Source organism: Kitasatospora sp. NPDC093679 (genome assembly GCF_040683455.1).
Taxonomy (GTDB): Bacteria; Actinomycetota; Actinomycetes; order Streptomycetales; family Streptomycetaceae; genus Kitasatospora; species Kitasatospora arboriphila.
This window is the reverse complement of record NZ_JBFBDW010000015.1, coordinates 57,220-112,419: the sequence shown is the minus strand read 5'-3', so window position 1 is coordinate 112,419 and position 55,200 is coordinate 57,220. Positions and strand designations below refer to the sequence as shown.

50 protein-coding genes and 2 pseudogenes (1 of these 52 only partly in view) are annotated in these 55,200 nt (G+C 75.3%); 28 read left to right on the top strand and 24 right to left on the bottom strand.

Annotation, left to right across the window (positions count from 1 at the left end):
- Positions 1–258 precede the first annotated feature (258 nt).
- Positions 259–555, top strand: a complete 297-nt coding sequence (locus AB0O09_RS15700; RefSeq protein WP_363542239.1) for a hypothetical protein — start codon at positions 259–261, stop codon at positions 553–555.
- Positions 556–573: 18 nt separating this feature from the next.
- On the opposite strand, the gene AB0O09_RS15695 is transcribed toward AB0O09_RS15700, so the two are convergent.
- Both AB0O09_RS15695 and AB0O09_RS15690 read right to left on the bottom strand, forming a co-directional pair.
- Entirely contained in the window at positions 574–903 is a 330-nt protein-coding gene (locus AB0O09_RS15695; RefSeq protein WP_363542238.1) for a hypothetical protein, read from the bottom strand.
- Between the two features lie 423 nt (positions 904–1,326).
- Positions 1,327–2,148, bottom strand: a complete 822-nt coding sequence (locus AB0O09_RS15690; RefSeq protein ID WP_363542237.1) for a MerR family transcriptional regulator — start codon at positions 2,146–2,148, stop codon at positions 1,327–1,329.
- A gap of 948 nt (positions 2,149–3,096) precedes the next feature.
- On the opposite strand from AB0O09_RS15690, the gene AB0O09_RS15685 reads away from it, so the two are divergent.
- Positions 3,097–3,801 (top strand): DUF4232 domain-containing protein, encoded by a 705-nt coding sequence (locus AB0O09_RS15685; RefSeq protein WP_363542236.1) that lies wholly within the window; start codon positions 3,097–3,099, stop codon positions 3,799–3,801.
- A 568-nt stretch (positions 3,802–4,369) separates the two neighbouring features.
- The gene (locus AB0O09_RS15680; RefSeq protein WP_363542235.1) at positions 4,370–5,626 is read left to right on the top strand and encodes an extracellular solute-binding protein; all 1,257 of its coding nucleotides are present in this window, start codon (positions 4,370–4,372) and stop codon (positions 5,624–5,626) included.
- Between the two features lie 101 nt (positions 5,627–5,727).
- Here AB0O09_RS15680 and AB0O09_RS15675 read toward each other — a convergent pair whose 3' ends face one another.
- Positions 5,728–6,150, bottom strand: coding sequence for a hypothetical protein (locus AB0O09_RS15675; protein WP_363542234.1), 423 nt, complete (start codon positions 6,148–6,150; stop codon positions 5,728–5,730).
- Between the two features lie 315 nt (positions 6,151–6,465).
- Between AB0O09_RS15675 and AB0O09_RS15670 the strand changes: the two genes are divergently transcribed.
- Together AB0O09_RS15670 and AB0O09_RS15665 are read left to right on the top strand one after the other, a co-directional pair.
- On the top strand, positions 6,466–7,722 hold the full coding sequence (locus AB0O09_RS15670; RefSeq protein WP_363542233.1) for an extracellular solute-binding protein: 1,257 nt from the start codon (positions 6,466–6,468) through the stop codon (positions 7,720–7,722).
- A gap of 160 nt (positions 7,723–7,882) precedes the next feature.
- The gene (locus tag AB0O09_RS15665) at positions 7,883–10,246 is read left to right on the top strand and encodes an FUSC family protein (RefSeq protein WP_363542232.1); all 2,364 of its coding nucleotides are present in this window, start codon (positions 7,883–7,885) and stop codon (positions 10,244–10,246) included.
- Here the strand turns inward: AB0O09_RS15665 and AB0O09_RS15660 are convergent.
- On the bottom strand, positions 10,170–11,774 hold the full coding sequence (locus AB0O09_RS15660; RefSeq protein ID WP_363542231.1) for an MFS transporter: 1,605 nt from the start codon (positions 11,772–11,774) through the stop codon (positions 10,170–10,172). The two genes, AB0O09_RS15665 and AB0O09_RS15660, sit on opposite strands and share 77 nt — an antisense overlap.
- A gap of 20 nt (positions 11,775–11,794) precedes the next feature.
- On the opposite strand from AB0O09_RS15660, the gene AB0O09_RS15655 reads away from it, so the two are divergent.
- On the top strand, positions 11,795–12,493 hold the full coding sequence (locus AB0O09_RS15655; protein ID WP_363542230.1) for a GNAT family N-acetyltransferase: 699 nt from the start codon (positions 11,795–11,797) through the stop codon (positions 12,491–12,493).
- 21 nt (positions 12,494–12,514) lie between these two features.
- On the opposite strand, the gene AB0O09_RS15650 is transcribed toward AB0O09_RS15655, so the two are convergent.
- Positions 12,515–12,973, bottom strand: a complete 459-nt coding sequence (locus tag AB0O09_RS15650) for a hypothetical protein (RefSeq protein ID WP_363542228.1) — start codon at positions 12,971–12,973, stop codon at positions 12,515–12,517.
- A gap of 279 nt (positions 12,974–13,252) precedes the next feature.
- Here AB0O09_RS15650 and AB0O09_RS15645 point away from each other — a divergent pair, with 279 nt between their 5' ends.
- The gene (locus AB0O09_RS15645) at positions 13,253–13,498 is read left to right on the top strand and encodes a chaplin (protein ID WP_363542226.1); all 246 of its coding nucleotides are present in this window, start codon (positions 13,253–13,255) and stop codon (positions 13,496–13,498) included.
- Between the two features lie 637 nt (positions 13,499–14,135).
- On the top strand, positions 14,136–14,660 hold the full coding sequence (locus AB0O09_RS15640) for a GNAT family protein (protein ID WP_363542276.1): 525 nt from the start codon (positions 14,136–14,138) through the stop codon (positions 14,658–14,660).
- A 24-nt stretch (positions 14,661–14,684) separates the two neighbouring features.
- Here AB0O09_RS15640 and AB0O09_RS15635 read toward each other — a convergent pair whose 3' ends face one another.
- Positions 14,685–15,461 carry a DUF2785 domain-containing protein gene (locus AB0O09_RS15635; protein ID WP_363542224.1) on the bottom strand — a complete coding sequence of 259 codons (777 nt, stop codon included), beginning with the start codon at positions 15,459–15,461 and terminating at the stop codon, positions 14,685–14,687.
- 220 nt (positions 15,462–15,681) lie between these two features.
- Between AB0O09_RS15635 and AB0O09_RS15630 the strand changes: the two genes are divergently transcribed.
- The 5 genes from AB0O09_RS15630 to AB0O09_RS15610 all read left to right on the top strand — a co-directional run bounded on the left by AB0O09_RS15630 (position 15,682) and on the right by AB0O09_RS15610 (position 20,415).
- Positions 15,682–16,767, top strand: coding sequence for a PP2C family protein-serine/threonine phosphatase (locus AB0O09_RS15630; RefSeq protein WP_363542222.1), 1,086 nt, complete (start codon positions 15,682–15,684; stop codon positions 16,765–16,767).
- Positions 16,768–16,828: 61 nt separating this feature from the next.
- A complete protein-coding gene (locus tag AB0O09_RS15625; RefSeq protein WP_344624760.1) occupies positions 16,829–17,467 on the top strand; it encodes a PAS domain-containing protein in 639 nt (212 codons plus the stop codon).
- Positions 17,464–18,597: a pyridoxal phosphate-dependent aminotransferase gene (locus AB0O09_RS15620; protein ID WP_363542220.1), complete on the top strand. Its 1,134-nt coding sequence runs from the start codon at positions 17,464–17,466 to the stop codon at positions 18,595–18,597. Before AB0O09_RS15625 ends, AB0O09_RS15620 begins: the two co-directional genes overlap by 4 nt.
- Positions 18,594–19,067, top strand: coding sequence for a hydrolase (locus AB0O09_RS15615; RefSeq protein WP_363542218.1), 474 nt, complete (start codon positions 18,594–18,596; stop codon positions 19,065–19,067). Before AB0O09_RS15620 ends, AB0O09_RS15615 begins: the two co-directional genes overlap by 4 nt.
- Before the next feature lie 64 nt (positions 19,068–19,131).
- Positions 19,132–20,415 carry an aminotransferase class I/II-fold pyridoxal phosphate-dependent enzyme gene (locus tag AB0O09_RS15610; protein ID WP_363542217.1) on the top strand — a complete coding sequence of 428 codons (1,284 nt, stop codon included), beginning with the start codon at positions 19,132–19,134 and terminating at the stop codon, positions 20,413–20,415.
- A gap of 89 nt (positions 20,416–20,504) precedes the next feature.
- On the opposite strand, the gene AB0O09_RS15605 is transcribed toward AB0O09_RS15610, so the two are convergent.
- Both AB0O09_RS15605 and AB0O09_RS15600 read right to left on the bottom strand, forming a co-directional pair.
- Complete coding sequence (locus AB0O09_RS15605) at positions 20,505–21,869, bottom strand: chloride channel protein (protein ID WP_363542215.1); 1,365 nt, start codon at positions 21,867–21,869, stop codon at positions 20,505–20,507.
- Positions 21,870–21,972: 103 nt separating this feature from the next.
- The gene (locus AB0O09_RS15600) at positions 21,973–23,409 is read right to left on the bottom strand and encodes a DUF2252 domain-containing protein (protein ID WP_363542213.1); all 1,437 of its coding nucleotides are present in this window, start codon (positions 23,407–23,409) and stop codon (positions 21,973–21,975) included.
- 208 nt (positions 23,410–23,617) lie between these two features.
- Between AB0O09_RS15600 and AB0O09_RS15595 the strand changes: the two genes are divergently transcribed.
- A complete protein-coding gene (locus AB0O09_RS15595) occupies positions 23,618–25,090 on the top strand; it encodes a hypothetical protein (protein WP_363542211.1) in 1,473 nt (490 codons plus the stop codon).
- 47 nt (positions 25,091–25,137) lie between these two features.
- On the opposite strand, the gene AB0O09_RS15590 is transcribed toward AB0O09_RS15595, so the two are convergent.
- Both AB0O09_RS15590 and AB0O09_RS15585 read right to left on the bottom strand, forming a co-directional pair.
- Positions 25,138–26,091 (bottom strand): DUF389 domain-containing protein, encoded by a 954-nt coding sequence (locus tag AB0O09_RS15590; RefSeq protein ID WP_363542210.1) that lies wholly within the window; start codon positions 26,089–26,091, stop codon positions 25,138–25,140.
- A 100-nt stretch (positions 26,092–26,191) separates the two neighbouring features.
- A complete protein-coding gene (locus AB0O09_RS15585) occupies positions 26,192–26,563 on the bottom strand; it encodes a hypothetical protein (RefSeq protein ID WP_363542208.1) in 372 nt (123 codons plus the stop codon).
- A gap of 283 nt (positions 26,564–26,846) precedes the next feature.
- Here AB0O09_RS15585 and AB0O09_RS15580 point away from each other — a divergent pair, with 283 nt between their 5' ends.
- Positions 26,847–29,729 (top strand): ABC transporter substrate-binding protein, encoded by a 2,883-nt coding sequence (locus AB0O09_RS15580; RefSeq protein ID WP_363542206.1) that lies wholly within the window; start codon positions 26,847–26,849, stop codon positions 29,727–29,729.
- Between the two features lie 22 nt (positions 29,730–29,751).
- On the opposite strand, the gene AB0O09_RS15575 is transcribed toward AB0O09_RS15580, so the two are convergent.
- The 4 genes from AB0O09_RS15575 to AB0O09_RS15560 form a co-directional block, all read right to left on the bottom strand.
- Entirely contained in the window at positions 29,752–30,078 is a 327-nt protein-coding gene (locus AB0O09_RS15575) for a hypothetical protein (RefSeq protein ID WP_363542204.1), read from the bottom strand.
- Between the two features lie 67 nt (positions 30,079–30,145).
- Complete coding sequence (locus tag AB0O09_RS15570; RefSeq protein ID WP_363542202.1) at positions 30,146–31,660, bottom strand: CYTH and CHAD domain-containing protein; 1,515 nt, start codon at positions 31,658–31,660, stop codon at positions 30,146–30,148.
- Between the two features lie 80 nt (positions 31,661–31,740).
- The gene (locus AB0O09_RS15565; RefSeq protein WP_363542200.1) at positions 31,741–32,292 is read right to left on the bottom strand and encodes a YceI family protein; all 552 of its coding nucleotides are present in this window, start codon (positions 32,290–32,292) and stop codon (positions 31,741–31,743) included.
- A gap of 182 nt (positions 32,293–32,474) precedes the next feature.
- Complete coding sequence (locus AB0O09_RS15560; protein WP_363542198.1) at positions 32,475–33,950, bottom strand: MFS transporter; 1,476 nt, start codon at positions 33,948–33,950, stop codon at positions 32,475–32,477.
- 188 nt (positions 33,951–34,138) lie between these two features.
- On the opposite strand from AB0O09_RS15560, the gene AB0O09_RS15555 reads away from it, so the two are divergent.
- The 3 genes from AB0O09_RS15555 (at position 34,139) to AB0O09_RS15545 (ending at position 36,550) form a co-directional block, all read left to right on the top strand.
- Entirely contained in the window at positions 34,139–34,849 is a 711-nt protein-coding gene (locus AB0O09_RS15555; RefSeq protein ID WP_363542196.1) for a TetR/AcrR family transcriptional regulator C-terminal domain-containing protein, read from the top strand.
- 125 nt (positions 34,850–34,974) lie between these two features.
- Entirely contained in the window at positions 34,975–35,922 is a 948-nt protein-coding gene (locus tag AB0O09_RS15550; protein ID WP_363542194.1) for an MBL fold metallo-hydrolase, read from the top strand.
- Between the two features lie 70 nt (positions 35,923–35,992).
- Positions 35,993–36,550, top strand: coding sequence for a TetR/AcrR family transcriptional regulator (locus tag AB0O09_RS15545; RefSeq protein ID WP_363542193.1), 558 nt, complete (start codon positions 35,993–35,995; stop codon positions 36,548–36,550).
- A gap of 61 nt (positions 36,551–36,611) precedes the next feature.
- Here the strand turns inward: AB0O09_RS15545 and AB0O09_RS15540 are convergent, their stop codons facing one another.
- Positions 36,612–37,175, bottom strand: a complete 564-nt coding sequence (locus AB0O09_RS15540; RefSeq protein ID WP_363542191.1) for a heme-degrading domain-containing protein — start codon at positions 37,173–37,175, stop codon at positions 36,612–36,614.
- Positions 37,172–38,266: a Gfo/Idh/MocA family oxidoreductase gene (locus tag AB0O09_RS15535; protein ID WP_363542189.1), complete on the bottom strand. Its 1,095-nt coding sequence runs from the start codon at positions 38,264–38,266 to the stop codon at positions 37,172–37,174. Before AB0O09_RS15535 ends, AB0O09_RS15540 begins: the two co-directional genes overlap by 4 nt.
- A 137-nt stretch (positions 38,267–38,403) precedes the next feature.
- On the opposite strand from AB0O09_RS15535, the gene AB0O09_RS15530 reads away from it, so the two are divergent.
- A complete protein-coding gene (locus tag AB0O09_RS15530) occupies positions 38,404–39,519 on the top strand; it encodes an ROK family protein (RefSeq protein WP_363542187.1) in 1,116 nt (371 codons plus the stop codon).
- A 461-nt stretch (positions 39,520–39,980) separates the two neighbouring features.
- Here AB0O09_RS15530 and AB0O09_RS15525 read toward each other — a convergent pair whose 3' ends face one another.
- Positions 39,981–40,544: a TetR family transcriptional regulator gene (locus tag AB0O09_RS15525; RefSeq protein WP_363542275.1), complete on the bottom strand. Its 564-nt coding sequence runs from the start codon at positions 40,542–40,544 to the stop codon at positions 39,981–39,983.
- A gap of 503 nt (positions 40,545–41,047) precedes the next feature.
- Between AB0O09_RS15525 and AB0O09_RS15520 the strand changes: the two are divergent.
- Positions 41,048–42,835: pseudogene (locus AB0O09_RS15520) on the top strand (glycoside hydrolase family 3 N-terminal domain-containing protein); the annotation flags it as partial.
- Between the two features lie 289 nt (positions 42,836–43,124).
- A complete protein-coding gene (locus AB0O09_RS15515; protein WP_363542185.1) occupies positions 43,125–44,384 on the top strand; it encodes a cation:proton antiporter in 1,260 nt (419 codons plus the stop codon).
- An 88-nt stretch (positions 44,385–44,472) separates the two neighbouring features.
- Here the strand turns inward: AB0O09_RS15515 and AB0O09_RS15510 are convergent, their stop codons facing one another.
- Positions 44,473–45,450, bottom strand: a complete 978-nt coding sequence (locus AB0O09_RS15510; protein ID WP_363542183.1) for an EamA family transporter — start codon at positions 45,448–45,450, stop codon at positions 44,473–44,475.
- A gap of 39 nt (positions 45,451–45,489) precedes the next feature.
- Between AB0O09_RS15510 and AB0O09_RS15505 the strand changes: the two genes are divergently transcribed.
- Complete coding sequence (locus AB0O09_RS15505; protein WP_363542181.1) at positions 45,490–46,002, top strand: MarR family transcriptional regulator; 513 nt, start codon at positions 45,490–45,492, stop codon at positions 46,000–46,002.
- 134 nt (positions 46,003–46,136) lie between these two features.
- On the opposite strand, the gene AB0O09_RS15500 is transcribed toward AB0O09_RS15505, so the two are convergent.
- Positions 46,137–47,357 carry a saccharopine dehydrogenase C-terminal domain-containing protein gene (locus tag AB0O09_RS15500; protein ID WP_363542179.1) on the bottom strand — a complete coding sequence of 407 codons (1,221 nt, stop codon included), beginning with the start codon at positions 47,355–47,357 and terminating at the stop codon, positions 46,137–46,139.
- 120 nt (positions 47,358–47,477) lie between these two features.
- Here AB0O09_RS15500 and AB0O09_RS15495 point away from each other — a divergent pair, with 120 nt between their 5' ends.
- Both AB0O09_RS15495 and AB0O09_RS15490 read left to right on the top strand, forming a co-directional pair.
- Positions 47,478–48,182: a helix-turn-helix domain-containing protein gene (locus AB0O09_RS15495; protein WP_363542178.1), complete on the top strand. Its 705-nt coding sequence runs from the start codon at positions 47,478–47,480 to the stop codon at positions 48,180–48,182.
- A gap of 21 nt (positions 48,183–48,203) precedes the next feature.
- Positions 48,204–48,737, top strand: a complete 534-nt coding sequence (locus AB0O09_RS15490; protein WP_363542176.1) for a GNAT family N-acetyltransferase — start codon at positions 48,204–48,206, stop codon at positions 48,735–48,737.
- A 228-nt stretch (positions 48,738–48,965) separates the two neighbouring features.
- Here AB0O09_RS15490 and AB0O09_RS15485 read toward each other — a convergent pair.
- The 4 genes and pseudogenes from AB0O09_RS15485 to AB0O09_RS15470 form a co-directional block, all read right to left on the bottom strand.
- Positions 48,966–49,601, bottom strand: a pseudogene (locus tag AB0O09_RS15485) (lysophospholipid acyltransferase family protein); the annotation flags it as partial.
- A 116-nt stretch (positions 49,602–49,717) separates the two neighbouring features.
- Positions 49,718–49,984: a hypothetical protein gene (locus tag AB0O09_RS15480; protein WP_363542175.1), complete on the bottom strand. Its 267-nt coding sequence runs from the start codon at positions 49,982–49,984 to the stop codon at positions 49,718–49,720.
- A 73-nt stretch (positions 49,985–50,057) separates the two neighbouring features.
- Positions 50,058–50,876 carry a maleylpyruvate isomerase family mycothiol-dependent enzyme gene (locus tag AB0O09_RS15475; RefSeq protein ID WP_363542173.1) on the bottom strand — a complete coding sequence of 273 codons (819 nt, stop codon included), beginning with the start codon at positions 50,874–50,876 and terminating at the stop codon, positions 50,058–50,060.
- Between the two features lie 99 nt (positions 50,877–50,975).
- On the bottom strand, positions 50,976–52,385 hold the full coding sequence (locus AB0O09_RS15470; RefSeq protein ID WP_363542172.1) for an FAD-dependent monooxygenase: 1,410 nt from the start codon (positions 52,383–52,385) through the stop codon (positions 50,976–50,978).
- A gap of 173 nt (positions 52,386–52,558) precedes the next feature.
- On the opposite strand from AB0O09_RS15470, the gene AB0O09_RS15465 reads away from it, so the two are divergent.
- The 3 genes from AB0O09_RS15465 to AB0O09_RS15455 all read left to right on the top strand — a co-directional run bounded on the left by AB0O09_RS15465 (position 52,559) and on the right by AB0O09_RS15455 (position 54,647).
- Positions 52,559–52,984, top strand: a complete 426-nt coding sequence (locus AB0O09_RS15465; RefSeq protein WP_363542171.1) for a hypothetical protein — start codon at positions 52,559–52,561, stop codon at positions 52,982–52,984.
- A 54-nt stretch (positions 52,985–53,038) separates the two neighbouring features.
- Positions 53,039–53,614 (top strand): GNAT family N-acetyltransferase, encoded by a 576-nt coding sequence (locus AB0O09_RS15460; RefSeq protein WP_363542170.1) that lies wholly within the window; start codon positions 53,039–53,041, stop codon positions 53,612–53,614.
- 322 nt (positions 53,615–53,936) lie between these two features.
- Positions 53,937–54,647 (top strand): hypothetical protein, encoded by a 711-nt coding sequence (locus AB0O09_RS15455; RefSeq protein ID WP_363542169.1) that lies wholly within the window; start codon positions 53,937–53,939, stop codon positions 54,645–54,647.
- A 5-nt stretch (positions 54,648–54,652) separates the two neighbouring features.
- Here the strand turns inward: AB0O09_RS15455 and AB0O09_RS15450 are convergent, their stop codons facing one another.
- Positions 54,653–54,907 carry a hypothetical protein gene (locus AB0O09_RS15450; RefSeq protein ID WP_363542168.1) on the bottom strand — a complete coding sequence of 85 codons (255 nt, stop codon included), beginning with the start codon at positions 54,905–54,907 and terminating at the stop codon, positions 54,653–54,655.
- Positions 54,908–55,004: 97 nt separating this feature from the next.
- On the opposite strand from AB0O09_RS15450, the gene AB0O09_RS15445 reads away from it, so the two are divergent.
- Positions 55,005–55,200: the 5' portion of a hypothetical protein gene (locus AB0O09_RS15445; protein ID WP_363542167.1), read on the top strand. The gene runs 419 nt beyond the window's last position; only the first 196 of its 615 coding nucleotides appear in the window; its start codon is at positions 55,005–55,007; the stop codon falls past the right edge of the window.

Here is a 55,200-nt window from a genome sequence, read left to right as displayed (position 1 = left end):
CGCGCGCCGGCGGTCTCGCCCTCGGCCGTCCCGCCGCGGGGTCCCGCGTCGGAGCTCCCCGTCGTCCACCGCGCCCGGCGCCATCGGCACCGTGCACCCGGTCCGCGCCCTCGGAGTCCGGTCGGCCGCCCACGGCGACGCCGTGCTCGCCGCCCAGGACCGCTTCGACCGTGACCGCTCCGACCGGTCCGGCCCGGGCGGCGGAGGCCACCAGGACGTCCGGCCTTAAGCTGTGCCGACCGACGAAGGGTGGTGGCCGTGCACAAGCAGTGGCCCGAAGGGCCGATGACCGAGCCCGCTGCGGTGCGGGTCCTGCGCGACCGCGAGGCCGTGCGCACCGACCCGCCCGCCGCCCACCTCGGTCTCGCCGTGGTCCTCGCCGCAGCCGTCGGCGCCGGCCTGCTCGCCGGACCGCCGGCCGCGGCCGCGGTCCTCGGCCTCGTCCTGGCCCTCTTCCTGACCGCTCTCGCCACCCTCGCCGCCCGCGGCCACCGCCGCCGCGAGCTGCTCCGTCGCAGCTACCTCCGCACCTTCGGCTGGGCGACCAGGCTCTGACCGCCGACCCACGGGTCCTCAGCTCCAGGTGTCGCCGGTCTCCAGCAGGACGGTGACGCCGTCCTGGGCGCTCTCCAGGGACAGGCAGAGCTCGTGGCGGTCGAGCAGCAGGCCGCGGGTGCGGCAGCCCCGCCACTCGCCCGGGTCGCCCGGGACGAGTGGCCAGCCGGTGGCGATCAGCCGGTCGTGCAGTCGGCGGGCCACCTCGTCACCGCTCTGGCCGGCGGTGCCCCGGACGTGCAGTCGGCGGTTGCAGTAGGTCGAGGAGCCGCCGCCGCAGCCCAGGTCCTCGTCGCCGGAGAGGGCCAGCCCGGTCGGCAGCGCGGGCAGTTCCGCCGCCGGGGGCACTTCGGCCGGGGCCCTCCCAGCCCCAGGGCGAAGGCCCCCAGCACGCTCACCGTCCCCACCAGCACGGCGCAGGCCGCCGTTGCCGCGGTGCCGGCCGCCCTGCGGGGCCCGGTGGTGCCCCGCCACGGCCGGTCGACCGCCAGGCCGGCCAGGAGGACCGCCGCGACGGCGATCCCGCCCGCCACCAGCGCGGTCAGCCGCAGCCCTGCCGGCGTCCACCGCTCCACCGCCGCGATCTGCAGACCCGCGCACGCCGCCAGTGGCGCCGCCACGGCCCACCGCACCCGGCCCGTTCCGGCGGCGAGCAGCCAGCACGCGAGTGGCACCAAGAAGATCATCAGCACGGTGGGCACTCTGCCCGATCGGGGGACGGCAGGGAAGGGCTCCCGTGCCGGGGCTCCCCCGGTGGGATGCGACCGGCCGTCAGGCCGGGGTCACCGGCGCCTGGAGTTCGGTGACCCAGTCGTTGCGGTCGGCCGGGCACTCCAGGGTGACTTCGCGGGGGTAGCCGGGCGCGTGGTGGCCGGTGGCGTCGATCCAGCGGACGAGGGTCTGGGCGGTGGGGAGGACGGTGTCCATCGGGCCGCGGTGGACGATGGTCGCAGCCCGTTCGAGGGGCGGCAGGTCGAGTACGGTGACCTCGCCGTCCTGCAGCGGGGCGGAGACCTCGACGGCCGCGTGGACGACGATCCGGCCGCCGCCCTCCGGGGCGTCCTCGTAGTGGGCGATGCCGGGGCCGGTGGGGGTGATCCCGGCGGCGGCCAGGCGCCGGAAGAGCTCGTCGTAGAGGGGGCCGATGACGGGCCCGATGTCCTCCGGCCCGTAACTCGCGGCGACGGCGGACAGTTCGGCCACCCGGACGGCCGGGACGTGCTTCAGGACGACGTCGTCAGTGGGCATGTGCCCCTCGCTCTCGATCGCTCGGAGCCTCGCCTCGACCTGGACCAGTCGCGCCGCAGCCGCGGTCACGGCGGCCTCGAGTTCGGCCCGCCGCAGCCGGAGCATGGCCCTCAGCTCCTCGGTGCCGACCTCCTCGTCCAGGATCGCCTGGACCTGCTGGAGGGTGAGACCGAGGTCCTTGAGCGCGATGACGCGGTTGAGGCGGGCGAGCTGCGCGGCCGTGTAGTGGCGGTAGCCGGTGACGGGGTCGACCCGGGCCGGGCGCAGCACGCCGATCGCGTCGTAGTGCCGCAGCATCCGGACCGAGACGCGGCCGTGCCGGGCGAAGTCTCCGATGGTGAACATGATGTCTCCGAGTGCACCGCCTGACACGGTGTGAGGGTCAAGGCGCCGCCCGGCCCGTGGTGACGGGGGCTTCCGGCGGGCTCAGCGGTCGCCGGTGAGGGCCCGGCGGACGAGCGGGGCGTCGGCCGCCGTCGTCTCGATCCAGACCGGCCGCCCGGGGAGGACTCGTAGCGGAGCACCGTCCGGGCCACCGCCGATGCCCACCGGTCGGGTTCGGCCGCGGTGGCCACGACGACCGGGCCGCCGGTCGTGATCTCCACCGGGGGCGCCGCCCTGCCGAAGTCGAAGCGGACGGTCGCGCCGCCCGGCTCGACGGTGAGCCGACCCGTGGAGGCGTCGTCCAGCAGCTCCAGCCGCGAGCGCAGCGCGAGCCGTCCGGGCACCCGGACGGTCGCGCCGCCGCCGAGCAGCGCACGGCGGCGCCCGGCACGGAGGCGGACGGCAGCGGGAACCACCCGGTCGCGCACCAGGTCCACCACGAGCCGCACCGGAACGTCCACGGTCGGCACCTCCTCTCCGAGCCGCCCACCGTAGGACACCGGCCCGGTGATCACGGCGGCGGGGCGGTGGTCCCTCATGGGCCGGATGACCGGTGCGTTCACCCTGCTCCCGGTCGGGGACCTGCTCGCCCCGTACGAGGGCGCCGTCCCAGGAGGCGGCGCGAGGGTGCTCGGGATCGTCGCGCCGTTCCGCACCTGAGGCGGGAGCCGACCGGTCGGTTCGTCGACGACCTTTCAGCTCGGGCCCGTCCGTGCGCGGTTCCGTGCGGAAGCGGTGATCGTTCCGTGCTGGATCGGAGCCCTCTCGGGGGTGTGGGATGTGTGCCGTGGCGGCAACCGGCCGTCCGCGGTGCGCGTCCTTCCGGGCGGTGGCGTCCGGCGGGCTCCGGCGGGCGCCGCGGGCCGGCGCCGTCCCGGTGGCCGGACCGACCGAACGAAAGGCCCTGTCGTGGACACTCGCCGTCGAGCTCTCGCCGTGCTGCTCGCCCTCGCCTCCCCGTTGGTGCTGGCCGGGTGCGACGGTGACGGCACCGGCACGGCCGGGGACGCCGTGGGGACGACCGCGGTCTCCGCCGCCCCCTCGGCCGCGGCCTCCGCTTCCGCCGCCACCGTCTCCGCCTCGCCCGGGAAGGGCGCCGGCACGGTCACGCCCTCGGCCAAGACCTCCGCGAAGCCCACCCCGACGGCCACCCCCGGCGGGGGCGGGGGAGAGGTGGAGCACTGCGTCAACCCGATGCTGGGCGTGACCGCCTCGACCTCCGACGGTGCCGCCGGCACCATGGTGCAGCGCTTCGTGCTCACCAACGTCTCCTCGGCGCCCTGTTCGCTGACGGGCCGGCCCACCCTCGCGCCGTACGCGCCCCCCGGCGCGCCGGCGCTGTCGGTGGCCGTGGGGGCGATCCCGGCCGGCTTCGGCGGGCTCGGCGGGAGCGGCGGCACGCTGGTGCTCGCTCCGGGCGGCACCGCCGCGTTCTTCCTCAAGTGGAGCAACGTGCCGACCGGTGACGCGCCCTGCCCGAAGGCGGCCGGCTTCGCCTTCCGTGCGCCGCTGGACCCGCTGGCGGACGCCGACAAGAAGGTGCCGTTCGCCTTCCAGCCGTGCGGTGGGTCGGTGCAGGTCTCCCAGGTGCTGCCGGCCTCCGTCACCTCCTGACACCGGCGCCCGTCGGAACACCGCGGCCCCCGGCCTGCCCGGAGCGCCCGGCGTGCCCCGGCACGTCCGCGCGCTGTGCCACGGCACGGGGGCTCCCGGGGCGCGTCGACGGTGGACGGCTCCGCCGCGAGGCCGGCCGAACGGGTGTGGACCACCGTGGCAGCGGCGGGCGGAGCCGGTCAAGACGTACCGCCGCGTAGCCTGCATCACATCCGCGACCGGCCGCAGCGCGCCCAAGGCCGTTCGCCCGGAGCATTTCTGACACCCCGTCGCATACCGACGGCCCGGCGTCCGCAGGGGCGGGCGCCGGGTTCGAGGCCGCTGCGGAGCGCATCGGGACGGTCACGAGGGGCAACGATTCGGTAACCGCGCTGGAGTCCGCGGTCGGGACTGGTCGAGACTTTCGCCCATTCGCCCGGCCGTCCCTGCACGTTTCGCCGCCCTCCTCGACCAGGAATGCGCGTGGCCGACCGGTTGTGGACTCCCCGCCGACACCCGGCGGGATTCCCGGGCGTCGCCCTGTCCCCGGCCCTGCCGCCCGTGCGGCACCACTCGAAGGCGATCCCCCATGGAACGACATCTGCCGCGCGCCTTAACCGCGGCGCTGGCCTGCTCCCTGACGCTCACCGCCTGTTCGGCGACGGGATTCGGATCCGGGGCGGCGGTCACCATCCGCATGGTCGCCGCCGATTACGGCGACAAGGACGCGAACAGTTCCCAGCACTACTGGAACAGGCTCGCCGCGGCCTTCACCGCCGCGAATCCCGATGTCCGGGTGGACGTCCGGGTGGTGAACTGGAACGACATCGACAAGCAGGTCAAGGAGATGATCCGCAGCGGCGACGTCCCCGACCTGCTGCAGACCGGCGGGTACGCCGACAAGGTCGCCGACGACCTGCTCTACAAGGCCTCCGACGTCCTGTCGATCGGCACCCAGGCGAATTTCCTGGACAGTTTCTCCAAGGCCGGACAGGTCGAGGGGATCCAGTACGGCATCCCGTTCGTCTCCTCGGCCCGCGCCTTCTTCTACAACAAGGCGATCTTCCGCCGGGCCGGCATCACCGAACCGCCGACCACCTGGGACGAACTGCGCAAGGACGCCCAGCGCATCAAGGACAAGGTGCCGGGAACCGTTCCGTACGCCCTTCCGCTCGGCCCGGAGGAGGCGCAGGCCGAAACGCTGATCTGGGAGCTCGGGAACGACGGCGGATTCACCGACCGGTCGGGCCGCTACGCACTGGACGCCCCGCAGAACGCCGAGACCTTCACCTGGCTGCGGAACGATCTCGTCACCCCCGGCCTCACCTATCCCGATCCGGCCCGCACCGACCGCCGGACGGCGTTCGCGGACTTCGCCGCCGGACGGGTGGCGATGCTCAACGGCCACCCGTCGCTCATCAAGCTCTCCGGGGACGGCGGGATCGACTACGGAATCGTCCCGATCCCCGGCCGGGCGGGCCCGCTGAAGTCCACGCTCGGCGTCGCGGACTGGATGATGGCCTTCAAGAAGTGGGGGCACCGCAAGGAGATCAAGAAGTTCCTCGACTTCGTGTACACCGGGGAGAACACGCTGGAGTTCGACGAGGCGTACAACCTGATGCCCGTCACCCACGACACCCTGCAGGAGATGACCACGGGCGGCCGGCACCGCGACCTCGAACCGTTCCTCGCGCTGCTCCCGCAGGCGACCTTCTACCCCCTGGGCGACACCGGCTGGGACGCGATCTCCGCCGAGATCAAGAAGAACGCCGGCCTGGCCCTGCGCAGACCCGAGGACGTCCTGGGCGACCTGCAGAAGCAGGCGCTGTCGACCGGGCGCCGGTAGGCCTCCGCGGGCGGCGCGCCCGGGGCGGGGACGGCGCAGGCCGCCCGGTCCGGGGTGCGGTCCCCGGGCCGGGCGGCCCCGAACGGGTCGGGGAGCGGGTCTCAGACGAGCTCGATCTCCTCGAACAGGTCGTTGTCGGTCGCCGCGCCGGACAGCCACGCGGTCGCGTAGGCCGTGCCCGGCTGCCATTCCGATACGCCCGCCACGTAGGGGGTCGCGGCGAGGCGCACGACCACGTCCTGCGGATCGCCGGTGCAGGTCACCATCGGCAGCTGCGGACCGGCGGCGTCCACCGAGCCGGTCACGCCCTGTATCGCGCGGACGAGCACGGCGCGGACGTCGCCGGCGGGGCAGGAGACCGAGACGGTGACGTCGACGGCGGCGCCGTCCTCGACGATCCGGCCGTCCACGATGCGGATGCTGCCCTCTCCGAGGGCGGAGGCCTGGGGAGCCGCGGCGGCGAGCGCACCGGTGGCGAGGACGGCCGCGAGGGCGGCCGTGCGGAGGGTCCGGGTCACGGACATGGGTCGATCCTTTTCATGATCGCGGAGACGGCCGCTCCGGGGAGGGGCGGCCCGCCGACCACCCTGGTCCGGGCCCCCACCGGCGGCAACTCAGGCCGCACACGTTCTCACCCAGCGTGACTGAACGGCGGAATCCGGGCGCCCGCACGGAAACGACGTGTGCGGACTCCCGTCGCCGGGCGCCCCGGCGATGCAAGGAGATTGGAAGCCGCTGTGAAAGTTGCTGAAAAGCGTTGCCAGGGCGGAGGGGCGTTGCTAACTTCTGCGCACGCCGGCTCGGCGGATGCCCCCACCCTCATCGACCCGGAGCGACGCGTGCGCAGAAGCCTCCCCCTCATCGCGGCCACGATCTGCCTGTCCCTCAGCCTGACCGCCTGCGGCTCGGGTTCGTTCTTCGGCTCCGCCTCCGGCGCGACCCCGAACGGGACACTGGTGATCTGGGCCGACGAGAAGCGCGCCGAGGCGCTCAGACCGTTCGCGGACGCCTTCGCCGCCGCCCACGGCGCCAAGGCCGAGATCGTCGCCGTCACCGAGAACCAGCAGGAGAGGTTCGTCGAGGCGTCCAAGGCCGGCACCGGCCCGGACGTCATGATCGGCGCGCACGACTGGATCGGGAACCTCGTGCTGAACGGCTACATCGACCCCGTCCTGGTGCTCGACAACAAGATGGAGGACTACCTGGACGTCGCCCGCAGGGCGGTGATGTACAACGGCGAGTTCTACGGCATCCCCTACGCCGTCGAGAGCCTGGTGCTGTTCCGCAACACCGCGCTCGTCCCCGACGCCCCCGCGACCTTCGACGACCTGGTGGCCACCGGGGAGGAGCTCAGGAAGGCCGGCAAGGTGTCCCAGGCGGTCGGATACACCGTCAGCCAGGCGGACGCGAAGTCCGGCGACACGTACCACATGTACCCGCTGTTCAGCTCCGCCGGCGGCTACCTGTTCGGCGACGACGGGCGGGGCAACCCCAACCCGGCCGACCTCGGGGTCGGGCACCCCTCCTCGGTCGCCGCCATCGAGAAGATCGCGTCGCTGGGGGAGAAGGGGAAGGGGGTGCTGCGCCGCTCCTACACCTCCGACAGCACCGCCGCCGCCTTCACCTCCGGGAAGACGCCCTTCCTGGTGTCCGGCCCGTGGCGGCTGGCGGACGTGCGGGCCGCCGGGACCAAGTACGCCGTCTCCCCAGTGCCCGGCTTCGAGGGCAACGGCCCCGCCCGGTCGTTCGTCGGCGTCCAGTCGTTCTTCGTCGCCAGCAAGGGCGCGCACAAGGAGCTCGCCCAGAAGTTCGTCCTCTCCACGCTCGGCTCCGTCGAACTCGCCGACGCCCTGTACAAGGCCGAGCCCCGCATGCCGGCCCTCAAGGAGGCCCTCGCCCACGCGCGCGCCGCCGACCCCGACCTCGCCGCGTTCGAGCAGGCCGCGAAGACCGGTGTGCCGCTGCCGTCGCTCCCTCAGATGTCCGCCGTCTGGGGACCGTTCAACGCCCTGCTCTACTCGGCGGTCAAGGGCGATCCGGTGGAGCCGGCCGTCGCCACGGCCGACCGGGCGATCCGGGCCCAGCTGCCCAGGTGACGCACGCCCCTGCGGAGCCGGCCGGGCGGTCCTAGCCTGGTGGGGCGGGCGGCCGCCGACGGCCGACGGGCCGCGGCCCGCCCCGGCCGCACGCCCGCGGGCCCACCGCCCGGCCGGGTGCGGCGGCCCCGGGGACACCGACAGGGACAACGGGGTGCCGATGAGCCGGACGCGCGCACTGCTCGACCGGCTCCGTGCCCGCGACCCCGGCCTGCGGATCGCGCACCGCGCCGTCCGGGTCACCCTGGTCGCCTGCACCGGCTTCTACACCTTCCGGTACGGCCTCGACCGGCCGACCGCCGCGACCTACGCCCTCTTCGGGGCGATCTCGCTCGGCCTGCTCTCCCGGATCGGCGGCGGCGCCCGCGCCCGGGCCCGCACCCTGCTCCACACGCTGCCCGCGGCCTACCTGCTGATCACCCTCGGCACCCTGCTCGCCGTGCGCCCCTGGGCGGCCGCCCTCGGCATGCTCGGCATCGGGTTCGCCGTCGCCTACAGCTCGGTCGGCGGGCCGCGGCTGGTCGGCCTCGCCAACGGCCTGCAGCTCCTCTACATCCTCCCGTGCTTCCCGCCGTACCGGCCGGAGGACCTGCCGCTGCGGCTGATCGGCGTCACCGCCGGGATCGTGCTGCTCGCCGCCGCCGAGCGGCTGCTGTGGCCGGTGCCGCCGCCGGTCGACTACCGCGACCGGCTCGCCCGCGCCGCCGCCGCGGTCGCCGACCTCGCCGACCGCACCGCGGCCGCCGTCACGGCACCCCCCGGCCGTCCGGTGGAGGACCGCGCCCCGCCGGGCGCCGCGGACGGCCGTCCCGACCCGGCCGCCGCGGCGATGGACGACCTGAGGTTCTCCCGGATCCCCCTGATGGAACGTCCGGCCTCGGCGAGCGCCGCCGACCGCGCCCTCTCGCACGCGGCCACCGCCCTGCGCCACACCCGCGCACAGCTGCTGCGGATCGGCCGGGTCAACGACCTGGCCGGCCCGCTGCCGCAGGCCGCCGCGCTGGTCGGGGCCGCGGCGCGGGCCGTCCGCGCCGCGGGCGAGGGCGTCCGGGACGGCGGGCCGGTGCCCGGCACCGACCCGATCGAGACCGCCATCGCCGACTTCGAGACCGTCCGGACCACACCGTTCCACCCCGACGGCGGCCACCGCCCCGGCCCCGCCCCGGCCGCCGGTTCCGGCCGGATCGGGCCGTACCGCACCACCGACCCGGCGGAGGCGGCGACCGCCGCCCGGCTCGGCCTCGGCAGCATCGCCCTGGAGGCCGCCGAAGGGGCCCGCTTCCTCACCCTCGCCGTGCGGATCAGCCGGCGCGCACCGCTGCCCCCGGACCCGACACCGCCCGCCGAGCGGCCGGGCCCGTTCTGGTACGGCCACGAGCCGGCCCTCCGGCTCTGGTGGGCACGGTTCCTGGCCAACCTGACCCCACGCTCGGTGTACTTCCAGAACGCCGTCCGCACCGCCGTCGCCCTCGCCGCGGCCCGCCTGGTCGTCGGCGGCCTGGACCTCACCCACGGCTTCTGGGTCCTGCTCGCGACCCTCACCCTGATGCGGACCACCGCCGCCGACACCGGCATGGCCCTGCGGCCCGCGCTCACCGGCACGCTCTGCGGGGCGGCCGCCACCGCGGCGATGCTGATGCTGGTCGGCGACCGGCCGCTGTTCTACGCCGTCGCCCTGCCCGTCACCATGCTCACCGCGTTCACCGTGGGACCGGTCCTCGGCCTGGCCTGGGCCCAGGGCACCTTCACCGTCGTGGTGGCCATGGTCTTCGCCCAGCTCGCGCCCGCCAGCTGGAAACTCGCCGAGGCGCGGCTGCTCGACGTGGCCACCGGCGCCGCCGTCGGCATCCTCACCGGGCTGTGCGCCTGGCCGCTCGGCGGCGGCCGCGAACTGCGCCGACGCGCGGCCGAACTGCTCGCCGACAGCGCCGCCGCGCTCCACGAGACCGTCGCCGTGCTGACCGGCGGACCCGCCGCGGGCCGGGCGGTGCGCCGGGCCCGCCGCTCCGCCGTCCTCGCCGAGGCGACCTACGCCCAGTTCCGCTCCGAGCACCACACGGCACCGCCGGGCGCCCCGGACTGGCAGGCGGCGCTGCTGACCGGCCAGCACACCGTCCGCGGTGCCGAGCAACTGCTCGCCAGGATCGCCCCGCACTCCCTCTCCGGCTGGCCGGACACCGCCGGCGCCCTCGTCCGCGACGCCGACACCGCGGCCGCCGCCTTCCGCCACGAGGGCGCCGCGCTGCTCGCCGGCCCGGACACGCCCGTCCCGCCGGACCCGCTGCTCGCCGAGGCGCGCGCCGCGCTGCTCGACGAACGCGTCATGGCGGCCCGCCTGCCGCCGGACCCGGCGGCGCTGCACGCCGTCGACACCGCCGTCTGGCTGGTCGGCCTGGTCGACGACCTGGCGGCGGTGCCCGCCGCGAAGGCCCCGGCCGACGGGACGGTCAGCCCTCCCGCTCCGGCTCCCGGCCGGCCGGACGCGCCCCCGGACGGGACCGGTCCGCCCCGCCCTCCGCGGTGATCCGGGTGCCGGGGTGCCACAGCGCGCAGAGGAACGCCACGGCCAGCGCCGCCGCCATCCCGTACAGCACCGGCCGGTTCGCCGCCGCGAAGTCCGCCCGCAGCGAGGCCAGCAGACCGGCGTCCACACCGCTCGCCGCGGACCCGCCGGTGCTCGGCCCGGTGAGGCTCTTGGTGATCTGCTCGGCCGTGTCGCGCGCCGCCTGCGGCGGCAGCCCGCGCTGCTCCAGCGTGTCGGTGATCCGGTTGGCCGCGGTGTGCAGCAGGACGGTCCCGAGCACCGCGAGACTCACGCTCGCCGAGTAGTTCCGGACGGTCTGGGTGATCCCGGTGACCTCCCCGTACGAGCGGCCGATCGCCCGGTTCACCGCGTCCGTGGACGCCGGCGTCAGCAGCAGGCCGATCCCGGCGCCGGCGAGGACGATCCACACCCACTGCGCCCCCAACGACAGATCGGTGATCTTCGCCGCCCAGCCGGCGAACCCGACCGCGCCGACCACCGTGCCCAGCAGCATCGCCGGCCGGGCCCCGCGCTGGTCCAGGATCCGGCCGCCGACCTGCGAGGCCGGGCCGAACCCGGCGAAGAACACCAGCAGGTACAGGCCCGCCTCGTTCGCCGAGTAGCCGAGCGCGACCTGCGCGTACACCGAGGCGAAGAAGAACACCGGGACGAAGGACATCATCGCGAAGAAGAGCACCGCGTTGTCCGCCGAGAACGCCCGGTCGGCGAAGACCTGCATGGTGATCAGCGGGTCCCGGCTGCGCAGCTCCGCCAGCACGAACAGCACCAGCACCGCGAGTCCGCCGACGATGCACCCCCAGGTCGCGGCGCTGCCCCAGCCCCACACCGCGGCCTGCTGCAGGCCGAGCACGCTCAGGCCCATGCCGGCCGCGACCAGCACCGCGCCGGGCCAGTCGATCGGCTCCGGGCGCGGCGTGTTCCGGATCCGGGCCAGGAAGGTCAGCACCAGGGCGACCACCGCCACCGGCACGTTGACCCAGAAGATCGCCCGCCAGGTCCAGCTGGTCAGCCAGCCGCCGAGGATCGGGCCGATCGCGGTCAGGCCGCCCGCGACGGCGAAGAACAGCGCCAGCGCCCGGCCGCGCCGCTCGACCGGGAACACCTCGACCACCACCGCCAGCGCGGCCGGGAACATCAGCGCCGCACCGAGCCCCTGCACCGCGCGGAAGGAGATCAGCCAGGCCTCGGCCGCGCCGCCGGTCGGCACCGCCCCGCAGAGCGCCGACGCCGCCACGAACACCACCGTGCCGACCAGCATCACCCGCTTGTGCCCGAGGATGTCCGAGACCCGGCCGCCCAGCGCGAAGAACGCCGCCAGCGCCAGCAGGTAGGCGTTGACCACCCACTGCATCGCACCGGCGGAGAGCCCGAGTTCGCGGATGATGCTCGGCGCGGCGATCGACACGATGGTCTGGTCGATGAAGGTCATCGAGACGGCGAACAGCATGCCCGCCAGGGCCAGCCGCTCGCTGGTGCCGCCGTCCCGTCCGCCACTGCCGGCAGCCATGCCGCTCTCCTTTCGTCCCGGTGCCGTCCCGGTGCCGCCCCGGTCCCGTCCCGCTCCCGCTCCGGCGGCCGTTTCGCACGACACTGCCCGTCCCGCGGCCCGGGCGCGCGCTGCGCCGCGGCGAAGTCATCCGCTCGGCGGACGCCCGCAGCCCCGCCCGCCGCCGCGGGCGGGGACGGCAGAATGGGCGCATGCGCATCCGAGCCGCCCGCCTTGAGGACGTCCCCGTGCTGCAGGAGATCGAGCGGGCGGCGGGGGAGGTGTTCCGCGAGGTCGGCATGCCGGAGATCGCCGCGGACGAGCCCTTCTCCGACGAGGAGTTCGAGCCCTTCCTGGCGGCCGGCCTGGCCTGGGTCGCCGCGGACGGCGGCGACCGCCCGGTGGCGTACCTGCTCGCCGAGCGCGTCGACGGCGACCTGCACGTCGAACAGGTGTCGGTGCACCCCGGCAGTGCCCGGCAGGGCCTCGGCCGGGCATTGATCGACCGGGCCGCCCGCCGCGCCGCCGACGAGGGGCTGCCCGCGCTGACCCTCACCACCTTCGCCGAGGTGCCGTGGAACGCCCCCTACTACGCCCGCTGCGGCTTCACCGTCCTCGACGGGCCGCAGATCGGACCGCAACTGCGCGCCGTCCGGGAGCGCGAGGCCGCCCACGGACTCGACCGGTGGCCGCGGGTCTGCATGCGGCGCGCCGTCCGGCCGCAGGACGGAGCGCCGTAACGACCGGCCGCGCCCCCGCCCTCAGGCCCCCGCGGGCGTCCGGCGGGCCGCGCGCTCCTCCAGGGCGCCGGCCGCGATCCCGCACGCCGCGGCGGCCAGCCCGAGCACCGCCGCCGCCGGATTGACCCAGCCGGGCACCGAGCCGTTGCGGTACGAGCCGCCGTCCGCCAGACGGCACTCGAACCGGACCGGGACGAACCCTGCCTCCCAGTCCACGACCTGCATCCAGCGCTCCCGCGGGCCGGTGCGGCACGGGTGCGGCGGGGCGGAGTCCGTACCGCCGCTGCCCGCGTCCAGCGCATCCAGCCCGACCGGCCCCAGCCCGCAGACGTACACCGCCACCGCACCCGCCGCGGCGACCAGCGCCAGCCCGCGCAGCGGCCTCCCCTTCCGCCCCAGTAGCGCGGCCGTGCCCACCGCCGCGAGCGTGAGCGCGGCAACCGACCCCGCCAGGGACACGAACAGCAGCACCAGACCCATGACAAGCCCCCTGACCGCGGCACCCGCCGACCCTGCTCCGGGCCGCCCGTCCGCCGACACACCGTCGGGGAGACTACCGGGCACGCCGTCCGCGGCCGTCCGGGCCGTGCCCGTTCCCCCGCACCGCTCAACGGACGGCCGGACCGCTGCGCCGATCGGGTGGACTGTCGTGGCCGGGCCAACCCCGGAGGCCGTTCGTGCCGAAAAGGTGATGACGGCCGTTCGTCGATCGCGCGGCCGACGCGTCATCAGAACAGCTCGACACGACAGGAGTCCACCATGACCGCACTGCGCACCGCCCTGGCCCTCGCAGCCGCCGCCGGCACCCTCGTCCTCGGCGCGGCTGCCGGCCCGGCCTCGGCGAGCGCCGGGGCCGAGGGCCTGGCCACCAACTCGCCCGGTGTGCTGTCCGGCAACGTCATCCAGGTCCCGGTCCACATCCCGGTGAACGTCTGCGGCAACTCGATCGGCGTCGTCAGCATCCTCAACCCGGCGACCGGCAACGCCTGCTCCAACGTCGGCTGACACCCGGCACCGCAGACCTGCCGGCCCCGGGCCCCGCCGTCACACCGCCACGGCCCGGGGCCGGCAGCCCCAGCGCACCGGTTGTCCGAGCCCTCCGGCATGCTGACCCGTGCTGATCCGCCGGTTCGGCGGTTCGGCGGCCACCCCGACCGGTGCCCCGACTGCACGGCCGCGCCCCTGTCGTCGACGCGCGGTGGCCCGGGGACCGCCGCGACGGCTTACGGGCGAGCGTCCCGGCCGGGAGCGAGTAGGGCCGCACCGTCACGGTCGAGCCGTCGGCCTCGACGTACGCCGGGCGAGACGGGCCGCGCCTGCCCCCGCTGCCGCACCCCGCGAGCAGCAGCACCGCCGCCACCGCACTCCACATCGCGCCCCACCGTGCACACCGTCTCCGTCCGGTCGTCGCCCACCCCTCCCACGCCCCGGGACCGTCCGGCCCCGGCGACTCCCCGCATCCGGCGTGCGCGCGGCGTGGCAGCGATCGCGGCCCTCCGAACCGGCTCGGGTCAATCGCTGCGCAGGCGCGGGGCGGTGTGCCTCCGGGCGGCGGGCGGAGTGCGGCGGGCGGACGTCCGGAGGCACCGCCTACGCTGTCCGGGTGATCACCTTCTCCGCGCCGGTCGCCGGCGACGTCCTGATGCGGCCCGCCGTCCCGGAGGACGCCGAGGCGCTGAGCCGCGCGATGATCCGCAACCGGGAGCACATGCGCCCCTGGGACCCGCCCCGCGACGAGCACTGGTACACCGTGGCCGGCCAGCGCGCCCGGCTGCACGACCAGCTCGTCCAGGCCGAGACCGGCCGGCTCGCCCCCTGGGTGCTGGCGAGCGGCGAGGAGATCGTCGGCGGCGTCACCCTGTCGAACATCGTCCGGCTGCACCTGTGCAGCGCCAACCTGGGCTATTGGGTGGACGCCGCCCAGGCCGGCCGCGGCCTGGCCTCCGCCGCCACGCTGCTCGCCTGCCGCGCCGCGGACGCCGAGCTCGGCCTGCACCGTCTGGAGGCCGGCGCGGCCGCCGCCAACCTCGCCTCGCAGCGGGTGCTGGAGAAGTGCGGCTTCGAACGGATCGGCACGGCCCGCGGCCTGCTCTTCCTCGACGGCGCCTGGCGCGACCACGTGCTGTTCCAGAAGCTCCTCCACGACCGCCCGCTGCCGACCGCCTGAGGCCCGCCCGACCGCGGCGGCCGGTCAGCCCGCGTACGGGGACGGCAGCGCGAGGGTCGCGGCGACCGCCTCGGCGACGGCCCCGGCGTGGGTGAGCGGGACGGCGGCGGCCTCCGGGGCGGGCCGGACGCCGCGGACGGCGAGCAGGTGGAGCACCCGCAGCGTCCGCATGGTGTTGGAGGCGTGGGCCGGGACGGGGCCGGGCTGGCCGGCGGCGAAGTCGGCGGCGACGGGGGCCAGCCAGTCGACGGACTGGCACTCGGTCAGTTCCGGGCGGGTCAGGGTGAGAGCGATCGCGAGGCCCAGCCGGTCGTCCTCCATGGCGTCGAAGAGGTGCTCGGTAGGGGCGATCAGCCGGGCGCAGGCCAGGTCCAGCAGGTCGGCGGGCTCGGTGTGCGGGCTGCGGCCGAGGGCGCCGAGCAGGTCGGCGCCGTGCGCGACCGCGTGCAGCCAGCCGAGTTCGGGATCGTGGCCGCGCAGGTCGGGTTCGGTGCGGTACCAGGTGTCGAAGGCGCACTGCCAGGCCGGGTCGTGGTCGCCCAGGCGGACGAGCCGGGCGAGGACGAGCGGGGCGAAGGTGCGGGCCTGGATCTCCGGGTCGGTGAAGCGGTCCGCCATCTCGTCGCCGAGGCGGTGGCGTTCTGCGTCGGGCAGCCGCGGTATCCAGCGGTGCAGCAGGACGTAGGCCTGTTCGTCGCGGATCGTTGGGTCGGGTGAGCGCAGGTCGGCGCTGAGCGCGGCGACCAGCTCCGGTTTGGGCCGGAGGGTGTCGTCGTCGAGGAAGGGCCGCCACCTGGTCACCCGGCCGATGCTAGGGGAGGAGGGCGGGGCTCCGGACCCGCCGATCGGCGGGTCGCCCGGCCCCCGCACCGCCGGCCGCCGCGCCCACCGCCCGTTCTGGGCCGAGCGGATGACGGGCCGTCGACGGTCCGGTCGGCCGGGGTGTCCTGCGGGCGGGCGGCGGGTCGGCGGATATCGTCGAAAGCCCCTCAGACCCTCCGACCGGGAGTCGTGCTTGCCGGTGGCGACGTTGTCCACGCAGTGGCCCCGCTACGTCCGGCTCGTGCCGTGGGTGCTGGTGGTCGGCGGTCTGGTCTGGGACTCGCTGGCGACGGCCGACTACTGGGGCGACCCGATGATGGCGGCCGCCTCCGTGCTGGCGGGCGCGCTGCTGCCGCTGCGGGACACGGTGGCGGTCGGTGCGGCGAGCGCCGTCGGGGTGCTGGTGCTGACCTCCCGGGACGGCACGCTCGGCACCACGGCCGGCTGGCTGGAGCTGGCCAACACGGTGTTCGCGGCGCTGATCGGCGTCTGGGTCAACCGGGTGATCGCCCTGCACGGCCGCCGGCTGGCGGTGGTGCGGTCGGTGGCGGAGGCGGCGCAGCGGGCGGTGCTGCCCGCGCCGCCCGCCCGGGTGGGTCCGCTGGCGGTGGCGGCCTGCTACCGGGCGGCGCAGACGGAGGCGCTGATCGGCGGGGACGCCTATGCCGTCCAGGAGACCCCGTTCGGGGTGCGGCTGCTGATCGCGGACGTCCGGGGCAAGGGGCTGCGTGCGGTGGCCGCGGTGTCGGTCCTGCTGGGGGCCTTCCGGGAGAACGCCGACCGGGCGCCGGACCTGCGGGCGCTGGCCGACGCCCTGGAGCACTCGCTGGCCCGGGAGAGCACGGGGAGCGACGAGGAGGTCCGGACGGAGGGCTTCGTCACCGCGCTGCTGGGCGAGGTCGACGGGGTGGACGGCGACCTGCGGCTGTTGAACTGCGGCCACCCCGGGCCGTACCGGCTGCCCGCGGACGGCGGGGCCGTCGACCTGCTGGCGGCGCGCGACCCCGGGCTGCCGCTCGGCATGGGCGGCCTGGGGGTGCCGCGGTCCGCGCCGGACGCCTGGCCGTTCGCGCCGGGCGACACCCTGCTGCTGGTCACCGACGGGGTGACGGAGGCCCGGGACGGCGCGGGGGAGTTCTACGACCCGGCGGTGCGGCTGGCGCCGCTCGGTCCGTTCGACCGGCCGCAGGGGCTGATCGACGCGTTGGTGCTGGACGTCCGGCGGTGGACGGGCGGCCCGCGGGACGACGACATGGCGGTCCTCGCGGTCGCCCGCAGGACCTGAGTCCGTCCGTCCCGGCATTGCGTCTGGAATTTCCGTCCAGATCGGACGTATAGTCCAGAACATGGAGACGCGCGAAACCGACCCGCGGGTCCGGCTCTGGGGCCCGGTCTGCCAGGCCGTGGCCCTGCTGCTCGGCCCCTACGCCGAGGTCGTGCTGCACGACGCCGAGCGGGACCGGGTGCTCGCCATCTGGAACCCGCACGCCGGCCGGGCCCCCGGAGACCCCTCGCTGCTCGGCGAACTGGACCGGCTGGAGCCCGCCGCCCAGGACGTCTTCGGCCCCTACGAGAAGCTGCTCGCCGACGGCCGGCGGCTCTCCTCGGTGAGCGCGGTGCTCCGCGCCGAGGACGGCCGCCCGTCCGCGGTGCTCTGCGTCAACCTCGACCGCACCCCGCTCGACCAGGCCGCCGCCGTGCTCAGCCGGTTCGCCGCCCCGACCGTGGAACGGCCCGAGGCGCTGTTCGAACAGGACTGGACGGAACGCATCCAGGAGATCGTCGGCACCCACGTCCGCGAACGCGGCCGCGCGGTCGAACGCTTCGGCCGCGCCGAGCGCATGGAGGTGCTCGCCGACCTCGACCGGGCCGGCGTGTTCTCCGTCCGCCGCGCCGTCCCCGTCGTCGCCACCGCCCTCAAGGCCTCGCGCTCCACCGTCTACGCGCTGCTCGCCGACCTCAAGGACCCCCGGAGCCCCCGATGACCCGCCTGCCCGACTTCCGCCTGGAGACCTACTTCTCCCGCTGGGAGTTCACCGCCCGCCACCACCTCACCGCCTCCGACGCGCAGACCATGACGATGGCCGAACTCCTCGGCCTCGCCGACGCCGACGACCGCCGGGCGTGGGAGGAGCTCGCCCTCGGCTACACCGAGACCTTCGGCGACCCCGGACTGCGCGAGGCGATCGCCGGGATGTACGAGACCGTCGGCGCCGACGACGTGGTCTGCTTCGCCGGCGCCGAGGAGGGCCTGTACATCGCCATGCAGGCGCTGCTCGACCGCGGCGACCACGCCGTGGTCCTCACCCCCAACTACCAGTCCGCCGAGACCGTCCCGCTCGCCCTCTGTGAGGTCACCGGGGTCGCCCTGGACGAGAAGCAGGACTGGGCGCTCGACCTCGACGCCGTCACCGCCGCGCTGCGCCCCACCACCAAGGTGGTGTCGGTGAACTTCCCGCACAACCCCACCGGCAAGGTGATCGACCGGGCGGAGTTCACCGCGCTCGCCGCGCTCTGCGAGGAGCGCGGGATCCACCTGTTCAGCGACGAGGTCTACCGTGGCCTGGAGCGCGACCCGGCCCGGATCCTGCCGCAGGCCGCAGACCTCGCGCCGAGCGCCCTCTCGCTCAACGTCACCTCCAAGTCGCTCGGCCTGCCCGGCCTGCGGATCGGCTGGATCGCCTGCCGCGACCGCGCGGTGCGCAGCCGCCTGGAGCGGGCCAAGCACTACACCACCATCTGCAACGCCGCCCCCAGCGAGGTCCTGGCCCGCATCGCGATCAAGGCCCGCGCCACGATCCTGGAGCGCAACCGCGGCATCATCGCGGCCAACCTGCCGCTCTTCGACGCCTTCTTCGCCGAGCACGCCGACCTCTTCGAGTGGCAAGCCCCCGACGGCGGCTGCGTCGCCTACCCGCGCTACCTCGGCGCGGACGGCGTCGAGGCGTTCTGCACCCGGCTGGTCGAGGAGGCCGGCGTGCTGCTGCTGCCGTCCGGCATCTACCGCTCCGAGCTCACCGACACCCCCGCCGACCGCTTCCGGATCGGCGTCGGCCGCAGCAACCCGGAGCCGGCCCTGCAGGCCTTCGCCGACTGGCTGCGGGCCCGCCGGTGACCACCGCCGACTTCGTCGGGCAGCTGCCCGCGGGCTTCTGGCAGGTGCCGTACGCCGGGGCGCGCTTCCCCGGCTCGCGCGCGGTCGCCGAGCGCCCCGGCCTCGAACACGGCGCCAACTGCCAGCTGTTCGCCCGGGCCGTGCTCGCACGGTCCGGGCTGCTGGTGCCCGCGCTGCGCTCCAGCGAGCTGTGGGAGGACACCGCGAGCACCGTCCGGGTGGCCGAGCCGAACGCGCTCGACCTGCTCTTCTTCGGCCGGGACGAGGAGCCCTGGGGCGCGCACGTCGGCGTGCACGCCGGCGGGGACACCGTGCTCCACCTGTGCGCCGAGGTCGGCCGTCCCGCGCTGTGGAGCCTCGCCGACTTCGCCGCCCGCGAGCGCTACCGCGTCCTGCTGGGCGCCAAGCGGGTCACCGCATGGCTGCCCGGACCCGCGGCGGCCGGCCGGGCGGCCCCCGCGGATTGGTAGATTGTCGGCGCAGCAGTGCCCCGGCAACGCCGGTAGAACCGCACCCACACCGGAGGGAAACCTCGTGTCACAGCCGTCCACCACCACGTCGGCCGGTCCGGAGCAGGGGGCGGAACTCGCCGCCGCCCGGGCCGCCTACGAGCAGCTCCGCACCCGCGGCCTCAGCCTCGACCTCACCCGCGGCAAGCCCTCGCCGGAGCAGCTCGACCTCTCGGACGCGCTGCTGACGATCCTGAAGCCGGGCGACGTGCGCGCCGCGGACGGCACCGACTGCCGCAACTACGGCGGCCTGCAGGGCCTGGCCGAGCTCCGCGCGGTCTTCGCCGGGCTGCTCGACGTCCCCGCCGACCAGCTGTTCGCCTGCGGCAACGCCAGCCTCACGGTGATGCACGACGTGGTCGCGCACGCCATGCTCGCCGTCCTGCCGGGCGCCAAGCAGCGCTGGGCGGACGAGGACGAGGTCCGCTTCCTGTGCCCGGTGCCCGGCTACGACCGGCACTTCACGATCTGCGACCGCTTCGGCATCACCATGGTGCCCGTCCCGCTGACCGGCGAGGGCCCGGACATGGACGTGGTCGAGGAGCTCGTCGCGGCCGACCCGCGGATCAAGGGCATGTGGTGCGTGCCCAAGTACAGCAACCCCAGCGGCGAGAGCTACAGCGACGAGACCGTCCGCCGGCTGGCCGCCATGCCGACCGCCGCGCCCGACTTCCGGCTGTTCTGGGACAACGCCTACGCGGTGCACCACCTGACGGACGACCGCACCCCGCTGCTGCCGGTGCTGGCCGCCTGCGAGGAGGCCGGCCACCCGGACCGGGCGTTCGTCTTCGCCTCCACCTCCAAGATCACCGCGGCCGGTGCGGGCGTGGCCTTCCTCGGTTCCTCGCCCGCCAACATGGCCTGGTACGCCCGGCTCGCCGCCGCCCAGACCATCGGCCCGGACAAGGTGAACCAGCTGCGGCACGCCCGCTTCTTCACCGACGCCGCCGCGGTGGAGACCCACATGGAGCGCCACCGGGAGCTGCTGGAGCCCCGCTTCGCCGCCGTGTACGAGGTGCTGGAGCGCGAGCTCGGCCCGCTCGGCATCGCCTCCTGGACGCGGCCGCTCGGCGGCTACTTCGTCAGCCTGGAGGTCCCGGAGGGCTGCGCCTCCGAGGTCGTCCGTCTCGCCAAGGAGGCCGGCATCGCGCTGACCCCGGCGGGTGCGGCCTTCCCCGGCGGCAACGACCCGCGCGACAGCCAGATCCGGCTGGCCCCGTCCTTCCCGTCGGTGGACGAGGTGCGCTCCGCGATGGAGGGCGTCGCCGTCTGCGTCCGCCTCGCCGCCGCGGAGCGCGCCGCGGCCTGACGCCCCGCAGGTTCCCCGTACCCCGCCCGCCCGGCGCGGTACGGGGAACCGGCGTTCGTCGGGGGCGTGTTCGGGGGAGTCCGGCGCGCTCAGGCCGCGGCCGGCCCGGGTGGCGGAGCCGTCGGTGGTGCCTGCGGGGCCGGCCGCCGGGCCAGCCGCAGCGTCCCCACGTAGGAGACCACCACCGCGACGATCACCAGCGGCATCACGGTCAGGCTCTCCGTGCCGAGCAGCAGGGTGGCCAGCAGCACCGAGGTCATCGGCAGTTTCAGCATCGCCACGCTCATCGCCCCGACGCCCATCGCGAACGCGGTGGTGGTGTCCACCCCGGGCAGGTGCGCCAGGGCCATGCCGCCGGCCCCGCCGAGGAACACCGCGGGGAAGACCGGACCGCCGCGGAAGGCACTGAGCGACAGCCCGTACGCGAGCGCCTTGCAGACCACCAGCAGCACCAGGACGCCCGCCGTGTAGGAGGAGTTGTCGGCGAGCAGCGGTCCGATGGTGTTCTCGCCGGAGTAGAGCACGTCGGAGATCGGCTTGTCGCTGATCGTCGCGTACACCAGGGCGACCACACCGACCAGCACGCCCATCAGCACGGTGAGCGGCAGCCGCCGCCGCTCCACCACCGGCTGCAGCCGCAGCGCGGAGCGGCGGATCCCCTCGCCGAGCAGCGCCGCGACCGCACCCACCAGCAGCGCCCAGCCGAACTCGGAGAGCGTGGGCCGGTCGGCCTGCGGCACCTGGTGCAGCGTCAGCGAGTAGGTGCCGAGGCCGGTCCAGTGGCCGAGGCCGGTGAAGATCAGTGAGCCGATGCCCGAGGCGAGCAGCCCGGGCACCAGCACCACGCCGAGCATGGGCCCGGCCAGTCCGGAGGCCTCCATCAGCAGGAAGGCGCCGACCAGCGGCGAGCCGAGCAGTTCGCTGATCGCCGCGAAGCTGCCGGCGGCGCCGAGCACGCCCACCGCGGTGTCCGGGGCGTCGCGTTTCAGCAGTTTGATCGCGCCGACGGCGACGCCGCCGCCGAGCGCGATCAGCGGGGCCTCCGGGCCGAGCACCACGCCGAGGGAGAGCGAGGCGATCGCGGCGAGCGCCACTCCGGGCACCGCCGTGACCGACGGGGTGTCCCCGGTCTTCAGCCCCTCGGCCGGTTTGTGGCCGCCGCCGCCCGGCAGGTAGCGGATCGCCAGGGCGACCAGTACGCCCGCCACGGCGAGCGGCGGGATCGCCCACCAGTCGGGGGTGCCGTCGAAGCCGAGCCCCTTCGGCAGGTCGGTGAAGACCAGCGACTGCAGTTCGGAGACGAGGGCGAGGAAGCCGAACGCGCCGGCCGAGACCGGCACGCCGAGCAGCGCCGCCAGCACCAGGACGGTCACGTAACCCCGGGTGCGGACGATCGCGATCGGGTCCTGCGGCGCCGGGGTCTGCTGCTCGGTCGGTCCGGCCGGCATGGGCATCGTCTCCTCGGCGTCGGGGCCCGGCCGGAGTGCCGGGCACCCGGGCCTGTGTGTCAGGTGATACCACGCGGGGTCCGGCCGTCCGGGCCCGCCGCGCCCGTGGTCAGCGGGGCTCGGCCACCGGGTCGGCGGCCGGCAGCCGGCCGTCCTGGACGGCGTCGACCAGCGCCCGGTGGTCCCGCTCGTTCTGGTCGGCGTACGCCTCCGCGAACTCCGCCAGCGCGCGGTCGAAGACGTCCTTGCCGCCGAGGTAGGCGGCGATCGCGATGCGGTCCCCGGAGCGGGCGTGGGCGCGGGCCAGGGTGAAGCCGCAGAGCGCGCCGAAGGCCTGCATCCCGGCGGGTCGCATGTCCTCGGCGACCGCGATGCCCTTCCAGTCGCGCAGTTGGCGGACGTAGAAGTCGCGGCGCTTGCCGTCGATGCCGTCCACCCGCTCCCAGCCGAGGAAGATGTCGCTGGCCGCCTGCATCAGCCGCTGACCGGACACCACCCGCTCGCCCTGGTTGCGGTACTGGCTGGCACCGACGTGCGGCGCGAGCACCGAGATGTCCGCCTCCTTGGCCTGCATGAACAGCGGGTCCTGGCCGTCCCGGCCGAGCAGCAGGAAGATCCAGCAGCGGGTGCCGACACTGCCCACGCCGACCACCTTGCGGGCCACGTCGACCAGTCGGAAGTTCTCCAGCAGGTAGCGGCGGTCGGAGGGGAGGGTCTTGCCGTAGCGCTCGACCAGGCTGCGGAAGAGCGTCATCAGCGCGTCGCGCTCGACGTTCGGCAGCAGTTCGGAGATCGGCATCAGCAGCGGCGGGTCCGCGGCGATCCGGCGCCGGCCGTCGACGACCTCGGTGAGCTTCTCGAAGGCCTGCAGGCTGTCCCGGGTCCGGGCCTTGGCCATCGCCTGGGCCAGCCCGCGCTGACCGCGCTTCGGCGCCCGCTCGGCGGCCAGCTCCTGCAGCATGTCGGAGTCCATCCGGGCGTACCAGACGTCCAGGTTCCGCATCCCGGCGAACCGGGCCATCGCCTCGCGGTACTGGCGGACGGTGGCCCGCACGATCTCCGACCGCTCCTTGTCGTCGAAGCCGTTCGCCCGGCCCGCGATGACCAGGCTCGCCGACAGCCGCTTGACGTCCCACTCCCAGGGGCCGGGCAGGGTCTCGTCGAAGTCGTTGATGTCGAACAGCAGCTGACGCTCCGGAGAGGCCAGCAGACGGAAGTTCAGCATGTGGGCGTCGCCGCAGAGCTGGGCGCGGATGCCGGAGTCCGGGCTGCCGGCCAGGTCGGAGGCCATGATGGCGGCCGCGCCGCGGTAGAAGCGGAACGGCGACTCGCTCATCCGGCTGTAGCGGATCGGCACCAGCTCCGGCACCCGTTTGGCGGACTGGGCCTCCAGGATGCCCAGCGGGTCCGGCCGCTTCTTCTTCGGCCGGTACTCGGCGTGACTCGAACGCGGTGCCCGCCGCCGGGCCGCCCGCCCGCGGGCCGCGCGCTCCTCGGGGGTGGCCTGCGCCACCGGACGGGTCTCCGGGTTCTGGTCCTTCGCCATGGGGTCCTCCTGCCTGACCGGGTGCGGCCGTGCACCGCTCCGCTCGGGGCGGCTCGCACGGACCCTCCGATCATCGCCGCCACCGCGCCGTCCGGCCTGCCGTGGGCGCGCCGGAACCACCCGTACGCCCATTCCCGGTGGTGGCCGCGCCGGGCCGCGCTTCTCCTGGTAGGGCGAACGGCCGCAGGCCCAAACCCGAGGAGAGCAGATGGCGTCGAGCGAACCGGAGCCCGGCTCCGGCGAATCCGCGTCCGGCGGCTCCGGCCACGGCAAGCCGCCGGAGCCCGTCCCGCCGGGCGGGCCGCCGCCCGCCCAGGGCCCGGGGCCCTCCTCGGAGCGGCCCACCGTGGCCGCCGGCGGCGGCCCGGACGAGGTGGCCGCGCTGAAGGCGCGCCTCGCCGCGCTGGAGGCGGCCGCCCCGCCGCACAAGCGGGAGCACCACCGCTGGCGGACCTCGGGCGCCGTGGTGCTGATCGTGATCGCCTCGCTGCTCTCCATGCTGTCGGTGATGGCGGTCTGGACGGCCAACTTCGTCGGTGACACCGACCGCTACGTGCAGACCGTCGCCCCGCTGGCCACCGAGCCGGACGTCCAGGACGCGATCACCAACCGGGTCACCAACGTCGTGCTCGACCAGATCGACGTCGACGCCCTGGTCAAGCAGCTCTCGGACACCGCCGCCCAGCAGGGCGTGCCGGAGAACCTGTCCAACCTGATCGGCAACCTCAGCGGCCCGATCAAGAGCGGCCTCACCGACCTGATCAGCTCCACCGTCCACAAGGTCGTCACCAGCGACCAGTTCGCCACCATCTGGGTCGACGCCAACCGCCTGATCCACAGCACGCTCGACAAGGCGCTCACCGGCAAGGGCGGCGGCACCGTCAAACTCGAGAACAACCAGGTCTCCATCGACCTCGCGCCCGTCATCGCGAAGGTGAAGACCCAACTGGTCGACTCCGGACTCTCCGTCGCCTCGAAGATCCCGGACGTCCACACCAACTTCGTGATCTTCTCCTCCAAGGACGTCGGCAAGATCAGGACGTACTTCCGGCTGCTGGAGATCATGGGCAACTGGCTGCCGATCCTCACGGTGATCGTGGCCGCCGGCGGTGTCTTCCTCGCCGTCAACCGCCGCCGGGCGCTGATCGGCGCGGCGATCGGCATCGCGATCGCCATGCTGCTGATCGGCGTCGCGCTGACGATCTTCAGGGCGTACTACCTCGACCACCTGCCACCGGGCGCCAGCCAGGCGGCCGCCGGGACGGTCTACGACACCCTGATCCGGTTCATGCGCGCGAGCATCCGGGCCATCGGCGCCGTCGCCGTGGTCACCGCGGTCGGAGCCTTCCTGATCGGGCCGTCGAAGCCCGCCGTCGCGGTGCGCACCGCCTGCCGCCGGATCATCGGCTCGCTGCGCGACGCGCTGTACTCGCTCGGCATGAAGCTCGGCCCGGTCGGCCCGTTCGTGCACCGCTGGAAGCGCTGGATCGGCGTGGTCATCCTGCTGGTCGGCGCGCTGATCCTGGCGACCTGGAGCTACCCGACCTGGGCCGTCGTCCTGTGGATCACCTTCTTCGTGGCGCTGGGCTTCGCGATCCGGGAGTTCCTCGACACCGGTCCCGAGGGCGACCGGGCCGCCCCGCCAGCCCGGACGGGCGGACCGCCGCCCGCCACCGCCTGACCGTCCCGCAGGGGGCGGGGCCCCGGCCCCGCCTCCCTCCGGCGGACTCAGTCCGCGGCCGGTGGCCCGCGCCGCCGGCCGATCCGGCGCCAGACGGCGCGCTGGGTGCGGAGCGTGCCCGTGCCGACCAGTACCAGCACCCCGGCGTTCAGCAGCAGCTGCAGGAACGAGCCCCAGGACTTCTCCCAGTCCTCGAACGCCGCGGACACGGCGACGTCCGCGGCCGCCGGAATGGTCGTCACCGAGATGAACACCCCGAGCAGCGCGCTCGTCCGGGCCTCGGTGAGCGAGACGATCCCGACCACGCCGGCCAGGCAGGCCACCACGACCGAGAAGAAGTCCGGCGTGCCGATCAGGTTGGACACCGGCCGCAGCCCTGCGTCGTACGCCCGCGACTCCAGGCCGAACCCCCGGATCACCAGCGCGAACAGGAAGGTGATCACGATGGCCGCCGGGAACCCGCAGGCCAGCGCCGTCAGCCCGCGCCGGACGGCCCGCCGGTCACCGAGGTCCAGGCCCAGCGCCACCCCCACGATCGCCCCGTACTCCGGGCCGACGACCATCGCGCCGACGATCAGGATCTGCGAGTTGGTGACGATCCCGACCGCGCCGAGCAGCGCCGCGACCACCAGGTACAGGTAGAAGCTCGGCGCGTAGCTGCCCTGGGCGCGGATCCGCGCCTCGACCTCGGCCCAGACCGGCGCGTGCACGCGCCGCCCGAGGCTGCGCCGCCCGGCCTCCGCGGCCGGGCCGAAGAAGGCGAGGTCCACCGGTTCGACGACCACCGACCCGCGGGTGTCCAGGCCCAGTCCGCGCAGGCCGTTCAGCACCTCGTTGGCGCCGCCCGCCAGCACGTCGCAGGCCAGCGCGTCGCCGTCCGGGTGCCGGGCCGCACCCGGCTGCACCACCAGGTTGAGCACGCACGGGTCGGCCGCCAGCATCGCGACCGCCCGCCCGGTGAGGTCCGGCGGACTCACCGCCCGGACGTGGATCGTCGCCACCCGCTCCTCCTCCCGTCGTGGTCCGCCTGCCGGGTCCTCGCACAACACCACCGCCGTCGCACCACCTGCCCGCCGCGACGCGCCGGGCCCGGCCGGGGGATCACGCGGGCGGGCTCAGCAGCACCGCCCTGTCCCCGGGGTCCCGGGACGGGGTGCGGCCCTCGGTGACGGGCAGCAGCCGGCCGTCCGGCTTCACCAGGAAGAGCAGCCGGTGGCCCGCCGGCAGCCCGCCGTCCGCCGGCGAGGTGGTGACCCGCGCCCCCTCGCCGTACTGCCGGGCCAGCTCGGGCCGGGTCAGACCCGGGCCGAACAGCGCCTCGCCGCCGGTGTACGGCGCCACCACGCCCCGGCTGCCCGCCGCAGGCGCCAGCCGGTACACCGCGCCCTCCAGCGTCTCGTGCAGGGTCGTCGACGCCAGGGCGTTGAAGTCGTCCTCCTCGGTGAGCAGCAGCACCCCGGTGATGCCCTCCAATTCGGCGCCCGCGCCAGCCTTCCCGCGCGGCGCGCCGGGCGCAGGGCGCGGCTCGCGGCACTGCTCCGTCGGGGTGAGCGCCGTCCCTCCGACGGAGCAGCCGGCCGTCCCGGTCGTCCGCCGCCCGCGGGCTGCGCGATCCCGTGTGCGCCGTCGCACCCCGGGTCTACACTCGCGGTCTGACGCCAGGTCAGGCCGGGGCGCGGCGTGCGCCCCGCGGGGGGCGGCTACGGGGGTGCAGGTGGCTCAGGGCTCGGCGCGCGAGAGCGCGCGGATCGGTGGTGTGCGCACGACCGCCAAGTACGAAGTCGACGCGCTGGTGAAGGACCTCATCGGCCAGTTCAGCGGCGCCCGGCTGCCGATGCCGGTCGTCGTGCTGTACGCCGAGGACGACGACCCGGAGCTGGACCGCGAGGTCCGCGGCGTGGTGCACGCCGTCCAGGAGGCGCAGGAGGCCGGCGGACTGCCGTACCGCGTGGTCGCCGGCGCGGACGGCGACGACCCGCACCGCAACGCCGTCGCCATCGTCGACTCGCTGGCCAAGGGCCCCTGGGCCCGCCGCGGCCCCGCCTGGTACCGCAGCTACCCCGCGCCCCGCTCCCGGCTGGTCGCCGCGATCGAGTCGGCCGCCCGGCACGCCCTCGCCGCCCCCGACGCCGCCGGCCGGCCGCTCGACGACCACGTCGAGACCGTCCTCGGCCGGCTCCGCGACCTGCACTGGCGGCCCGAACCGCGCCCGGCCGGCGGCGAACTGCAGCGGCTGCTGTCGCCCGTGCTCAACTCCACCAGCCTGATCGGCGCCTTCGTCCTCGCCGGGCTCACCAGCCTGCTCACCCAGGCCACCTGGCAGGTCGTCGTCCTCGTGCTGCTCGCCGCCCTGCTGGTGCTCGGCGTCACCGGCTGGGTCCGCCGCAACACCGCGCCGCTCTCCTGGCTCGGCCGGGCCAGCCGCTGGTTCGCCACCACCACCTTCCTCGCCGCGTCCGGCCGGCAGGCCGCCGCCTGGTCGCTCTGGCGGCCCCGGATGTCCTGGGACGTCACCCGGGCCCGCGCCCGCGAGGTCGCCGGCGAGATCCTCAAGGCCCAGCTGCCCGGCACCCCCGAGGACGAGAAGGACCGCGCCCAGCAGTTCCACCTGCAGCTGCGCACCCTCGCCCTGCTGGAGGACCTCCGCTGGGCGCACCGCTCCTGGGCGCCGGACCTGCGCGGCCGCAAGCGCCGCGTCCCGCCGGTCGTCTTCGTGCCCCGCGCGGACGCCCGCAACGGCGCGCTGCGGGTGCTCGGCGCGATCTCCGACGTCCGCAGCCGCCGCAGCGAGCAGGACCCGCTGCTCGTCCTCGCCGCCGTCGCCCACGCCGACGTCGCCGCCTGGCTGGAGGACGCCGGCACCGCCCCCGTCACCGTGCACGCCGTCGGCTCGCGCCGCCGCGGCCCGTACGAGAACTGGGTCAGCGACCTGCGGGTCCGCCAGGCCCCCAGCCGCGGCCGGGCGCTGGCCTGGACGCTGCCCGTCCGGCTCACCCGGCACCAGCTGGGGGCCGGCGAGACCACCCGGCTCGCCCCGGTGCCGGTCGGCCGCTCCTGGTGGTTCCTGTGGTCCCGCTGGACGGTGCTCGCCGTCCTCGTCCTCGCCGCCTGCGGCGGCCTGCTGCGGGTGCAGCAGCTCGGCGACCGCTACTGCGGGCCCCGGCTGCTCGGCTCCAACCCGGACGCCCTCTGGCGGGTGGACCCGGGCGGCACCCGCGAGTGCGTCGGCGTCGCCACCGGCGGCGTCTCCTTCGCCGGCGACGGCGGCGGCGTCCGCCTCAGCGGCACCCTGCCCGGCGAGGACACCGACCGCACCGGCGCCGCCGTCGGCCTGGAGACCCTGGAGGCGGCGATCCGGCGCGAGAACGCCCGGGTCGACGCCCTGCCCGACGTCCACTACGTCACCGTCGTCTACGCGGGCTCGCTCACCACCGTCGCGGGCCAGCAGTCCCGCGCCCTCAACAGCCTCAAGGAGCTCACCGGCGTCCACCTCGCGCAGATGCGCAACAACGCCGGCCCCGGCGACCCGCTGAAGATCAAGGTGCTGGTCGCCAACGGCGGCCAGGACATGTACTTCCAGACCGACATGGTGCAGCGGATCGTCGACCTCGCCCGCCGGGACCGCTCGATCGTCGGCGTGGTCGGCCTCGGCCGCGACACCGCCGACAGCGACAGCGCGCTCACCCTCCTCCAGCAGGCCGGCCTCGCCGTCGTCAGCACCACCAACTCCGGCAGCTACCTCGCCAAGGGCCACGTCAACTACTTCGGCCTCGCCGCCACCGACCAGGAGGAGGCCGCCGCACTGCGGCTGATCGTCGACGGCCTCGCCGTGCCGCCCGCAGACCGCTGGGCCGCCGTCCTCACCCGCACCGCCGGCCGCGACGACCGGTACAGCCCCGAACAGGCCCAGTACGGCTCCGCGATGCTCAAGGAGGCCGGCTTCCAGCTCATCGGCGGCCACCCCCTCGAGTACGGGCTCACCAGCAACGGGGACCCCGACTTCGAGGCGGCGCTCAGCACCAGCTGCCACTCCGAGCACCCGCCCGCCGTGCTCTACCTGGCCGGCCGTGCCGACGACGTCAACCAGCTGATGCGGCGCCTCGCCGCCGACGCCGGCTGCAGCCGGCCGCTCACCGTCCTCACCGGCGACGACCTGACGAAGGCCCAGTTCCGCACCGGCGCCACCTCGATGGCACCGCAGGCCACCCTCTACTACACCGCGCTCTCCGACCCCTCCGTCACCGCCCGCGACTCCGACCTCGCCGCGGTCGCCGCCGCCGAACTGCGACTCGCCCCCGCCGGCGGCAACCCCTACGAGGACGACGTCTTCTCCGACGGCGCGCTCGCGCTCGCCTACGACGCCACCGCCGCGCTCCAGGCCGGCGCCGCCAAGGCCGGGGCCTCCCAGCACGGCGGCGTCGGATCGGTGATGGCGGGCCTGCGGGCGGTGGAGATGAAGAGCCGGGCCACCGGCACCGTGGACTTCCGCGACACCCGGCCGCTCGCCACCGGCCCGCAGCCCGGCCACGGGCTGCACGTCATCCGGGTGCGGCGCGGGCCGCAGGGCACGCCGGTCACCGAACGGATCTGCGGGCGGGCGGCGGGCGACACCCGGCCGCTGACCGGCTGCACGCCGTGAGACCGGCCCGCCCGCCCCGGGGTCAGACCGGGTGGCCGGCCGACCGGAGGCCCTCGCGGACGGCGAGGGCCGCGGCGACGGCACCCGCGTGGGCCTCGGGGCGGGCGTCCGTGGCGGCGGCGATCCGCGCGGCCCGGCGTTCGGCGGCCTCGGCGACCTGCCGGGCCTCCTCGTCGGTCAGCCGGGCACCGTCGAGGCAGGCGGCCCGGCGCTCGCGCACCGCCTCGGCCTCCCGCAGCGCCCGGGCCAGCGCCACCTCGGCCTCCGTCACCCGGTCGGTGAAGTAGTTCGTCACGGCATCGCGGACGGTCGGGGCGTACGGCTCCGTCGGCTGCTCTCGGTCGGCCATGGCAGCACGCTAACCGCGGGGGCCGCGGGCGGCACGCAGCACCGCGGGGCACGGACGGGTACGCATGTCAGCCCTTCACCTTCTTCCGCGCCTTCTTCCGGGCCTTCGCGGCCTCGGCCACCTGCTGCTCCTCGTGGGCCCGCTGCACCGCGTGGAGCAGGCCGTAGCCGAAGGTGTCCTCGCCGTGGCGCCGGGCCTCGGCCGCGGCGTCCACGATCGCCGGCTCGGCGACCACGCCGTCCTGGTGGGCGCCGAGCGGCTGCTGGATCCGCTTCATCCGCTTGCGCAGCTTCCCGGCGGGCCGGCCGGCGGCCGGGGCGGCGCACTCCGCCGCGTACCGGGCCCGTTTGGCCGCCTTGCGGGCGCGGTGCAGCGCCTCGTCGCGTTCGCGGCCGGGCGGCAGGTCGAGCGCGGTGCTGAGGCGGCGGACGGCCCGCCGGCGCTGCCGCTCCAGGACCTTCCGGGCCTCGGACGTGCCGCGCCGGGCCCGCTTGCGCAGCGGCGGCCGGGCGGCGAGCTCGTCGAGGGCGTTCAGCAGGGCGAAGTACCGGCCGCCGTCCATGGCCTGCAGCGCCGTCCGGTGCGCGCGGCGGTAGCGGCGGGCGTACCGGGCCGAGATCCGGGCGGACACCTCGGCGGGCCGGCCGGCCGCGGGCAGTCCGGAGGCCTGTTCGGCGAGGCGCTCGCCGAGCACCTCGGCGTCCCTGGCCCTGCCGAGCACCTTGCCGAACCGGCGGAGCTCCTGCTCCAGCGGGTCGGTGACGGAGCGGTCCAGCAGCTTGCGGTGCGCGGCCAGCGCGCTGCGGATGCGACGGACGGCGACCCGCAGCCGGTGCACCGAGTCCGGCCGGTCGACGCGGACGGCCGGGTCGAGGGCGTGCACGGCGGCGACCTGCTCGCGCAGGTACCCGGTGAGGGCCGCGGCGACGGACCCCTCCGGCGGGTCGGCCCGGTCGGCCGGTGATTCGAGGCGCTCGCCGAGCACCCGGCCGAGCTTGGAACTCGCCGCGGATCTGCGCAGCCCCCGCGCCCGCAGCCGCTCCTCGACCTCGTCCAGCAGCTCGGGGTCGCCGTCGGCCAGCTCGACCTCGGTCTCCGTCCACACCGTCGGTCCCGCACCGGGGGCGGTGTCCACCGTGGGCGCCTTGGCCGACACCCGGTCGCGGGCCAGCTCGGCGAGGGTGCGGCGTTCGGCGTCGACCAGCAGGGTGATCGTCCGCTCGGTCTTCAGCCGGGCGACCGGGGCGAGCCGCTCGCCGCGGGCCGCGCCCCGGACCAGCCGGACGAGCTCCTTGGGCGGCCGCCGCTTGTGCCCGGTGGCCAGCGGCAGCCGGGTCTCCACGCGCATGCCGTTCGACCCCGGCGTCTTCAGGTGCCAGCCGGCGTCGTGGCCGCCGCTGCGCCGGCGCAGCGTGATCCCGTTGCGCAGCAGGCGCAGGTCGGGGGTGTCGAAGTAGACGGCGTTCAGCTTCTCCGTCCCGCCGGGGACGACCCCGGACACCTGCGACAGCCCGTCGGCGGTGAGCGGGCGGTCGAGGGCGCCGTCGTACTTGCGCTCGTTCTCCTCGTGCACGGTGGTCATACGGATCGTCTCTCCGCTGCGGGCCCGGCCCAAGCGGCCGGGCGGCCGGTGTTTTCTGGCTGCGGGCCGGGCGGCGCGGTTCAGTTCTGCTTGATGGCCGAGACGTCGAACTCCAGGACGACCCGGTCGGAGACCAGGACGCCGCCGCCCTCCAGCGCGGCGTTCCAGTTCACGCCGAAGTCCTTGCGGTTGACGGTGACCGTGCCCTCCAGGCCGACCCGGAGGTTGCCGTACGGGTCGACGGCGTTGCCGGTGTACTCGAAGTCGAGGGTGACCGTCCGGGTGGTGGCCTTGATGGTGAGGTCGCCGGTGACCTGGTAGCGGTTGGTGCCGACCTGCTCGACGGCGGTCGAGACGAAGGTGATCTCGGGGTGGTTCGGCGCGTCGAGGAAGTCGTTGGTGCGCAGGTGCTGGTCGCGCTGCTTGTTGCCGGTGTCGATGCTGTCGGCCCGGACGGTGACGCGGCCGTGGGAGCCGGCCGGGTCGTCGCCGTCCAGGTGGAGGGTGCCCTCGAACTCGTCGAAGGAGCCGCGGACCTTCGTCACCATGGCGTGGCGGGCCACGAAGCCGATGCGGCTGTGGGCGGGATCGAGCACGTACTCCCCGGTGAGCCGGGGCAGCGCGGTGGTCATGGCGGCGCTCCTCCTAGGACGGGCCCGGCGGCGGACGGCCGTGCGGGCGTTCCTCTGCGGCGGCGCTTCTGCCCGGTTCGCGGCGCGCCACACACCGCCGTCCCGTGCGGCCTGCCGGACACGCGGAACGGCTGCGGCCGCCCGCCCCGCGCGGGCGGCCGCAGCCGTTCGGAGGGAGCGGATCAGGCGTGCACCGGGGCGGCCGGCTCGCCGGCCTCGGCGCTGCCGTCCCGAGCGTCCTCGCCGCCCTCGCCGCCCTGCGGCCGGGCGTGCTTCGGCAGCAGGAAGATCGCCGCGAAGACGACGGCCATCATGGCCAGCTCGACCCCGAGGGTGACCTGCTCGGCGTGCACGAAGTCGCCGCTCTTCACCTGCTCGAAGAAGACGGTGCCGAGGATGGCGGTGCCCAGCGCCGCGCCGAACTGCTGCACCGAGGTGAGCGTGCCGGAGGCGGAGCCGGTCTCGTGCGGTTCCACCGAGGCGAGCACCGTGTCGAAGAACGGCGCCATCACGAAGCCCATGCCGAGGCCGGTGACCGTGAGGGCCGGGGCGAGCTGCCACGGGGTGACCCCGGCGCCGGCCAGGTGCAGGGTGAGCATGATGCCGGCGACGCCGAGCGCCATCACGACCAGGCCGCCGTGCATCACCTTGCGGCCGAAGCGCTGCAGGGCCTGCGAGGCGATGAACGCGACCACCATGCCGAGCGAGGACGGGATGCCCGCGAGGCCGGCCTTGAGCGGCGAGTAGTGCAGGCCGATCTGGGTGTACAGGCTGAAGGTCAGCCAGAAGCCGGTCATCGCGGAGAAGAACAGCAGGCCGAGGACCATGCCGCCGCTGAAGCCGCGCTTGGCGAACAGGCTGGGCTCGACCAGCGGGTCCCCGCCGCTGCGGCTGCGCCGGCCCTCGTACCAACCGAAGAAGCCGAAGACGGCGACGGAGGCGGCGATCAGGGCGAAGGCCCAGAGCGGCCAGTCGTGCTCGCGGCCCTGCACCAGCGGGAAGATCATCAGGGCCGAGCCGGCCGCGGCGAGCAGGGCGCCGAGCAGGTCGAGGCGGACGGCGCGGGCGCTCTTCCACTCGGGCAGGAAGCCCAAGCCGCCGGCGATCGCGAACAGGCCGAGCGGGATGTTGATCAGGAAGATCATGCGCCAGCCGGTGCCGAACAGGTCGGCGTCGACCAGCCAGCCGGCGAGGATCGGGCCGCCGACCGTGGACAGGCCCATGACCGGGCCGAACATGCCGAACGCGGAGGCCTGCTCCTTCTCGGAGAACATCTCCTTGAGCATGCCGAGGCCCTGCGGCAGCATCACCGCGCCCAGCAGGCCCTGGAAGACCCGGGCGGCGATCAGCTGGTCGGGCCCCTGGGCGAGGCCGCAGCCGATCGAGCCGAGGGTGAAGCCGACGGCGCCGATCAGGAACATCCGGCGGCGGCCGAAGATGTCGCCGAGGCGCCCGCCGGTGATCAGGCCGATGGCCATCGCCAGCGTGTAGGCGGCGCCCATCCACTGGATGGTGCTCTCGCCGCCGCCGATGTCGGCGCGGATGGAGGGTGCGGCGATGTTGGTGACCAGCGAGTCGAGGAGGTCCATGACCTCGGCCGCGAGGATCACGAACAGCGCGGCCCACCGCCATCGGTACGGGGTGGGGGTGTCGGTCATGGCGTCTCCAGACGAAGAACAACGTTTCTATCGAACGAACACCGTTCTACGGAGTCGATCGGCGTTCTGTCAAACAATATTCGCGGCTTCGAACGCTGTTCGCTCTCGGTTACGATGTTCGTCAACGTCCGTCGATCACGGACGTCCGTCCGTGCGTGCGGACCGGACGTTCCCCCGAGGTGGAAGAGGTGCGCGTGACCTCGGAGATGCCCCCGATCCCGTGGCACAAGGCGCGCAGGGCCGACACCCGTCAGCCGCTCACGCCCGAGGCCGTCGTCGAGGCCGGCATCCACGTCCTCGACCGCGAAGGGCTCGAGGGCCTGACGATGCGCCGGGTCGCCCAGGAGCTCGGCACCGGCCCCGCCTCGCTCTACGCCCACGTGTCCGGCAAGGACGAGCTGCTGGAGCTGATGCTGGAGCGCATCTCCGGCGAGATCCGGCTGCCCGGACGGCCCGAGCCGGAGCGCTGGAAGGAGCAGATCAAGGAGGTCTGCCGGGAGGCGCAGCGGGTCTACACCGCGCACCGCGACATCACCGTGGTCTCGCTCGGCGGCATCCAGCTCGGCCCCAACAAGCTGAAGGTCGCCGAGTTCGTCGTCGGCCTGCTGCTCTCCGCCGGCATCCCCCGGCAGGTCGCCGCCTACGCGCTGGACGGCCTCGGCCAACTGATCGACTCGGACGCCTACGAGGCCTCGCTCTACACCGCGAAGATCGCCGCCGGGGTGGACGTCGACGCCTACTTCGACGGGGTCCGCGACTACCTCGCCCGGCTCCCGGAGGAGCGCTTCCCGCTGCTCAAGGAGATGGCGGAGACGATGGTCCACGGTGACGGCGACGAGCGCTTCGAGTTCAAGGTCGAGGTCTTCCTGCGCGGCCTGGAGTCGTACATCGAGCGGTAGCGGCGCCCCGGCCGGGGGCAGTGCCCGCCGTGCGCGTAGGCTTAACGCAAAGATTGAGCTTTAGTGCCGCTCGGGGGTCCGCCGCGCCCGCGGGCCCGGCGCCGACCGCACCCGGAAGGACGGCCATGTCGTTACTGCACCCCGCCACCACCGAACCGGCTCCGGCGCCCGCCTGGACGGTGGGCGACCTCGTCGTCCACCGCGTCGACGAGGTCGAACTGCCGCCGGGGACGGGCCCCTGGCTGCTGCCCGGCGCCACGTCCGAGGTGGTCGCCGCCGCCCCCTGGCTGCAGCCCGACTTCGCCGACGCCGACCGCGTCCTGCGGCTCGCCAGCCACACCTTCGCGGTGGCCGCGGGCGGCCTGCGGATCCTGGTCGACACCGGCATCGGCAACGGCAAGGACCGCGCCAACCCCGCCTGGCACCGGCTCGACACCGACTACCTCGACCGCCTGGAACGGGCCGGCTTCCCGCCCGGATCGGTCGACCTCGTCGTCCTCACCCACCTGCACACCGACCACGTCGGCTGGAACACCCGCCGGGACGGGGACGCCTGGGTCCCCACCTTCCCCCACGCCCGGTACCTCACCAGCCGCGCCGAGTGGGACCACTGGGCGGTCGCCGAGCTGGAGGAGCCCCGTCGGCAGATGTTCCGCGACTCCGTCCACCCGGTCGCCGAGCACGGCCTCCTCGACCTGCTCGACGTGCCCGCCGACGGCCTGGAGATCGCGCCCGGGGTGGCGCTCGTCCCGATGCCCGGCCACACCCCCGGCCAGGTCGCCGTCCGGCTGACGAGCGGCGACGCCACCGCCCTGATCACCGGCGACTGCATCCACCACCCCGTCCAGCTCGCCGAGCCCGACATCCACAGCCACGTCGACATCGACCCGGCACTGGCCGGGGCGACCCGCCGCAAGCTCCTCGCCGAACTCGCCGACACCGACACCCTGCTGCTCGGCAGCCACTTCCCGCCGCCGACCGCGGGCCTGGTGCGCCGTGACGGCGCGGCCTACCGCCTCCTGGCCGTCCCCGGCACGACGGGCCGCCCGGCGGACGGCGGGACCGCACCGTGAGGCTCCGGGACCGCGCCGTGAGGCTCCGGGGTCACGCCGTGAGGCCGCGGCGCCGCGGCGGACCGGCCGGATGAGCGGTCGGCCGGTGCCGCGCCCCGGCGGCCGGAGCGCCCGGGTGCAGGAGGCCGTCCGGACCGCGCTGCGGGAACTGGAGGCCGAGGTCGGCCGGTCGGCGCTCACCGTCCCGCTCGTCGCGGCCCGGGCCGGCGTCACCCCGTCGACGGTCTACCGCCGCTGGGGAGACCTGCAGACCCTGCTCTCCGACGCCGCGGTCGAGCGGCTCCGCCCGGACGCACCGCCCGAGGACCACGGCTCGCTGGCGGCGGACCTGCGCGCCTGGGCCGAGCAGTTCCTGGAGGAGACGGCCGCGCCCGCGGGCCGCTCGTACCTCCGCGACGCGCTGCTCGGGGACCCGGAGGGCGGCAACGCCGGCCGCTGCTCCGAGTACGCCGCGGAGCAGATCCGGACGCTGCTGGACCGGGCGGCCGGCCGCGGCGAGGCGGCACCGGACGCCGAGACGGTCCTCGACCGGGTGGTGGCGCCGCTGGTCTACCGGGTCCTGTTCCGGCCGGACGGTCTGGACACCGCTTACGCGCACCGGCTCGTCCGGGACGCGCTGGAGGACTGACGTGCCCGGCCCCGGTCGTGGACCGGGGGCCGGGCGGGCCGGGCGGGTGCTTCGGACGGCGTCAGGCGCCGCGGCGGGCCGCGGCGAGGTGCTGCTCCAGGGCGGTGACCACCAGTCGGTGGTCCTCGGCCTGGGGGAGGCCGGAGACGGCGACCGTGCCGACCACGCCGACGCCCTCCACGGTGACCGGGAAGGCGCCGCCGTGCGCGGCGTAGGTGTCCGGGTCGAGCCGGGACTTCTCCTCGAAGGTCTCGCCCTTCGCCGCGAAGCGCAGCCCCACCAGGTAGGAGGAGCAGCCGTAGCGGTCCACCGTCCGGGTCTTGCGCAGGATCCAGGCGTCGTTGTCGGCCGAGCTGCCGGGCAGCGCGAAGCGGAAGAGCTGCCGGCCGTTGCGGCGGACGTCGACCACGACCGGTGCCTGCTCGGCCCGGGCCAGCTCGACGAGCCGGGTGCCGAGCCGCCAGGCGTCCTCGTTGTCGAAGCCGGGCAGGCGCAGCCGGCGCTCCTCGTCCTCGATCCGGTGGATCAGGGCGGCGATCTCCTCGGGCGTCCCGGGACCCTTCCTCGGGCTGCTCGACGGGTTGCCCGTCGGCTCGGTCGCCGGCTCGGTCATCGGCTCGGTCATCGGGCGTCCTCCTCGGTCAGTGCGACGGTACGGCCCTCGGCGGCGGAGCGCCGGGCGGCCTCCAGCACGGCGAGGGCGGCGACGGCGTCGCGCGGGTCGACCGGGGCGGCCGCGCCCTCGCGCAGCGCACGGACGACACCGGCGTAGAAGGCGGGGTAGTCGCCCGGCAGCGAGGGGTGCGGCGCCGCGCCGTCGACCGTGCCGAGCAGGCCGCGGTCGGCCTCGGCGACCTCGCCCCAGCCGGGGCCGGGGAGCTGTCCGGCGCGCAGCGCGTCCTCCTGCGGATCCATCCCGTGCACGGTGTACGCGGCTCGGTCGCCGAGGACGCGCAGGCGGGGGCCGAGCTGGCCGGCCAGGGCGCTCATCCACAGGTGGGAGCGGACGCCGGAGGCGTGGGTGAGGGCCACGAAGGCGTCGTCGTCCGCGGCGGCGCCGGTGCGGCGGGCGTCGACCTCGGCGTACACGTGCGTGGCGGGGCCGAAGAGGGTCAGCGCCTGGTCCACGAGGTGGCTGCCGAGGTCGTAGAGGATGCCGCCGGCGTCGGCCGGGTCGGCGGACTCGCGCCAGCCCTCCTTGAGCTCCGGGCGCCAGCGCTCGAAGCGCGACTCGTAGCGGTGCACGGTGCCGAGCGAGCCGTCGGCGACCAGCTGCCGGACGGTACGGAAGTCGGCGTCCCAGCGGCGGTTCTGGAAGACCGTCAGCAGCAGGCCGCGGGCCTCGGCGAGGTCGGCGAGGCCCGCGGCCTCGGCCGCGGTGGCGGCCAGCGGCTTGTCCACCACCACGGGCAGGCCCGCCTCCAGCGCGGCGCGGGCGAGCGGCACGTGGCTGCGGTTGGGGGAGGCGACGACCAGCAGGTCGAGGGCGGACGGGTCGGCGAGCAGCTGCTCGGCGGTGTCGACGGCGCGGGCCTGCGGGTGCTCGCGGCGCAGCTGCTCGCGGCGCTCGGGGCTGGCGGTGACCACGGCCTCCAGCCGCAGGCCCGGGGTGGTGGCGATGAGCGGGGCGTGGAAGGCGGCGCCGGCCAGGCCGTAGCCGACCAGGCCGACGCGGAGTGCGGGGTGCTCGGGGTGCGGGGTGCTCGCGGTGGTCATGGCGCCAGTTAAACAACAGTGTTTCCTAAGTGCAAGTCCAGGTGCGTTCCAGGCGTGGGACCGGGCGTGGATCGGGCGTGGTCCGGGCACGGTTGCGGCGCGGTCCGGGCACACCGGGTCCGGGCACAATGGGCCCCATGACGACGCACCCCGGCCCGACCGGCACCAACCTGGCCGGACTGCGCGACCACAACGCCGCCCTCGTGCTCGGCCTGCTGCGCGCCGCCCCCGAGGGCGGCAGCCGGGTCGGACTCGCCGCCCGCACCGGCCTCACCCCGCAGGCCATCGGCAAGATCACCGCCCGGCTGCTCGCCGAAGGCATGATCGAGGAGGCCGGCCAGAGCGCCTCCACCGGCGGCAAACCCCGCACCATGCTCCGGCTGCGCGCCGAAGCCGCCTGCGCCGTCGGCGTCCACCTCGAACGCGACGAACTCACCGTCCTGCTCGTCGACCTGACCGGCCGCCGCCTCCACCGGTGCACCCGGCCGGTGGACGAGGGGATCGCCCCCGACGACGCCGTCCGCCTGGTCGCCGAGGAGATCCGGCGCGCCGCCGAGGCCCTGCCCGCCGGAGCCCGGCTGCTCGGCGCCGGCATCGGCTGCCGCGGCCCGCTCGACCATGCGGCGGGCGTCCTGCACTGGTTCACCCCGGCCGGCCCGCGCGGCTCGTCCGCCTGGCACCACTACCCGCTGCGCGACGAACTCGCCGCCCGCCTCGACGGACTGCCCGTCGTGGTCGACAAGGACACCAACACCGCCGCCCTCGGCGAGGCGCCCGCCACCCCGCGGCCCGGCGGCGGCCTCGCCTACGTCCACCTCGCCGCCGGACTCGGCGCGGGCCTGCTCCTCGACGGCGCGCTGCACCGCGGCACCCGCACCAACGCCGGCGAGTTCGGCCACCAGACCGTGCAGGTCGACGGGCCGCTCTGCGCCTGCGGCAACCACGGCTGCCTGGAGGTGCTCTGCCTCGCCGCCCTGGAGCGCGGCGACCACGCGGCCGCCGCCCGGCTGATCGGCGTGGGCGTCGCCAACCTCGTCCGGCTGCTCGACATCGACCGGGTGGTGCTCGGCGGCCGCGCCGTACTGGCCGCCCCCGACACCTACCTCGACGGCGTCACCGCCCAGCTCAAGGCCCGCATCCCCGACCCCGAATGGCAGCCCGTCCCGGTCACCCTCGCCGCCGCCGGCCACCTCGCCGTCGCCGCCGGCGCGGCCGAGCTCGTCCTCGGCCCGCTCTTCGGCCGCCGCACCTGAGCCGGCGGTTCCGGCGCGGCGGGTACGTCCCGGCCTGACAACGAAGGCGTCTCCCCGGCCTCCGCGGACGCCCGGGGACGGCACGACGGTGCAGCGCGTGCAGTCGGTGCACTGGGTGCGGTCGAAGGGAGAAGCGGTGGAGCGGAGTCGGACGGATGAACACGGCGCGATCCCGCCGTCGTGGCGGAACACGTCGACGTGGCCCTCGGCGGCCGGCGGGGCGCAGATGTCGCCCTGCAGGACGGGGTAGGGCTGGACGGTCCGCCCGACCGTCTCCTGGACCTCCGGGGCGGCGTCGTGCACCGGGTCCCCGACCCGGCGGCAGGCGTCCTGCTGCCGACCGGGCGGGGCGTCGATGCGCGCGTCCACCCGTGGATCGGTGTCGTGGGCCGCCGTACGCCTCCCGCCGGCCCGCCCCGCCCCGGGACCGGCCGGCGCCGTGCCCGCCGTCCGGGAGCGGCTCAGCCGGGCCGGTCGCCGGTGCGCAGGCCGGCGAGGAGTGCGTCGATGGTGCGGCGGGTGGTGGCGGCCATGTCCACCGACTCCGGGGCCAGCAGCCACTGGAGCTGCAGGCCGTCCATCACCGCGATGATCGCGTTGGCCACCGACTCGACGTCGATGTCCGCCCGGGTCTCGCCGAGCTCGCAGGCCTCGACGAGGGCCTCCACCACCATGGCCCGCAGGCCCGCGTAGCGGCTGCGGAAGAAGTCCTGGGCCGGGTGGCCCTCGGTGACGCTCTCCGCGGAGAGCACCGCGTACAGCCGGACGATGCCCTCGCGCTCCGCATTGCGCCGCACCGTCTCCACCAGGTGGTCGAGGAGGGCCAGGCCGCGCGGCCGCTCCGTTCCCAGCTGGGCCATCTCGGAGTCGTCCCGCAGCTCCAGCACGCCGCTGAGCAGGGCGGTCTTGGAACGGAAGTGGTGCAGCAGGCCGGGCTGGGTGAGGCCGGCCCGTTCGGCGATCTCGGCGAGCGAGGCGTGGTGGTAGCCGCGGGTGGCGAAGGTCTCCACGGCGATCGCGAGGATCTCCTCGCGGCGGCGCGCACCGCCCGGTCGCGGGGAGCGGGTGCCGCCCGGGGCGCGGTGCACCGGGTGCTCCACGGGCTGGTCGGGGCTGTGGTCGGCGGTGCGGTCGAGGGTCACCGGGTGAGTGTACGAGCCCCCGGGCCGGGCCCGCGGACGGGTCGCCGGGCGCAGTCCGTCCCCGCGGCCGACGATCCGTCAAGCTCTGAAAAAAGTGGGGCAGAAGACTTACCTAGTGGTCGGTAGGTCTGATTGCATGTCAGCGGCCCTCAGCAGTGCACCACCCGGCGCGGCCCCTGCCGCCGCCGGACGCGCCTGTGTGCGCGTGTCCGCCCATCCACCGCGATACGGAGAGACACGTGGAACCCACCCGTCACGGCACCACCCGCCGCCCGCGCCGCCGGGCCCTGCTCGCCGGCGCCCTGCTCGCCGCCTCCACCCTGGCCGCGGGCACCGTGCCGCTGAGCACGGCGCAGGCCGCCGAGCCGGCCGCCGGCGGACGCCCGCTGCCGTACCTCGACGCGAAACTGCCCGTGCAGCAACGCGTCAAGGACCTCCTCGCACGGATGACCCCGGACGAGAAGATCGGCCAGATGACCCAGGCCGAGCGCAACGCCGTCGACGCCGACCGGGCGCAGATCACCGACCTGAAGCTCGGCTCGCTGCTCTCCGGCGGAGGCTCCACACCCACCCCCAACACCCCCGCCGCCTGGGCCGACATGGTCGACGGCTACCAGCAGCGCGCCCTCGCCACCCGGCTGCACATCCCGCTGCTGTACGGCGTCGACTCCGTCCACGGCCACAACAACCTGGTCGGTGCGACCGTCTTCCCGCACAACATCGCGATGGGCGCCACCCGCGACCCGGACCTCGTCGAGCGGGCCGCCCACATCACCGCCACCGAGACCCGCGCCACCGGCCCGCAGTGGGTGTTCGCACCGTGCGTCTGCGTGGCCCGCGACGACCGGTGGGGCCGCACCTACGAGAGCTACGGCGAGGACCCGGACCTGGTCTCCCGGATGGAGACCGCCGTCGACGGCTTCCAGGGCGACAGCCGCAAGGACCTCGCCCGCCCCGACCGGGTGCTGGCCACCGTCAAGCACTACGCCGGCGACGGCGACACCGCCTACGGCAGCTCCACCAGCGGCAGCTACAAGCTGGACCAGGGCGTCACGATCACCGACCGCGAGCACTTCCGGACGGTCGACCTCGCCCCCTACGTCACCGCCGTCCGCAAGCACGACGTCGGCAGCATCATGCCGTCCTACTCCAGCGTCGACTGGACGGAGGACGGCATCGGGAACCCCGTCAAGATGAGCGCCAACAAGGAACTGCTCACCGACGTCCTCAAGCAGAAGATCGGCTTCGACGGCTTCCTGATCAGCGACTGGGACGCCATCAACCAGATACCCGGCGACTACCCGACCCAGGTGCGCACCGCCGTCAACGCGGGCCTCGACATGTTCATGGTGCCGTACAGCGCCGGGAAGTTCGAGCAGGCCCTGCTCGCCGAGGTGCAGGCCGGCCGCGTGCCGCTCTCCCGGATCGACGACGCGGTGCGCCGCATCCTGCGCGCCAAGTTCGAGCTCGGCCTCTTCGAACACCCCTACACCGACCGCTCCAACGCCGCGACCATCGGCTCGGACGCCCACCGCGCGGTCGCCCGCCGGGCGGTCGCCGAGTCCCAGGTCCTGCTGAAGAACGCCGACCGCGCCCTGCCGCTGAAGGCCCACCAGAAGATCTACGTCGCCGGCGCCAACGCCGACGACATCGGCAACCAGGCCGGCGGATGGACCGTCACCTGGCAGGGGCGGAGCGGCAACACCATTCCGGGCACCACGATCCTCCAGGGCATCCGCCAGTACGCCCCGGACGCGGCGTACAGCCGGGACGCCTCCGCACCCGCCGCCGGGTACGACGTCGGCGTCGTGGTCGTCGGCGAGACCCCGTACGCCGAGGGCATGGGCGACGTCGGCAACGGCCACACCCTGAACCTCTCCGACACCGACCGGGCGAACGTCGACCGCGTCTGCGCCGCCGTCCCCACCTGCGTCGTCCTCGACGTGGCCGGCCGTCCGCAGATCATCACCGGCGAACTGCCGAAGGCCGACGCCTTCGTGATGTCCTGGCTGCCCGGCAGCGAGGGCGGCGGCGTCGCCGACGTGCTCTTCGGCAAGCGGGGCTTCACCGGCAAGCTCCCGGTCAGCTGGCCGCGCAGCGAGGCCCAGGAGCCGATCAACACCGGCGACCCGCACTACGACCCGCTCTTCCCGTACGGCTTCGGCCTCACCACCCGCCGCTGACCGCACCCGTGCCGGCCGCACCCGCGGTCCCGGCACCAGGCCACCCGCCGCCGCTGCCGACCCGGCGGCGGCGGGGACCCGCGGAGGACCCTCCCGGCGCAGGGAGGGTCCTCCGCGCACCACCCCGCGTACCACCCCGCGCACCCCACCCCGCGCACCGGCCCCGCCCGCCGGGACACGCGGGGAGTGCCTCGCGGACCGGCCCGCGGATCCGCCGCGCATACGATCGGGAGCACTCCGCCGCCGTCCGGTCGCGCACCGGGGGAAGACAGGTGCGCGCGTGATCGCGCTGGTCGTCAGCATGGGGACGCTCTTCGCGTGGGCCCTGGTGGCCGGACGGCTCGCCCGCTGGAGCATCACCGCCCCCGTCGCGATGACCGCGGCCGGCGTGGTGCTGACCGTCGGCCCGCACCCGCTGGTCACCGTCAGCATGACCACCTCGGACGCCGAACGCGCCGTCGAGATCATCCTCGCCGTGCTGCTCTTCACCGACGCCACCGCGGTGCCGGAGGGCGCCGTCCGCGCACACCACCGCCTGCTCGCCCGGCTGCTGCTGGTGGCCCTGCCGCTCACCGTCCTCGCCGGCGTGCTGGTCGGCGGACTGCTCTTCCCGTCCGGCCGCTGGTGGCTGGTCGCCCTGTTCGCCGCGGTGACCGTCGCCGTCGACCTCGCACCCGCCGCCGAAGTGATCAAGGACGGCCGGCTGCCGTCCTGGCTGCGCGGCGTCCTCACCGTCGAGACCGGCCTCAACGACGGCATCCTCGCGCCCCTCTTCCTGCTCTGCCTGGCCGGCGCCGACGCCTACGGCGACGTCCCGCAACCCACCGGAAACCCGCTCGGCGACGCCCTCGACGCCGTGCTCCGGGCCGTCGTCGCCGGCGCGCTCGTCGGCCGCCCCGGCGGCCTGCTGCTGCGCCGCGCCTGGCAGGCCGGCTGGACGAGGCCCTCCGCCGTCCGGCTCGGCATCCTCGCCCTGCCGCTCGCCGCGTACGGGCTGGGCGTCCTGCTGGACGGCAGCGGCTTCATCGCGGCGTTCGTCGCCGGGCTCTGCTTCGCACCCGACGTGCGGGCCCTGCCGCCCAGGGCCCTGCACCTGGTCGAGGACGTCGGCGCGCTGCTCTCGCTGGCGCTCTGGTTCGTCTTCGGCGAACTCGTCACCCAGGCCTTCACCGGCGACTTCGACGGCCGGGTGGTGGCCTACGCCGCCCTGTCGCTCACCGTCGTCCGCGTCCTCCCCATCCTGCTCGCCCTGGTCGGCAGCGGCCTCCACCGAGCCGACCGGCTGATGCTGGCCTGGCTCGGCCCCCGCGGGATGGCCACCATCGTGTACGGGCTGCTCGCCTTCAACGGCCTGGCCCCCGTCGACCCGCACGCCGCCGACCTGGTCGGTCAGTTGATGACCATGACCGTCCTGATGAGCCTCGTCCTGCACGGCCTCACCTACGGGCCGCTCGCCGCCCGCTACGCCCGCCGCGCCGACCGCTACGCCCGCCGCGCCGACCGCGACGGCGGTGGCCGAGGCCGCCGCGGCCCGCGGTGACGAGCGAACGACGGGCTGGGAGCGAGGCCGAACTGACGGCGTCACCGCCGGGAGGAGCGCCTGACCGGCGAGGAGGCGGATGCCGCCCTCACCGAATCCACGGCCCTGCTGGTGGAGTCGGGCCGGGGGCCGGACGACTCGGTGCTCTGGGACAACCTGCTGGAGACGCTGCAGGACGAGTACGGGTGCCGGGAGGACCGCCGGCCGGCCGCGGCCGACCGGCGCCCACCGGCCGGCCCAGCGCGATGCCGCTCAGGATCAGCGCCATGCCGGCGAGCTGGCGCGGCGTCAGCGACTCCCCGGCGAGCAGGGTGCCGAGCAGCACGCCGGTGAACGGATTCAGCAGACCGACCAGGCCCACCGTCCCGGCCGGCAGGTGCCGCAGCCCGGCGAACCAGGCGGCGAAGGCGACCGCGGTGGCCACCACGGCCGTGTAGGCGAAGGCCGCCAGTTCGCGGGCGCCGAGCGCCGGCGGCGGCCCCTCCATCACGGCGGCGACCGGCAGCAGGAACAGCCCGCCGGCGACCAACTGCCAGGCCGTGGAGGCGAGCAGGCCGGCGCCGGCACCCCACCGCTTGCCGAGCACGAAGCCCAGCGAGGACACCAGCATCGCCGCGACCGAGGCGAGCACCCCGGACGGGCTCACCCCGCCCGTCCCGCCGAGCAGCATCAGGCACACCCCGCCGAGCCCGATCCCCGCCCCCGCCAGGTGCGTCGGGCGGGGCCGCTCGCCCAGCAGCGCCCACCCGGCCAGCATCATCGCCAGGGGGGCGAGCGCCATCACCGTGGACGCCACGCTCGTCGCCAGCAGCTGGGACGCCGTGTAGACCAGGACGAAGAAGGCGCTGGTGTTGAGCAGCCCGAGCACGGCGGAGCGCCACCACCACACCCCGCGCGGGAGCTCCCGGCACAGCGCGAGCAGCAGCAGCCCGGCGGGCAGCGCCCGCACCGCCGCACCGAACAGCGGATGGTCCGGCGGCAGGAACCGCTGGGTGACGAAGTAGTTGACGCCCCACGCCACCGGGGCCACCGCCGTGACCAGGATCCACCGCAGATTGCCTTCCATGGAAGACATCATAGCTTCCGGGGAAGATATGATCCATGCATGGACCAGCCGCAGCCGCTCGACCGCGTCGCCCGCATCCAGGCCGCCTGGGCCCGCGAACGGCCCGACCTCGACGTCGCACCCCAGGGCGTCATCGGCCGCCTGCACCGCGTCGCCGCCCTCCTCGCCGAGGAGCTGTCCGTGGTGTACGGCCGCTACGGCCTCGGCGAGGGGGAGTTCGACGTCCTGGCGGCGCTGCGCCGTGCCGGTGACCCGTTCGAGCGGGCCCCCAGCGAACTCGCCGCGCACACCATGGTCACCACCGGCGCCATGACCAAGCGGGTCGACCGCCTGGAGCGGGCCGGGCTGGTCACCCGCCGCCGCAGCGACGCCGACGGCCGCGGCCGGGTGGTCGCCCTCACCCCCGCCGGCCGGGAGCTGATCGACCGGGCCTTCACCGACCACATGCGCAACGAGCACCGCCTCGTCGAGGCGCTCTCCCCGGTCGAGGCGGCCGCCCTGGAGGCACTGCTCACCTCCTGGCTCGCCCGGCTGGAGCCGCCGCAGCCGTAGGCCGGCCCCTGATCCGGGCCGCGGACGTCGCCCCGGCGCCGGGGCGACGACTCCCCGGGGGCTGTTCGGCCCGCCCGCCCCTGCGCCCCCGCCCGGTCGAGGGGCGCGGGCCCGGCGGCGGCGTCGCCGTGGGGTCAGCCCTCGCGGAGGCCCCACGGCGAGCCGTACTCGGTGAGCAGGTCGAGGAAGGGCCGTGCGGGCAGCGCCTCGGGGCCGAGCACGCCGGAGCCGGACCAGGCGCCGGTGGCGATCAGCTCCAGCGCGACGACCGGGTTGATCGCCGTCTGCCAGACCACCGCCTGCGAGCCGTACTCGCGCATCGACCACTGGTTGTCGACCACGTGGTACAGGTACACCTCGCGGGGGCGGCCGTCCTTCGTGCCCTTGACCCAGGTGCCGGCGCAGGTCTTGCCGTGCATCCGCTCGCCGAGGTCGGCGGGGTCGGGCAGGACGGCGGCGACCACGTCGCGCGGGGAGACCTTCGCCGGGCCGAGGTCGCTGCCCACGGCGACCGGCTCGGTGCTGTCCAGGCCGAGCGCGTGCAGCGTCTTCAGCTTGTCGATGAAGTCGTCGCCGAGGCCGTACTTGAAGGTGACCCGCTTGGCGTCGACCCAGCGCGGCACCAGCAGCACCTCCTCGTGCTCGACGTTGACGCACTCCACCGGGCCGATGCCCTCCGGGAAGTCGAACACCTCGGGCTCGCTGAACGGCGCGGTGGTGAACCAGCCGCGGTCGGCCTCGTACACCACCGGCGGGTTGAGGCACTCCTCGATGGTCGTCCAGATGCTGAAGGACGGGGCGAAGTCGTAGCCCTCGACGGTGAGGTTGGCGCCGTCGCGGATGCCGATCTCCTCGATCTCGTCGAAGAGCTCGTCCGCGGCGTGGCGGGCGAAGACGTCGGAGAGCCCGGGCTCCACGCCCATGCCGACCAGGGCCAGCCGGCCGGCCTTCTCCCACTGCTCGGCGCGTTCGAACTGGGCGTCGCCGAGCTTGACCCCGCACAGCTCGTACGGCCGCTCGGGGTGCGGGTGCGACAGCGACATCGCCATGTCGACGTAGTGGGCGCCCGCCGCGAGGGCCGCCTCGAACAGCGGCATCACGAAGCGCGGGTCGGTGGCGTTCAGCAGGACGTCGCAGTCGTGCTCGGCCAGCAGCGCCCGGACGGCTGCCCCGTCGGAGGCGTCCACCTGCCGGGCGCTGAACCTGGCGGCGGCCCCGCCGAGCGCGGCGACCGCGGCCTCGGCCCGGGCGGGGTCGTAGTCGGCGACGACCATGTGGTCGAAGAACGGGCGGCGGGCCGCGATCCGGGTGACGGCCGTGCCCACGCCGCCGGCTCCCACAAGCAGTACTCGCATGACAGAACTCTTCCTTCCGTGGCGGGTTCCCGCCCGTCGGAAGGAAACTCCGGCCGGCCGTGCAAGGTCAATGGCGTTGGCATAAGCTCGGCGGCGCAGCCGTCCGAGGGGAGCAGTGCCGTGCCGAAGCAGGTCGTGCCCGAGTCGCAGCGCCGCAGGCGGCGCCCGACCAAACAGGGCGCACTCCTGTCCGAGGAACTGATCGTGCGGACCGCCCTGCGGATGCTCCGCGAGCACGGCGGCAGCGGCCTCACCGCCCGCCGCCTGGGTCTCGCCCTCGGCTGCGACCCGAGCGCCCTCTACCGCTACTTCCGCGGCATGGACGACCTGACCCTCGCCATCGGCGACGAACTGATCGGCCGCGCCCTGGCCGGCTGGCGGGCCGGCGGCCGCTGGCAGGACGACCTGCGCGCACTCGGCCTGCGGATCCACCGCTCCTACCTCGACCACCCGCAGGCCGCCGCACTCACCGCCAGCCGGGTCACCGGCCGGGACCGCGAGATCGCCGCGGACGAGACGATCCTCGGCATCCTGCGCACCGCGGGGTTCCCCGACCCGGTGGCCGTCCGCGTCTACCACGCCTTCATCGACCAGGCCCTCGCCTTCGCCGCCCTGGACGCCGCCTCGCTCGCGCTCCCCGCCGAGGCCCGCACCGCCGACGAACGCATGTGGGAGTCCACCTACGCCCGCCTCCCCGCCGACACCCACCCCCACATCGCCGCCACCGCCGACCTCCTCGCCGCCCGCATGACCGACAGCGCCTACCCGGTCGCCCTGGACATGCTCCTCGACAGCGCCGAACGCCAACTCGGCGAAATCATCTGACGGAGTGCCAGGATGGTGGACATGCACTCGGTACAGGTCGCCCACACCGCCGATCTGGACGCCAAAACCCTGGCGGCCGCCCGCGGACTGCTCGACGAGGTCTTCGCGCCGGACATGACGGACGAGGACTGGGAGCACTGCCTCGGCGGGCTGCACACGCTGGTGCGGGACGGCGCGGAACTCGTCGGCCACGCCGCGATCGTCCAGCGGCGGCTGCTGCACGGCGGGCGGGCGCTGCGGACGGGTTACGTCGAGGGCGTGGCCGTCCGCGCCGACCGGCAGCGGGACGGCATCGGCTCGGCGATGCTGGCCGAGCTCGTCCGGATCGCCCGCGGTGCCTACGACCTGGCGGCCCTCGGCAGCACCGACACCGCCGTCCCGTTCTACACCGCCCACGGCTGGCGGCCCTGGCGGGGCCGTACCTACGCCCTCACCCCGGACGGCATCCGGCGCACCGCCGAGGAGGACGACGGCATCTACGTCCTGCCGCTCGCCGTGCCGGTCGACGTCACGGGTGAACTGGTCGCCGACTGGCGCGAGGGCGACGTCTGGTGACGCACCGCCACGCCCCGCCCGTCACCGGTCCACACCACGGCCGCCCGCAGGGGAGCAGGCGCTCGCGGGAGACCGTCGCGCACCGCAGCCGCGAGGGTTCCCGCCGTTCGACCGCGGCTCCGGCTGCTGCACGGCGGTCCACGACGAGGACGGCAGCCCGGCCGGGCCGTGCGTCCGGGGCGTCACCGGCGACCGGTCCGGCCCGCCGGGGTGCCCCGCGTCGCCGTGCAGGTGCTGTTCGGCGGTGCGCCAGGCCGCGGTGACGGCCCGGTGGGCGGCGGCCGTCGCCTCGGCGACGTCGCCGTCCAGGTGCAGCGGGGCGCCGAGGTGGACGTGCAGGGCGGGGCGACGCAGCGGGGCGGTGGCGAACCCGGCGAGCTGCTTGGCGGTGCCGCCCGAGCTCAACCGGCGGGCGCCGCACTGCCCGAGCGGGACGACCGGGGCGCCGCTCGCCGCCGCGAGGCGGGCGAGACCGGTGCGGAAGGCGCCGGGTTCGGCGTCGCGCGGGTCGCGGCGCTTCGGCAGGCCGCCCTCGCCGTAGATCAGTACGACCCGGCCGTCCGCGAGCGCCTCGGCGGCGAGGTCCAGCGCGGCGGCGGCCCGGGCCGTCCCGCGGTGCACGGGGACGTGCCCGCCGCCGCGCAGCAGCCGGCCGAGCAGCGGGACGCGCCACAGCCCGGCCGTGGCCATCACCACCGGCTCGGTGCCCAGCCGGTGCAGGGCGGCCAGCACCACGCCGGGGTCGGCGAGCGAGCTGTGGTTGGCGGCGACGATGCTGCCCGGGGCGACCGGGCCGGACGTCTCGGAGCTGACGGACAGACGGCCGAGAACGGGTACCAGGGCGCTGGCGGTCCGGCTGAGCATGGTGTTCCTTCGCTGCCTTCGGCGGGTGGTGCCGCCATCCTCGCGGAGCGTCGCCGCGGGCCGCGTGAGTAGCGGTACTCAACCGGGCCCGGGTACGGTCCGCGGCTGAGCCGGGGTCAGGCCCGGTCGCGCCCGGCGCGGCTGCCCCACTCGCCGATGCCCAGTCCGAGGAGGACCACCAGCGGTCCGGGCCACCACACCGGTGTCAGCAGGCCGAGCGTGCAGCCGACGGCCGTCACCACCGCGCCCGCCGCCCACAGCCGTGGGGAGCCCACCCGGTGGCCGAACCAACGCGGAGCGCGGCCGCGCGCCAGCGCCGGCACCGCCTGGATGAACACCACCAGCCACACCGCCACCACGCATGCCACCCGGAACGTGCTCACCGGACCATCCCCTCGTCACCGCCCGGCGGCTGCCGAGGAGCGGATCGTCCCACACCGCCTACCGGCGTCCTGCTCAGGGGGCGGCGAACAGGCCGGGGAACGCCGGGGCCAGCCACGGCTTCCGGCCCCAGGCGAGCACCTTGCCGCGGGCGAGGGCGGTGGTGGCGGTGTACCGGCCGAGGGCGATGAGGAAGAAGGCCACCGGCTCGGTCATGATCGTGCAGTCGGGCCGGCGCGGCGGACGGTCGCTCACCACGGCGGCCCCGTCCGTGAAGGTCACCGCGAACCCGTCCCCGCCGCGGACCCGCAGCCGGTAGCAGGCGTGGTGTCCGGCCGCCGAGCGGGGATCGACCACCCGCGGCATGGCCGTCCGCAGGAACGGCATCGTCAGCTCGACCCGCTGCCGGTCGATCGGGTGCGGCCGCCCGAGCGCGACGGCGATGTCGTACAGGTGGCCGAGCATGTGGGTCAGCAGGTAGGAGCCGAGGGTGTCCAGGTCCATCGGACCGAGCGGGGTCAGCACCGGGTCGGTGCCCGCCCGCGGCCCGGCCGCGGCGGTGAACTCCCGCGCCTGCGCCGCGATGTCCGCGCCGAGCACGGCGAGGTCCCGCTCCGGCCGTTCGGCCAGCGAGGCCGCGTTCGCCGCCGCCAGCGACCCCGGGGTGCCGTCGCCGTAGGTCCGCTCCTCACCGGCGGCCAGTGCGGCCATCAGCTCGTTCGCCATCGCCAGATGGGCCGCGGCCTCGGCCACCGTCCACTCGGCACCGGGTATCGGCGTGCCGCCGTCGCGGCCGGCGAGCAGCGCCACCGCCTCGTCACCGACCGCGGTGATCGCGTCGAACAGCCGGGTGCGTGCGGCACCGGGGGAGTGCGGGGGGAGCGGGAGGGCCATGGTGGTGAAGAGTGACCGACTCCCGCACCGCTGTCCAGACCCTCCGCCGTCCGGGCCCTCCGCCGTCCGGGCCCTCCGCCGTCCGCGCCCGGGACGCGGTCAGGAGGCCGCGCGTTCCGGCTGCTCCGCCGTGGGTCCCGGCTCGGCCGCCGGGACGCTGCGCAGCCGGGCGGCCGGTGCCGGCCGCGCGGGCCGGACCACCCGGGCCAGTACCGCCGGCGCCAGCAGCCGCTGCGGCGGCTCCGCCAGGTTGGCGACGGCGAGGAAGGCCCGGCCCACCCCGGCGTCGGCCTCGGCGGCCCGGTGGATCCGGGCGACGTACCGGTTCAGCAGCCGGACCCGCGCCGAGCGGCGGCCGTCCACGAACGGGAACCGCAGGTCGCCGCCGACCGACATGTCCCAGGCCACGTCGGTGATCGCGGCGGCCCGCCGGAAGAACCGCCGGGCCAGCGGCTCCCCGGACGCCTCCGCCAGGCACTCCCGCAGCGCCGCCGCCTCGCAGGCCGCCACCGTCATGCCCTGCCCGTAGGTCGGGTTGAACTGGCAGAGCGCGTCGGCGAGCACCAGGTACCCCTCGGGGAAGCGCTCCAGCCGCTCGTAACGGCGGCGGATCGACACCGGGCTGCGCATCAGCCGCGGGGCGGTGAGCGGCTCCAGGCGCTCCAGCAGCCGGTGCAGGTCGGGCACGGGCAGGCGCCGCGCGAAGCGGTGGTAGCCCTCCGGGTCCACCGGCGGGACGTCGCCGTTCATGCCGAACAGCGTGACCAGCCAGCGGTCGCCCTCGCCGCTGAGCGCCACACCGCCGCGCGGCGCGTCCGCGGAGGCGCCGACGACGAAGGCGTCCGCGTCCGCGTCGCCCGGGCTGCGTCGGTACTCCCGGGAGACGTACACCAGGCCGGAGTCCACCCGCTCCTCCGGCGCCGGCGCGTAGCCGAGGGTGCGCAGCCAGGTGGCGCCGCGGTTGCTGCGGCCGGTGGCGTCGACCACCAGGTCCGCCGCCAGCACCTCCGGCTCGGCGTTCACCCGCAGCAGCCGTACGCCGGTGACCCGGCCGCCCGCCAGGTCGGCGAGCGGCTCCAGGACCTCCGTCCGCTGCTGGATCTCCACGCCCGGCAGCGCCGCCACCCGGGAGCGGAGGTGACGCTCCAGCTCGGGGCGGCTCACCATCAGGCAGGGGAGCCCGGACGGCGCCCGCAGCAGCCGCCGGCCGTCGTTGAACCAGTTCACGTCCGCCTGCACGTCCCGGACGAGCGCCCCCCGCGCCACCAGGTCCTCCCGCAGCCCGGGGAAGAGGTCCTGCAGGACCTCGAAGCCCTTCGACAGCATGCCGTGGGCGTGGTGGCTCTGCGGCACCCCGCGCCGCGGGCCACCGCCCTCCGGCAGCGCGTCCCGGTCGACGACCGTGACCCGGGCGAAGCTCTCGCTCAGCACCCGCGCGGCCAGCAGGCCGCCGATCCCCGCCCCCGCGACGACCGCGTGGCCGCGTCCCGTCCTGTCCCCGTCCTGCATGGCGTCCCCCTGTCCCGGGCCGGAGCGGCCACCCTCGACCGGGCCGGCCGTCCCCGACCGAACCACTCTGCCCGGCACCGATTGACGACCGATTGACGACGGATTGACGCCGCCCCCCGCACGGGGAAGCTGGAGGGAGCAGGCACCATCGCAGGCCCGCCGGAGGGACGACCATGAGCGACGACGCGCAGCCGCAGCAGCCGCAGCATCCCGACCGGCGCCACACCCGCCCGGACGGCATGGACGACGCGACGGTCGAGGCCCTCGGGCTCCTCTCCGAGGCCCTGGAGATGACCGAACGGGCCCGGGGCCGGCTCTACGACTTCCACCAGCTGACCGGCGGCGCGGACCGGGTCGTCGGCCTCGCCGTGCAGGCCCTGCGGGAGGCCGGGCACGGCGAGTGGGCCGACCTGGTGGCCCGCGAGGTGCAGGGCCGGGACGTGCTGCCGGGCATGTGGACGTACCAGGTCGTGGAGACCTACAACGACGGGTACCACCGGGCCTTCGTCGAGGCGGAGCGGCAGGTCCGCGAGGCGCTGGCGCCCGGCCGCGACCACATCGCCGAGGCCGAGATGCGGGCCCGGGGCGAGACCCGCTGAGCGCCTCCCGCCCCGGGCCCGACACGGTGCGGACGGCGTGAGAGCCTGGGCCGCATGAGCGAGACGATCACCGTCACCACCTGGTACCTGGAGCAGACCTCCCGCACCGACCTGGTGGAGGCGCCCGCACCGGAGAACACCCCGCTGCAGATCCTCCTGGCCGAGGAGACCGGACCGGAGTTCGCCCGCTTCCTCTACACCGCCGTCGGCGGCCCGTGGACCTGGACGGACCGGCTGCCCTGGAGCCACCGCCAGTGGCAGGAGTGGCTCGACCGCGACGGCGTGGAGACCTGGGTCGCGTACGTGGCGGGCACCCCGGCCGGATACGTGCAGCTGGAGCCGCGCGGGGACGGCCGCGTCGAGGTCGCCTACTTCGGGCTGCTGCCGCAGTTCATCGGCCGCGGCCTCGGCCGCCACCTGCTCGGCGTCGGACTCGCCCGCGCCTGGGACCTCGCCGACCGGCACCCCGCCCTGCCGCCCACCACCACGGTCACCGTCAACACCTGCTCGCTGGACGGGCCCGCCGCCCTGCGGACCTACCGCGCGGCCGGCTTCCGCACCGCCACCACCGAGACCACCGACAAGCCCGCCGTCCCCACCCCCGGCCCCTGGCCCGGCGCCCACACCTGACCGCGCTGTTCGGCCGGATGGCGCCCGGCGGGACGATGACCTTCCCGGACCTTCCCGGACCTTCCCGCCGGCCCGGCGCGCGGACGCCGTGGCCCGGGTGCAGGACGGCGACTGACGCGGCCGGCAGCACGCGGGGCGTGACTTCGCCGGGGGCCGCTCGTTGGTGGAGGCGAGACCGGCCGCCGGGCACGAGCCCCCGACAGAGCGAGGGGCAGTGCCACCAGTCCCGTCCCCACCAGGGCCGTCCGCAGCACCCGGGGCCGGTGGGCGACCGTCCTCGGCAGCAGGGCAGGCCTCTCCACCGTCACGGGGGTTCCCCACTGTGTGCTACCGACCTGCCCTCAGCGCCGCCAAGGCCACCGTCGCGCTGGCGCTCCTGCCCGGCGTGCTGTTCGGCGGCCCGCTCGCCGGTCCCACCGGCGCCTCCGCGGCCGGTGCGCCGGACGACACCGCAGCGGTCGCCGTCCGGGCGGAGGACCCGGGGCACCGCTCGGTCGAGGCCGTACCGCCGCTGCGCGCGGACCGCGGCGCGGGCGTGCCGCTGCCCGACCGCGGACTCGGGGTGTTCACGGCTCACCGCAGCGGTCTGCGGCTCCAGGCGGACGGCACCGGCGCGGCCGAGGACTCACGGGCCGCCGACGGCACCGGCCTGCGGACCGCGCCCGTCGCGGCCGCCGACTCCCAGGAGTGGCTGGTCCGCCCGGCTGCGGACGGCCGGCTGCTGATCCAGTCATTGCTGGCCGGCGACGACACGGCCGGTCCGCTGCTGCTCACCGCCGAGCCGGACGGCACCGTGGACCTGCGGTCGGACCGGGCCCGCGGCCTCGCCGACGACCCGTCCCAGATCTGGTCCTTCGTCCGGGTCACCGACGCCGACCCGCTGCACCTGGAGCCGCAGCCCGCACGGGCCCGCTTCACGATCCGCGCCGACGACGGGGGCTGCCTGGTCGACCGCGGGCCCGCCACCGCCCCGGTCGTCGGCAGCTGCGACACCCCGCGGGCCTGGTGGACGGCCGACGGGCTGACCGGCTGAGGGCGTCAGCAGACGTCCCAGTGCCCCACGGTCACGGCCCGGTCGCACTCGGGACAGACCCGGGCCGACTCCGGCGCCGGATCCCAGGCCGCGGCGCCCACGGCCTCCATGTCCACCTGACTCATGCCCTCGGCCTGCTGGCCGCAGAAGGTCCGGGTGAGGGGGACGTCGGTGGGTGCCGCGTGCACGGTGGTGCCCGCCCCGTCGGGCGGGAGCACCGGACTGTCGGCCAACGGCTCGTGCAGAACGACGATGCTCATACCTCCACTGTTCTCCCCGGCCGCCCGCTCGGCACCCCCACCGGCGGCGCACCCCGGGGGCGCGGGCACGATCGGGTCCGAGGACGGAGGGGGAGCGGTGGGATTCATCGGCGTGTGGGTGCTCGCCCCCGTGCCGGACGAGGTCGTGGCCGAGCTGGCCGCGGTGGCCGGGCCGGTGGTCGAGGCGCAGCGGAACGACCCCCGCACCCGGGAGCTGTGGCAGCAGTGGTGCGCCGCGCCGGAGGCCGTCGGGGTGGAGTCGGCGGACCGGGCGGCGACGGTGGCCTTCGACC

What these genes read in the sequence shown, in the direction of transcription:
- AB0O09_RS15475 (WP_363542173.1), bottom strand. Translation starts at nt 50,876, where the DNA reads ATGGCCCTCCCGCTCCCCCCGCACTCCCCCGGTGCCGCACGCACCCGG.
- AB0O09_RS15550 (WP_363542194.1), top strand. Translation starts at nt 34,975, where the DNA reads ATGTCGTTACTGCACCCCGCCACCACCGAACCGGCTCCGGCGCCCGCC.
- AB0O09_RS15460 (WP_363542170.1), top strand. Translation starts at nt 53,039, where the DNA reads ATGAGCGAGACGATCACCGTCACCACCTGGTACCTGGAGCAGACCTCC.
- AB0O09_RS15545 (WP_363542193.1), top strand. Translation starts at nt 35,993, where the DNA reads ATGAGCGGTCGGCCGGTGCCGCGCCCCGGCGGCCGGAGCGCCCGGGTG.
- AB0O09_RS15470 (WP_363542172.1), bottom strand. Translation starts at nt 52,385, where the DNA reads ATGCAGGACGGGGACAGGACGGGACGCGGCCACGCGGTCGTCGCGGGG.
- AB0O09_RS15560 (WP_363542198.1), bottom strand. Translation starts at nt 33,950, where the DNA reads ATGACCGACACCCCCACCCCGTACCGATGGCGGTGGGCCGCGCTGTTC.
- AB0O09_RS15640 (WP_363542276.1), top strand. Translation starts at nt 14,136, where the DNA reads ATGCGGCCCGCCGTCCCGGAGGACGCCGAGGCGCTGAGCCGCGCGATG.
- AB0O09_RS15690 (WP_363542237.1), bottom strand. Translation starts at nt 2,148, where the DNA reads ATGTTCACCATCGGAGACTTCGCCCGGCACGGCCGCGTCTCGGTCCGG.
- AB0O09_RS15680 (WP_363542235.1), top strand. Translation starts at nt 4,370, where the DNA reads ATGGAACGACATCTGCCGCGCGCCTTAACCGCGGCGCTGGCCTGCTCC.
- AB0O09_RS15450 (WP_363542168.1), bottom strand. Translation starts at nt 54,907, where the DNA reads ATGAGCATCGTCGTTCTGCACGAGCCGTTGGCCGACAGTCCGGTGCTC.
- AB0O09_RS15675 (WP_363542234.1), bottom strand. Translation starts at nt 6,150, where the DNA reads ATGTCCGTGACCCGGACCCTCCGCACGGCCGCCCTCGCGGCCGTCCTC.
- AB0O09_RS15660 (WP_363542231.1), bottom strand. Translation starts at nt 11,774, where the DNA reads ATGGCTGCCGGCAGTGGCGGACGGGACGGCGGCACCAGCGAGCGGCTG.
- AB0O09_RS15620 (WP_363542220.1), top strand. Translation starts at nt 17,464, where the DNA reads ATGACCCGCCTGCCCGACTTCCGCCTGGAGACCTACTTCTCCCGCTGG.
- AB0O09_RS15530 (WP_363542187.1), top strand. Translation starts at nt 38,404, where the DNA reads ATGACGACGCACCCCGGCCCGACCGGCACCAACCTGGCCGGACTGCGC.
- AB0O09_RS15600 (WP_363542213.1), bottom strand. Translation starts at nt 23,409, where the DNA reads ATGGCGAAGGACCAGAACCCGGAGACCCGTCCGGTGGCGCAGGCCACC.
- AB0O09_RS15505 (WP_363542181.1), top strand. Translation starts at nt 45,490, where the DNA reads ATGGACCAGCCGCAGCCGCTCGACCGCGTCGCCCGCATCCAGGCCGCC.
- AB0O09_RS15645 (WP_363542226.1), top strand. Translation starts at nt 13,253, where the DNA reads ATGACCGCACTGCGCACCGCCCTGGCCCTCGCAGCCGCCGCCGGCACC.
- AB0O09_RS15605 (WP_363542215.1), bottom strand. Translation starts at nt 21,869, where the DNA reads ATGCCCATGCCGGCCGGACCGACCGAGCAGCAGACCCCGGCGCCGCAG.
- AB0O09_RS15665 (WP_363542232.1), top strand. Translation starts at nt 7,883, where the DNA reads ATGAGCCGGACGCGCGCACTGCTCGACCGGCTCCGTGCCCGCGACCCC.
- AB0O09_RS15650 (WP_363542228.1), bottom strand. Translation starts at nt 12,973, where the DNA reads ATGGGTCTGGTGCTGCTGTTCGTGTCCCTGGCGGGGTCGGTTGCCGCG.
- AB0O09_RS15500 (WP_363542179.1), bottom strand. Translation starts at nt 47,357, where the DNA reads ATGCGAGTACTGCTTGTGGGAGCCGGCGGCGTGGGCACGGCCGTCACC.
- AB0O09_RS15625 (WP_344624760.1), top strand. Translation starts at nt 16,829, where the DNA reads ATGGAGACGCGCGAAACCGACCCGCGGGTCCGGCTCTGGGGCCCGGTC.
- AB0O09_RS15570 (WP_363542202.1), bottom strand. Translation starts at nt 31,660, where the DNA reads ATGACCACCGTGCACGAGGAGAACGAGCGCAAGTACGACGGCGCCCTC.
- AB0O09_RS15565 (WP_363542200.1), bottom strand. Translation starts at nt 32,292, where the DNA reads ATGACCACCGCGCTGCCCCGGCTCACCGGGGAGTACGTGCTCGATCCC.
- AB0O09_RS15490 (WP_363542176.1), top strand. Translation starts at nt 48,204, where the DNA reads ATGCACTCGGTACAGGTCGCCCACACCGCCGATCTGGACGCCAAAACC.
- AB0O09_RS15575 (WP_363542204.1), bottom strand. Translation starts at nt 30,078, where the DNA reads ATGGCCGACCGAGAGCAGCCGACGGAGCCGTACGCCCCGACCGTCCGC.
- AB0O09_RS15510 (WP_363542183.1), bottom strand. Translation starts at nt 45,450, where the DNA reads ATGGAAGGCAATCTGCGGTGGATCCTGGTCACGGCGGTGGCCCCGGTG.
- AB0O09_RS15465 (WP_363542171.1), top strand. Translation starts at nt 52,559, where the DNA reads ATGAGCGACGACGCGCAGCCGCAGCAGCCGCAGCATCCCGACCGGCGC.
- AB0O09_RS15535 (WP_363542189.1), bottom strand. Translation starts at nt 38,266, where the DNA reads ATGACCACCGCGAGCACCCCGCACCCCGAGCACCCCGCACTCCGCGTC.
- AB0O09_RS15595 (WP_363542211.1), top strand. Translation starts at nt 23,618, where the DNA reads ATGGCGTCGAGCGAACCGGAGCCCGGCTCCGGCGAATCCGCGTCCGGC.
- AB0O09_RS15540 (WP_363542191.1), bottom strand. Translation starts at nt 37,175, where the DNA reads ATGACCGAGCCGATGACCGAGCCGGCGACCGAGCCGACGGGCAACCCG.